This is a genomic window from Bifidobacterium tibiigranuli, assembly GCF_009371885.1.
Classification (GTDB): Bacteria; Actinomycetota; Actinomycetes; order Actinomycetales; family Bifidobacteriaceae; genus Bifidobacterium; species Bifidobacterium tibiigranuli.
On record NZ_QLZA01000009.1, the window covers coordinates 110,681 to 168,351 of the forward strand.

The window sequence follows — 57,671 nt, forward strand, 5'->3', positions numbered from 1 at the left end:
GGCTGCAGAGCCATGTATGTGCAGGCGTTGAACGATGATCTGGTGCAATGGTACGTGAGGCAGGGATTTACCTCATTCCCCAATAAACCGCGCAATCTTATTCTTGATTTGAAGAGGCGTTGATTGCAGGCTTTGTGCAAAGAGCGTTGCAGAGGCTGCGACGTTTGAGGGCAGTTTAACGGCAGAATGCCCGTATTGAATCGTTAAACCCAAAGACTAAATACTCATACTTGTGTGTAGTACTTTGGTGATTGAAGAGGGTGAGGTGTACTGTCTTGCGGGGACACGGCAAGGTTATGCGCACGAGGATAATGTATAGCGGCATTTCGGCGTGGGCATGAAGCTTCCGCTTATTCGCAACGTATTTGGTCGCTACGAGGCGGTGCGGGGCCGGTTTTAGAAGACTTATAGAGTCGTGGAAAATCATTGAAAATCTGCTTTATCAGGACTCTATTCTTATCTGTGAGCTGCATCACGTAAACGTTTGCTCAATAATACTTCGGCAATCAAGACCAAGTAGTATTTGGAAACAGACTGTATAAAAGCTGCCTATTCCATGCGAATTGAAGGGGTTTGCGGCTTTGAACGCTCTGGGAGAGTGCGACGCGATCGCGCTCTGGACACGCAGTTTCGGCTGCATAAAGCTGAGCGAACAGTGCAGGAAACAGTGTTACCGATTGAGGAAGGACCTTGAATGAATAAGGGATTAGAGCAAGTTGGGGTGGGTGAATAGATGCAAAAGTTTGATAGCAAGAGGGTTATGCGTTCGATCGTCGCGTTTATTTCGACGATTGCGATGCTGGTGGGGATTTCCATTGTGGCTCCGGCTCCCGCATTCGCAGGCGATGGTGACACGCCGGTGAATCCGGCGACGCCGATGCCGATTTACACCGAGGATTTTGAGAACGTCAGCGGTTCAACGCCGACCGCATTGAGCGGCTATGATTCGGCATCCAACGGTAGCGATGGCAAACCGATTACCTATACCGCGTCGGACTACTGGCTCGATTCGAAGTACTGCAACGGCTTCATCGCCAGCGGCGGCATGGTGCTCAGCCAGAGCGATGTGTTCAACACATACTGCGGGAAAAACGGGGATCCCACGGGCAATAACATGGGCGATTATGACGCTGTACGCGCCAAAGCCTATGCCTTGGCGAATGTGAGTGACCCGAACAATGGCAATATGACCAATCACGCGCTGTCCACGAATACTTCTGGCGGCACGCCCCCGGCTGACCCGATGTTCACGACGAATGGCAATCCCATTAGCGTATCTACCAACCGCTTCATCGAGCTTGCGGTCGATGCTGCGGCAACGGGATGCAATCAGGCAACGCCTGAACTGAGCTTCGTGATGACTGGCTTGCCCAGTGGCGACAAGTCGCTCACCAACGGCACCATCAATCCGTGTAAATTGGATAACGCTCAGACTTTCAGCGTGAAAAGTAAATTTACCGATGTACTCCCAGATTGGGCCACTACAGGTGCTGTTGGCACATACTACAGCGATGCGTATCTGATCTCCGCTGATTCCAACAAAGTCAACATTGGCTTGAAGCTGAACAATGCTTCCACAGCCAGTTCAACCGGTCACGGCGCCGGAACTGTCAACGGTCCCGCCAACGGCAACGACGGTGCCATCGACAACATTCGCGTGCTGGATGTGTCTCCGTACCTGACCAAGTCCTTCAACCCGACCTCGGTTAAGGTCGGCGATACGTCGACGCTGACGCTGACGGTCAACAACCGCACTGATAACGGCACGAAGAACGGCTGGGCGTTCACTGATGCCCTTCCGGATGGACTCGTTGTTGCGAATACGCCGAATGTGAAGGCAGACGGCAATAATGGCTCTTGCAAGGCGGACGTGACCGCTAACGCTGGCGACAGCAGCATCGGCATCAATAAAGGCGTTCTTAATGGCGGCTCTTCGGCCGCGACTCCCACGACATGCACCATCACGGTGGATGTCACGCCTACGAAGGCGGGGGATCTCACCAACGGCTCTTCGAATATCGAGTCGACAATCGGCATGGACGGGCCGCAGACTCCTGCGACGTTGACCGCCATCGAGGGCCCGACCGCGCAGAACTCGTCCGCTACGACCCAGCCGGGTGTTGCGGTGGATCTGAAGCCGACGACTGGCTTCGGCACCTCGCAGAAGTTCACTTCGGTTGCGTTCGACAAGTCGGGTGCTACCACGAAGACGGTTCCGGGCGAAGGCACATGGACGATCGCACTGGGCGACGATGGTCAGCCGGTTGCGACTTTCACTCCTGATGCTGATTTCACTGGCAAGGCAACGACTCAGCCGTACATCGTGACGGATGAGAACAATCTGACTGCTACGGCAAACCTCGATGTGACGGTTGCGGCGATTACTGGCCCGACCGCGCAGGATAAGTCGGCTACGACGAAGCCGAGTACTCCGGTGACCTTGAACCCTGAGACTGGCTTTGGCACGTCGCAGACGTTCACTTCGGTTGCATTCGATGATAAGGGCACGACCACGAAGGACGTTTCTGGCGAAGGCACGTGGACGATCAAGCTGAACGACGAAGGCAAGCCTGAGGCGGTGTTCACGCCTGTTGATGGTTTCACCGGCACGGCGACTCCGCAGCCGTACATTGTGACGGATGAGAACGGCAAGACTGCGACGGCGAATCTTGATGTGACGGTTCTCGCTCCTCCGACTGCGAAGGATAAGTCGGCGACGACGAATCCGAAGACTCCGGTGACCTTGGATCCTGAGACTGGTTTCGGTACGTCGCAGACGTTCACTGGTGTGGCGTTCGATAAGTCGGGCGCAACCACGAAGGACGTTCCTAGCGAGGGCTCTTGGACCATCTCTCTGAATGATAAGGGTCAGCCTGAGGCGGTGTTCACCCCGGTGGATGGCTTCACTGGCAAGACCACTTCTGTGCCGTACACGGTGACGGATGAGAACGGCCTGACCGCTACCGCCAACCTTGATGTGACGGTTCTCGCTCCTCCGACGACGGGCGATGCGTCCAAGACGATCAACCCGAATCAGACGGCGACGCTCAATCCGGTGACCAAGCCTGGTTCCGGCGACATCACCGATGTGAAGTTTACTGATCCTGCTGCGACTGATGGCGGCAAGACGCTGGTGGTCCCGAACGAGGGCACGTGGACGATCAAGCTGGACAATGGCCAGCCGGTCGCGACGTTCGCTCCGGACAAGGACTACTCCGGTCCGGTCACCGAGCAGCAGTACACGGTGACGGATTCGAACAAGCTGACCGCCACCGGCAAGCTGGACGTGACCATCAACGAGCCGCCGAGCGCGAAGGATAAGTCGGCGACGACGAATCCGAGCACTCCGGTGACCTTGAACCCTGAGACTGGTTTCGGCACGTCTAAGAAGTTCACTGGCGTTGCGTTCGATGACAAGGGCGCGACCACGAAGACGGTCGATGGTGAGGGCACGTGGACGATTAAGCTGGGCGATAACGGCCAGCCGACCGCGGTGTTCACCCCGGTGGATGGCTTCACCGGCAAGACGACTGCCGTGCCGTACATCGTGACGGACGAGAACGGCCTGACCGCTACCGCCAACCTTGATGTGACGGTTCTCGCGCCGCCGACCGCTTCGGATAAGTCGGCTACGACCGATCCGAAGACTCCGGTGACCTTGGATCCTGATACCACGTTCGGCACGTCGCAGAAGTTCACTGGCGTTGCGTTTGATGACAAGGGCGCGACTACGAAGGATGTTCCTGGCGAGGGCACGTGGACGATCAAGCTGAACGACAAGGGCCAGCCTGAGGCTGTGTTCACTCCTGTCGATGGCTTCACGGGCAAGACGACTCCGCAGCCGTACATCGTGACGGACGAGAACGGCCTGACCGCCAAGGCGAACCTTGACGTGACAGTGAACAAGCCGCTCACGCCTCCTACAACGGGCGACAAGTCGGCTACAACGAATCCGGATACTCCGGTGACGTTGAACCCGGTGACGACTCCTGGCTCGGCTCCGATCAAGTCGGTCGTGTTCGACAACAACCAGCCCACGAAGGACGTTCCTGGTCAGGGCACTTGGACGGTCGAGCTGAAGGACGGCCAGCCGGTCGCGACCTTCACTCCGGACAAGGGCTTCACGGGCAAGGTCACCGATCAGAAATACACAGTGACCGATGAGAACGACAAGACCGCTGACGGCACGCTTTCCGTGACCATCAACACGCCTCCGACTGCGAAGGATAAGTCGGCTATGACCAATCCGAGCACTCCGGTGACACTGAACCCTGAGACTGGCTTCGGCACGTCGCAGAAGTTCACTGGCGTTGCGTTCGATGACAAGGGCGCGACCACGAAGACGGTTCCGAACGAGGGCACGTGGACGATCAAGCTGGGTGACAACGGCCAGCCGACCGCGGTGTTTACTCCGGTGGACGGCTTCACCGGCAAGACCACGCCGCAGCCGTACATTGTGACGGATGAGAACGGCCTGACCGCTACCGCCAACCTTGATGTGACGGTTCTCGCTCCTCCGACCGCTTCGGATAAGTCGGCTACGACCGATCCGAAGACTCCGGTGACGCTGGATCCTGATACCACGTTCGGTACGTCGCAGAAGTTCACCAAGGTAACCTTCGACAATGGCGATACCACGAAGACGGTTGACGGCGAGGGCGTGTGGACGATCAAGCTGGGTGACAACGGCCAGCCGACCGCGGTGTTCACTCCTGCCGATGGCTTCACTGGCAAGACCACTGAGCAGCCGTACACGGTGACGGACGAGAACGGCCTGACCGCCAAGGCGAACCTTGACGTGACGGTCAACAAGCCGCTCACGCCGCCTACCACGGGCGATGCGTCCAAGACCATCGATCCGAATACGACGGCCACGCTGACCCCGAAGACGGTTCCCGGCTCCGGTGACATCACCGATGTGAAGTTCGATGATCCTGCTGCGACTGATGGTGGCAAGACGCTGGTGGTTCCGGGCGAGGGCACCTGGTCGATCAAGCTGGACGACAATGGCCAGCCGGTCGCCACGTTCACCCCGCTCAAGGATTATTCAGGCAAGGTCACTGCGCAGAAGTACACGGTGACTGATTCGAACGGCAAGACGGCTGACGGCACGCTCAACGTGACGATCAACCCGCCTGCTCCGGTTCCGCCGAAGACTGGCGACAAGTCGGCGACGACTGATCCGGGCAAGCCGGTGACGCTGGTCCCCGTGACCAAGCCTGGTTCTGCGCCGATCAAGTCGGTCGTGTTCGACGACGGTCAGCCCACGAAGGACGTTCCTGGCGAAGGCACGTGGACGGTCGAGCTCAAGGATGGGCAGCCTGTTGCGGTGTTCACTCCCGAGGACGGCTTCACTGGCAAGACGACTTCGCAGCCATACACGGTGACGGACGAGAACGGCAAGACCGCTACGGGCAAGCTGGACGTGACGGTGAATACGCCGCCCACGACCGGTGACAAGTCCGCGACGACCAATCCGAAGACGCCGGTGACGCTGGCTCCGAAGACCACTCCTGGCTCTTCGCCGATCAAGTCTGTCGTGTTCGACAACGGCCAGCCCACGAAGGATGTCCCCAATGAGGGCACCTGGACTGTCAAGCTGGACAATGGCCAGCCGGTCGCTGTGTTCACTCCTGCCGATGGTTTCACTGGCAAGACCACTCCTCAGCCGTATACGGTTACGGATGAGAACGGCCTGACTGCTACCGCCAAGCTGGACGTGACGGTTCTCGCGCCGCCGACGACCGGTGACGCTTCGAAGACCATCGATCCGAATACGACGGCGACGCTCAATCCGGTGACCAAGCCTGGTTCGGGCGACATCACTGCGGTGGCGTTCGACAATGGCAAGGATACGAAGACGGTTCCCGGCGAGGGCTCTTGGTCGATCAAGCTGGACAATGGCCAGCCTGTTGCGACCTTCACCCCCGACAAGGACTACTCCGGCAAGGTCACTGCGCAGAAGTACACGGTGACCGATGCGAACAAGCTGACGGCTGACGGCACGCTCAACGTGACGATCAACCCGCCTGCTCCGGTTCCGCCGAAGACTGGCGACAAGACGGTGACTGCTGAACCGGGTGCTCTGGTGACGCTCAATCCGGTGACGACTCCTGGCTCTTCGCCGATCATGTCTGCTGTGTTTGACAATGGCAAGGACACGAAGGTTGTTCCTGGTCAGGGTACGTGGACGATCAAGGTCGTTGACGGTCAGCCAGTTGTGGTGTTCACTCCGGAGCCTGATTTCAAGGGTTCTCCTGATCCGCAGAAGTACACGGTGACGGATGAGAATGGCAAGACGGCTGACGGTACGTTGACGATTAATGTTCCGGCTGCTCCTGTCACGCCTCCGACTACGGGCGACAAGTCCGCGGCGACTGATCCGGGTACTCCGGTGACGTTGGCTCCGACTGCGAAGCCTGGTTCTGCTCCGATCACGTCGGTTGTGTTCGATAATGGCAAGGACACGAAGACGGTTCCTGGTGAGGGCGTGTGGACGATCAAGGTCGTCGATGGCCAGCCGGTCGCTACCTTCACTCCGGACAAGGGCTTCACTGGCAAGACCACGCCGCAGCAGTACACGGTGACGGATGGCAACGGCAAGACCGCTACGGGCAAGCTTGACGTGACCATCACCATGCCGCCGAGCGCGAAGGATCAGTCGGCTACGACCGATCCGAAGACTCCGGTGACGTTGAACCCCGAGACGGGCTTCGGCACGTCGCAGAAGTTCACCACGGTGACCTTCGATAACGGCAAGACCGCCAAGGACGTTCCTGGTGAAGGTTCCTGGTCAATCAAGCTGGGCGACAACGGCCAGCCGGTCGCGGTGTTCACTCCTGCCGATGGCTTCACTGGCAAGACCACTGAGCAGCCATACACAGTGACGGACGAGAACGGCAAGACCGCTACAGGCAAGCTGGACGTGACGGTGAATACGCCGCCCACGACTGGTGACAATTCCGGGACGACTGATCCGGGCAAGCCGGTGACGCTGGTCCCCGTGACCAAGCCTGGTTCTGCGCCGATCAAGTCGGTCGTGTTCGACGACGGTCAGCCCACGAAGGACGTTCCTGGTGAGGGCACGTGGACGATCGAGCTGAAGGACGGACAGCCTGTGCCGGTGTTCACTCCTGCTGATGGTTTCACTGGCAAGACGACTCCTCAGCCGTACACGGTGACTGACGAGAACGGCCTGACCGCTACTGGCAAGCTGGATGTGACAGTCAATGCGCCGGCTCCGGTCACTCCGCCCACCACGGGTGATAAGTCCGAGACGGGCGAGCCTGGCAAGCCGGTAACACTGAATCCGGTGACCAAGCCTGGCTCTGCGCCGATCAAGTCCGTGGCGTTTGACAATGGTCAGCCTAAGAAGGTTGTTCCTAGTCAGGGCACGTGGACTGTGGAGCTCAAGGATGGGCAGCCTGTTGTGGTGTTCACTCCGGAGCCTGGTTTCAAGGGCTCGCCTGATCCGCAGAAGTACACGGTGACGGACGGGAGCGGCAAGACGGCTGATGGCACGTTGACGATCAATGTTCCTGCTGCTCCTGTCACGCCGCCTACCACTGGCGACAAGTCCGCGACGACTGATCCGGGCAAGCCGGTGACGCTGGCCCCCGTGACCAAGCCTGGTTCTGCTCCGATCGCGTCGGCTGTGTTCGACAATGGTCAGCCCACGAAGGACGTTCCTAGTGAGGGTACGTGGACGATCGAGCTGAAGGACGGCCAGCCGGTCGCGACCTTCACCCCGATTGACGGCTTCACTGGCAAGACCACTCCGCAGAAGTACACGGTGAAGGACGAGAACGGCAAGACCGCTGACGGCACCCTCACGGTGACGATCAGTGCTCCTCCGGCCACGGGCGATCAGTCGACGACTGCGAAGCCTGGTGCTCCGGTGACGCTCAAGCCGGTGACGAAGCCTGGTTCTGCGCCGATTACGTCGGTTGTGTTCGACAATGGTCAGCCTAAGAAGGTTGTTCCCGGTCAGGGCACGTGGACTGTGGAATTGAAGGACGGCCAGCCGGTTGCTACCTTCACTCCGGAGCCCGGCTTCAAGGGTTCGCCCGATTCGCAGAAGTACACGGTGAAGGATAAGAACGGCAAGACCGCCGACGGTACGTTGACGATTGACGTTCCGGCGCTGACTCCTCCGACGACTGGCGACAAGTCGGCTGCGACCGATCCGGGTGCTCCGGTGACGCTGGCTCCGACCGCCAAGCCGGGTACCGCTCCGATCAAGTCTGCTGTGTTCGATAATGGCAAGGACACGAAGACGGTTCCTGGTGAAGGCACGTGGACGATCAAGGTCGTTGACGGTCAGCCGGTTGCGGTGTTTGCTCCGGTCAAGGGCTTCACTGGCAAGACCACGCCGCAGAAGTACACGGTGAGGGACGAGAATGGTCTGACTGCCGATGGCTCGCTCGATGTGACCGTCAACACGCCGCCGGTGACCGGCGACAAGACGGTGACTGCCGAGCCGGGTGCTCCGGTGACGCTGACCCCGACTGCCAAGCCGGGTACCGCCCCGATCGTGTCTGCTGTGTTCGATAATGGCAAGGACACGAAGGTTGTTCCTGGTCAGGGTATGTGGAAGATCGAGCTGAAGGACGGCCAGCCGGTCGTCACCTTCACTCCGGAGCCTGGCTTCAAGGGTTCGCCCGATTCGCAGAAGTACACGGTGAAGGACGGGAACGGCAAGACGGCTGACGGCACGCTGACGGTTGATGTTCCTGCTACTCCGGTTCCTCCGAAGACTGGTGACAAGACCGCTACGACCAAGCCCGGCCAGCCGGTGACGCTGACCCCGACCGCCAAGCCTGGTTCTGCTCCGATCAAGTCGGCTGTGTTCGACAACGGCAAGACCGTGAAGGAAGTTCCCGGCGAGGGCACGTGGACGATCAAGGTCGTCGATGGCCAGCCGGTCGCCACCTTCACTCCTGCCAAGGGCTTCTCCGGCAAGGCAACGCCGCAGAAGTACACGGTGACTGACGAGAACGGCAAGACGGCTACGGGAACGCTGGGCGTTGATGTGCCTGCTGCTCCTGCTGCTCCGGGCAAGACTCCGGCTCCGAAGGCTCCTGCCAAGCCTGCTCCTGCCGCTCCGGCTAAGCCGGCCCAGCAGCCGCAGTCCGTCCTGGCTTCCACTGGCGCCAGCGTGGGAATCGCGCTGATCGCCATGCTGGCCTTGGCTGCCGCTGGTCTGGGTCTGCGCAAGCTCTCCCGCCGCAACGATTCGGACTGATCGGGTCTTCCGGGTCCGCCGGCCGCATAGCTGGCCGGCCCGGGCAGGCCGGTAGCCGAATCCCATACGCAAAAGAGGTGCTGCTTGAAACCACGTAATCGTGGCCTCAAGCAGCACCTCTTTTTGTGTACGTAGCGGCATGGGGCGGGAGGCAGCAGCATGGCTGCTCCGCCCTCGTGCCTCAGACAGTCACCGCGCGCCCCTGAATCTGGAAGTCGACCGGGTCGCCGGAGATGCGGGTTACGGACACGTCATCACGGGTGACCAGCACCTCGAATCGCGAGCCGTGCACGGCGAGCCGGTAGCGCATGCTGTGCCAGGGGTTCGGCAGGCGCGGATCGATACAGGCCGTCTCGCCGCCTGAATCACGCAGTCCGCCGAAGCCGTTGACGAGCAGGCCCCAGATGCCGCCTGCCGCAGCCAAGTGAATGCCGTCGCTCGTGTTGTCGTGCAAGTCGGCCACATCGGTGAACAGCGATTGGAGGAAGTAGGAGTAGGCCTTGTCGCGGTAGCCGACTTCGGATGCGATGATGGCCTGCGTCGCCAATGACAATGTCGAATCGCCCGTAGTGAGCGGGTCGTAGACGTCGAAATCGGTTTTCTTCTCATTGAGGCTGAAATGCGAGGACAGCATGAACAGCGTGAGCACCGTATCGGTTTGCTTGAGCACCTGATGACGATATATCTCCATCGGATGATAGTGCAACAGCAGCGGGCGGGCCGCCTTGCGCTTGAAGTCCCACGGCACGCGGTGCAGGAACTGGGCGTCCTGCAAATGCAGCCCGGAATCCGGGTCCTGCAGCAGGCACATCGCGTCAGCGGCGATGCGCCAATCGCGCAGCTCGTTGGGGCGGATGTGCAGCCGCTGGCGAATCTGCGCGGCGAGCCGGGGATCGTCGTGATCGAAGTGCTCAAGTGCGTCGGCAGCGGAAACCAGGTTGAACTGCGCCATCGCGTTGGTGTAGAAGTTGTCGTCCACGAGCGCGGTGTACTCGTCGGGGCCGGTCACGCAGTTGATATGGAAGCGCCCGTCCTTGCCGAAACGGCCGAGATCGGCCCACATACGCGCCGTCTCCACGAGGATGTCGATGCCTTCGCGGCCCAAGTAGTCCCAGTCGCCGGACACTCCGGCATACTGCATCACCGCGTAGGCGATGTCGGCGTCGATATGGTACTGCGCCGTGCTGGCCGGGAAGAAGGCGGAGGCCTCCTCGCCGTTGATGGTGCGCCAGGGGTAAAGCGCCCCGTCCACGCTCATCGCGGCGGCGCGTTTGCGGGCGGCGGGCAGCATCCGGTGGCGGAAGGAGAGCGCGTCGCGGGCCTGATCGGGTCGCGTATAAGTAAGGAAGGGCAGCACGAAGGTTTCGGTATCCCAGAAGTAATGCCCGGAATAGCCTGAGCCGCTCAGGCCCTTGGCACCGATGCCGTTGGGCACGAAGGCCGTGGTCTGCGCGAGCTGGAACAGCTCCCAGCGGATGACCTGCTGGATGCGCACGCCGAGTCCCGTGCCGCTCGCATCCGCCTCAGCATCCACATCCGCTTCAGCGTCCACCTCCACTTCGATATCCGAGTCCTTCCAGAACTCGTCAAGCCATTCGCGCTGCTCGTTGAGCAAGGCCGATTCGCCCAGCGCCGCCGCATCGGCCAGCGTCGCTTCGCAGCGCCGAATCAGCTCGTCGGTGTTCTGGCTTCTGCTTTCGGGCAGCACCAGGCCATTGCGGATGCCCTGACCGCTCACCGGGTCGGTGTGGTAAGCGATGTAACGGGTCGCATGCGCCGGCTCGTCGTGGGAGGCGACCACGTTGAAGCTGGTGCCGGTCGGTCTGCCGTCGATGGTCTGCAGCACGCCCATAGCCATAGCCATATGCGAACTCACGCAGCGGTAAGCATGCAGTTCGGCCGGGCCCATGGCCTCTTCGATGGGCGGTCGTTCGACCTCGTGCAAGCCGCCTTCGAGCAGCTGCTCCATCTTGCGCGGGTCGTCGGAATGCTCGATGTCGGGCAGACTGTCGTTCGCCGGCGCCTCGATGCGCACAATCAGCTCGGTGTCGGGCTTGTCCACGCGCACGGTCACGTTGCTGACCGCCAGATTCTCATTGAACAGGCACACCATGCGCTCGATATCGATCTGCACCAGCAGGTCCTCGATCTGATATTCGCGATGCTCCTGCGCGATGCCGGTGCGGAAATCCACCTGCTGTGCGCAGTTGATCGGGTGCTCAAGCGGCACGCCGTCAATCAGGAAGTGATAGTCGGTCGCATCCGGCACGCCTTGGATGACTTGGCCGACTCGCGAGTAGCCGTACGCATCCTCTGCATGCCTGATGGTGAAGGTCTCGTGGTAGCCGCTCAGGAACGTGCCGAAGCCGAGGCGTCGCGGCTCTTCGCCTGCGCCGCGGATGCCGATGGCACCGTTCGAAAGGGAGAACAGCGTGGCGCTTTGCTCGGTGGGTGGGCCGGCTTCGATGAAGGCCCAAGGGTGCACGGGGTTGCGAATGTCGCTTAACGGGTCGCCGATGCGCGCCGGGTCGTAGACGCGGCCGTAATCGTGCACGTACGAGCCGTCGATCATCTGCGCGAGTTCGGTCACTACGAGGTCGGCGCCCGATTTGAGCAGCTGATCACGCCCGACGCCCCTATCGACGCCGATGACCAGGCCAAAGCCGCCCGCCGACCCCGCCGCGACGCCGGAGAGCGCGTCCTCGATTACCACCGCATGGTCGGGCGGTATGCCCAGCATCTTCGCGGCGTACACGTAGGTGTCAGGCGCAGGTTTGCCCCGCAAGTCCTGCTCCGCGCGCACGGTGCCGTCCACGACCCGGTCGAAGAAGCCGATGATGCCCGCTGTCTCCAGCACTTCCGTCGCGTTGCGCGAGCTGGACACGACCGCGAGGTACAGTCCGGCGGCCTTGAGATGCCGCAGCACATCCACGACGTCGTCATAGGCTGCGATGCCCTGCTCATGCAGCAGGTTTTCGAACACTGCGTTCTTGCGATTGCCCAGACCGCAGACCGTCTGCATGCTCGGGTCGTCGCCCGGACTGCCCCACGGCAGCTCGATGTTGCGGCTCTGCAGCAGCGAGGCCACGCCGTCGTAGCGCGGCTTGCCGTCCACATACGTGAAGTAGTCCTGCTCCGTGTACGGCGGCACCGAATCGGGCAGCGCCTCATCGAAGAGCTGTTTCCAAGCCGCCTTGTGCAGAATGATTGTCGGCGTGAGCACACCGTCCAAGTCGAAAAGCGCGGCATTGTATTGGGCGACAGAGCGGAAGCCTTTGCCTGGGGCCATGGGTCATCATCCTTTCACCGCGCCGGCGCGTGCGCCGGGCACGAAATACTTCTGCAAGAGGCAGGAACACGACTGTTTGCACAATCATAGCGGCGCATGCGCCCATGCGCCCGGAGAGGATTAGCCGGCGGGGCGAGGTGTAGGGGAGTGCTGTGTGTAAAGCTGGGGCGGGGAGGCGGACGCATGAGACCGATTATTCTTTGCGTGTTACTGCATAGTATCAATAATGATACTATAATGAACATGACGAGCATAACGACAATACTCAAGGAGATGAGGGCCAACCCGGCAGGAATCAGGTTCGCAGATTTGGAGAAAGTCTGCGAGTGCTATTTCGGGAAACCGAGGAATAAGGGAACGTCTCACAATATCTATAAGACGCCATGGCGAGGAAAACCTTTCGTCAATATACAGAACGATCATGGTAAGGCCAAGACGTATCAAGTACGGCAAGTGTTGGAAGCCATTGACAAGAAGGAGGAAATGGGCAATGAATGACATCGTGCGCCGGTATACATACCGTATTCAGTGGTCCGACGAGGACGGGGAATATGTGGCGACTGTTTTGGAGTTTTCTGGGCTTTCGTGGCTCGCTTCGAATGAGTTGGAGGCTCTGCAGGGCCTACATATGGTGGTCGAGGAAACCGTCAAAGATCTGCAGGAAGACGGGGAGCGTGTTCCTACCCCGATTAACGACAAGCATTATTCCGGGAAATTCATGCTGCGCATCACTCCCGAAGAGCATCGGCGACTCGCCTTGGCGGCGGCCGAGCAACATGTCTCCATCAACCGCTATGCGGAAATGAAGCTTGCCGAGGCCTAGGTGCTGTAGTGTAGATAAAGGGATTCGTCCATAACTCGGTGAACCGGCCTCGCAGCCAAGAATTCTCTTCTGCTTCGGAAATGAATCTGTCGGCTCCTATACCTGACGCTACAAAACGGACGCTAAGCGGCTGTTATAGGCAGTTTTGTAGCGCTAACTTGGGGATATCGCGACAATCCGGTCGCTAAGGAAGGCTTAGCGACCGGACTGTAGCGTCAGACGCCAGTTAGCGTCACAACAGGGGCAGCGCATCGATAGTGCACGGTGAGGGGTAGGTGGTCATTGCGTAGGTGTCATCGTGCGGAAATCGTGGCGTCTGACTGCTTCGTGTATTCCGCATTGAGCGCGAGCCATAGCTCGACTCTGGTCTGGGGATCGTTGAGTGAGCGTCCCAGCGCCTGTTCGGCGTCGCTCAGCCGTTTGGCGAGCGTGTGGCGATGGATTCCCAAGAATTTCGCTGTGCGGTCGTTGTTGCACAGCTGGGAGAGCCAGACCAGCACGGTGTGGCACAGTTCATCGGAGCGCTGCGCTAAGGCAATCGCCATTATGTGCGCAGCGTCCTCATCGATGGCTGATACTACAGAATTCGTTGCGTGCGCCTGCGGCATCTCATCAAAGAGCGCGATGCTTCCAGACTGTTCGTCGCCTTCGGTTGCGTGGAATGTCGTACGCATGGAGGTCGCTGTTTCGGCTCTGCTTGAAGCAATCAGCGCCTGACGCTGAGCCTCCTTCAGCCCTTGCCAATCGCAGACGCCTGAAATTCCGATGGCGACGGGGTATTTGCCTGACAGCACTTTCACCATGCGGCGATATGCCTGCGAGGACGTGACGATCCAGAGCGATGAATCTACTTGCCCAAAAATGCGGTCAGTATGTTTGCTCCCCGATCGACGAATTGGCGAGATTTCCGTTGCAATGGACCGCAGCTCTTTCGCAGAGCCATGAATAGTGATGACGCGCAATGGTTCGCGGGGCATATCGCAATCCCACAACGTTCTCGTGAAATCGCTCAGCATTGCAGCATCGCCGTCGAAGGTTTTGCGCATCATGATGCTTCTCATCTGCTGGAGCGTCTCGTCTTGATCATGACGTCTGAACAGAGCTAGCCCGAACAGACTTGCTGCGAAAGTAATCAAAGTTTGGTCAAATTCGGTTGGTACCATGCGAGACCCCGCGACTAAAGTTCCCAATTCGGTGTCATCAGAAGACCGCAGTGGCACGATGCGCACATGGTCGCCCTCTACGCGCATGCTTTGAGGATTTCGTTCGTCACTGGCTCGTGCACCCATCGCAGTGAGCGCCCTGTCTCGCACGCTGAGATGCGAGGACTCTGCCACGGAGCCATACGGTGTGAACAAGACGCACCACCCACCGATGCTGGTGGCCAGATTGAGAGTCAACGCCCGTATTGGATCCTGCGAAGACGCCGCTTGCAAAAGATTGCGCATATCCGAATACGCTTGGCGAAGTTGGGCTTGCCGCTGTGATTCGACTCCGAGCGCCACAGCGTTCATAACCAGTGAGAACGGTACTTCGATAGGTATTTCCAAAACAGGCAAGTCGCGGCTGCGCGCATAATCCAACAGAACCTGAGGAATGGTTTTGTGCAGCAAACGTGTGCCGAAAGCCAGCGCACACACGTGGGCGCTGGCTATATTGTCGATGAAGACACGGGCCGCTTCGTCGACAGCACGAGCATTGGCGCGGGTGCGGCGCAGAATCATCGCTCCTGAGGCCACGATGATTTCGTCGCTTTGCGAGAACATCTGTGGGTTGATGAGCTCTGTTGGGTGCGACCAGAAGATCTCCCGGTTCATGGCCGCAGGGGATCCTTCGACGCGCAGCAGTAGGCCTAGACTCGTATCGTGCGCCAGATCGTTGACCGTCAAAGCCATAACATCCAACCTTCCGGTGGTTGTTCGTTCGTGCATCTACGCCGGTTCGTATCCAACTACTGCGACATATGCATTATGTCCAATACTGACATCATATGGCCATAATGTATATGAAATGCATATCGCGTTTTACTGTGGTGAAACCCAATGTTTTCTAAGGTTTAAGGCGACTGAGTATGTGCCAGAGTGTGAGCTTCGTAACATGTTGAACATATAGGCAATACGTGGTCATAGCCCAATCGAAAAGACCGTGTAATCATGGCGAAATCGAAAACGACCTTCCCGCAGCAAGGATATGGGTCATAGCAACGAGCAGCGCCCCGCATCCAGCGGCGGACCGGTTGGCAATGTCAAGTCGAGACCAAGGCAGCGTCAACTGGGCCGGACAACGCTACTCGACAGGCAACCAACAGGAGGACAATTCCATGAAGAAGTTTGCCAGAACAGCGATTGCGGCCGTCACGGTCGCCATGCTCGCCTTCGCCGGCGCGTGCGGATCAGGTAGCGCCAGCAGTTCAAGCAGCAGCGGAAGCTCTGCTTCCAGCGCCGAAACAGTGACGATCGGCACTTCGAATGATGCGCCGCTTGCCTATATAGACAAGAGCGGCAATCTCACCGGCATCGACGGCGATATCATGATGGCTATCGCGAAGGAGAATGGGTGGAAGGTTAAGAACTCGGTCACCAGCTTCTCCACGCTTATCGCCAGCTTGAATACGAACAAAATCGACATCTCCAACGACGCCATGTTCATCACGCCAGTAAGGCAAAAGCAAGTCAATTTCTCCGAGCCGTTCTACGTGCTGCATGACGCTATCATCGTCAAGAAATCCGAGACTTCGGTGAAGGATTACGATCAGCTCAAAGGCAAGCCGTTGGGGACGGTCACCGGCACGGCATATGCCGATTTGCTCAATACGCTCTCTCCGGGCAAGGTCAAGCTGTTTGATTCCCAGGCGACTATGGTTCAGGCAATTGTGAACGGCGACATCTACGGGGCGATCACCGATCAGCCCGTTGCGGCTTACAGCCTCAAGCAGAATCCGAGCCTGCCCATCCGCGTCGTCAATCCTGAGACTCCGCATTTCAGCAACGATGTCGCCCCCTGCGTGCGCAAGGCCGACAAAGATCGGCTGGCGGCCATCAACTCCGGCTTGAAGAAAATCAAGGCGGATGGCACCTACGACAAGATCATGAAGAAATGGGACATGCCAGCCAGCTCCTTCATCAAGTAGCTTGGCCTCGTTTATGACCTCGTTACCGTTGCATTGTCCATGTCGTCGTGCTGAAAGGTAGATACGGTGGATTTCTTACGCAATACGCTGTCGATGATTCCGCTTCTGGCCTCGGGTATTCCGATGGTGCTCAATCTGACTGTGTACTCTCTTATTCTGGCGGTTGTGGTCGGGTTGATCCTCTCCTTGGTTAGGATCGCGCATGTCCCGTTCCTTAACCAAGTGGTCGTGGTGATTGTCGAGTTCCTGCGCGGCACGCCGCTGCTGGTGCAGCTCGTCTATATCTATTACGTGTTCCCAGTGATAGGTATTCATATAGATCCGGTTGTCTCGGGCATCCTTGGTTTGGGCCTGAACTATGCGGCGTATGTTTCCGAAGTCTTTCGTTCGTCGATTAATTCGATTGATCGGGGGCAGATGGAGGCGGCGTTGTCCTTGGGGTATACGCCGCCGCGTGCGATGGCGAAGATCATTATTCCGCAGTCGCTGCGCGTTTCGGTGCCGCCGCTGGGCAATTATGCCATTTCGATGGTCAAGGACACGGCGCTGACTTCGGTGATAGCCGTGACCGAGATCCTCAAGCAGGCCAATGTGCTTGCCTCGACCACGTTCCAGGTCACCGAGGCCTACACGGCGGCTGCGATTCTCTATCTCGTCATCAGCCTGCCGTTGTCGGGGCTGGTGAAGGTCGCCGAATGGAGGGTGAACCGCAATGTCGCCAAATGACAGGACCGATATGGCCGATACGCCTGATAAGGCCGATAAGGCCGGCAGGCCGTTCATCATCGAATGCAGGGACGTGCATAAGAGCTTCATGATCCGGCTCGAGCATCCCACGTTCGGGCAGCGGCTTCATCGCGAGCGGCGGGCCAAGGAGGTGCTCAAGGGCATCGACGTGGCGGTGCGCGAGGGCGAGGTGTTCGTGCTGCTGGGCTCGAGCGGCTCGGGCAAGAGCACGCTGCTGCGCTGCATCAACCACTTGGAGATACCTGATTCCGGGGAGATCGTGGTCAATGGCCGTGAGATGGGCATGCAGTCGATCAACGGCGTGAACATGCCGGCCAGGACGAGCGAGCTGGCCTCGCAGCGCTCGGAGATCGCGATGGTGTTCCAGCATTTCAATCTCTTCGCCAACAAGAACGTGATCGGCAATGTCATGATGCCGCTGCGCGACATCCGCGGGCTGGGCCGCGACGAGGCCCGCGAGGCGGCGGTGGCCAGCCTGGGCAGGGTCGGGATTGCCGAGGAGCTGTTCAATATGTACCCCGACCGGCTCTCGGGCGGCCAGCAGCAGCGCGTGGCCATCGCCAGGGCGCTGGCCATGAAGCCGCATGCGATCCTGTTCGACGAGCCGACCAGCGCGTTGGACCCCGAGCTGGTGGGCGAGGTGCTGCAGGTGATTCGCAGGATCGCCGACGAGGGCACCACGATGATGATCGTGACCCATGAGATGGCGTTCGCGCGCGGCATCGCCGACCAGATCATCGTCATGGACGATGGCCGGATCGTGGAGCAGGGCCCGGCGCGATCCGTGTTCGACAACCCGCAAAGCGACAAGATGAAGGCCCTGCTCAAGGAGATCTGAGAGCCGGGACCTGGGCGGATTCCAGACGCTCGGACAGTGTGGCAAAAGCTCAATTTCCAACATAATTCAAACAGCGTAGCGATGCTACGGAAAGGCAGAATGATAACGATGGCACAAGATACGGCAACGCTTGCTCGGCCAAGCGTGACGGCACTTAAGGACGTTCCCCAGATCGCGCGCAAGCTGGTGACTGAAATCCCCGGGCCGCGCTCGCGTGCGCTCATGGAGGAGCACAAGCAGTACGTGAGCGCTGGCGTGGGCGCAGCGATGCCGATATTTGCCGAAAGCGCGTCGGGGTCGGTGATCACCGATGTGGACGGTAACCGCTTCCTTGATCTGGCGGCGGGCATCGCGGTGACGGGCGTGGGCAATGCGGCGCCTGAAGTCGTTGATGCGGTGCAGAGCGAGGTCGCCAAGCTGACGCATACGAACTTCGCCACGACGCCGTACGCCGGGTATGTCGAGGTGTGCAAGAAGCTGGCGGAGCATACGCCGGGCGACTTCGCCAAGAAAAGCGTGCTGCTCAATTCCGGCGCTGAAGCGGTGGAGAACGCGGTTAAGATCGCGCGGCGCTACACGGGCCGCCCGACCGTCATCGTGATGGACAATGCCTTCCACGGCCGCACGAATCTGACGATGTCGATGACCACGAAGGCCTCCCCGTACAAGCGCGGCTTCGGGCCGTTCGCGCCGGATGTGGTCAGCGTGCCGTATTCCTACCCGCTGCGCGATAGTTTCGGGCAGGATGGCGTCGCCGCTGCGAAGGCGAGCATCAGGCGCATGGAGCTGCTAGTGGGTCACGAGGATATCGCGGCGATCATCGCCGAACCGGTGCAGGGCGAGGGCGGCTTCATCGTGCCGGCGGACGAGTTCCTCAAAACGCTGTGCGACTGGGCGCATGCGCATGGCGTTGTGTTCATCAGCGACGAGATTCAGTCCGGCTTCTGCCGCACTGGCAAGTGGTTTGCCTCCGAGTATTTCGGCGTGGAACCTGATCTCATCACCACGGCCAAGGCGCTGGGCGGTGGCCTGCCGATTTCGGCGGTGACCGGCCGCGCGGAGATTATGGACGCGGTGCAGCCCGGCGGCATCGGCGGTACCTACGGCGGCAATCCGGTCTCCTGTGCGGCTGCTTTGGCCGCCATCGGCATCATGGAAAGCGAAGATCTGCCCGCATGCGCCGCGCATATCGGCGACGTGTTCCTCAGCCGGTTCGGCTCCCTGCCGGAGCGCTTCGGCTGCGTGGCTGCTGTGCGCGGACTGGGCGCGATGCAGGCCATCGAATTCGTCAAGCCCGGCACGATGGAGCCGGACGCTGAGATCGTCGGGCGCATCGTCGACGCGGTGCGCGAGGCGGGGCTCATCATTCTCACTTGCGGCATCAACGGCAACGTGATTCGCCTGTTGCCGCCACTGGTGATCGGCGACGACGAGCTGGATGAGGCGCTCGATGTGCTCGAAGCCGCCATCGCCGAGTGCAGCGCGCAATAGGCGTAATCGCCTGATTGCATTCGTGACTGCTAGTCTGCGCGGCTTCCGGAAATCAGTATGGATGATTTCTGGGGGTCGCGCTTGTTTTTGGCATTTTGGGGTGTTGTTTTACGAATGTTTTGCGATAACGGCCGTAGCATGATGCACCATGGTGCATAAGGCGTTCGACCACAATAATCGGAGGAATGAATATATGGGTGATGCAAAAGTTGATAAGGCTGCGGCGACTACAGAAGTCTCGGAGGCTACGGAGGCCACGAAAGTCACGGTGCTGGGCACGGGCATCATGGGCGGGGGCATCGCGAAGACGCTTGCGGCAGCGGGATTCGCCGTCACGGCGTGGAACCGCACTCCGGCGCACGCCGAGCCGTTGCGCGAGTATGGCGTGAAAGTCGAGCCCGAGCTTGCCGATGCGCTCGCCGAGGCCGATGTGATTCTGGTGGTCGTATATGACGCTGCCAGCGTGCTGGATGTGCTCGGGCGCGGCATCGGGGCGGCTCCCGCCGATGCGGTCTGGGTGCAGATGGCGACGATCGGCGTCGAAGGGGCGCATCATGTCGCGCAGCTTGCCGAGCAGCAGGGCGCGCATCTGGTCGAAACGATGATGATGGGCAGCAAGGATCAGGCTGAAAGTGGCGCGCTGACGCTGATTGCAGGCGGAAGCCAGGCGCTGTTCGGCCAGGCCGGCCCGGTGATGGACGCGATCTCCACCAAACTCGTGTACTGTGGCGAATCCGTCGGGTCGGGCAGCGTGGTGAAGCTCGCCTGCAACCTCTGGCTGGCGTGCATCACCTCCGCCGCCTGCCAGTCCGTTGAGCTGCTCAAGGGCGAAGGCGTCGACCCGCAGCTGTTCCTTGATGTCATCAGTGGCATGACGACCGACTCGCCATACGCGCACCTCAAGGGCGGCAAGGCCATCGCGGGCGATTTCTCTGCGCAATTCGAAGTCAACGCGCTGCTCAAGGATCTGGGCCTCGTCGGCGAGGTCATGGCCGGCAGCGGCTTCCGCACCGATCTGCTCGAACGCCAGCAGGCGCTTTACGATCAGGTGCGCGAGCAGGGCCACGGCCACGATGATGTCAGCGCGGTCGCACTGGCATTCGAGTCGCCGCGCGGGTGAGTCGGGCGGTGTGCGACGAGGAGCGGAAGGTGTGTCGCATTGGTGAAGGGCGTCGCGTGCATGTTCCATGCCTCTTTTATGGCGCTCCTGCACGGTAAGAGTCACGAAAGAGGCATCGGATGCTCGTCACTGCTCCTTTCGTGGCGCTGAGCTGCAAAAGACACAAAAAGGGCAGTGCGCTCCGTTGCGTCCTCGTGGGCAGCACGTCAGTAGTGCCTCGTACGCAAGGTAATCGGCATAAATGATGCATAGGGAGGGGCGGAGCCGTTTGGAATCGCTTGATGAATCCGCCAGCGGTTAAATCCGCCGAAGCGCTGTGTCCAAATAATTCATGAATTCGCGTGCACACACCAATCTGGCCGCACTATTGAGAACAGAGCGGCCTCGGCATGTCGGGGCAGACATGGTCATATCCTGTGATTATTGGCCGATGATTTGCTGAAATCGGCGAAAATACAGGCGAGACAGACCAGATTAGGCGCAGTCGGAGCAGGTAGAGAAAGCAGGTAGAGATCTTTGCCGAAGATTGTTGATTACGACAAACGTCGTGAATGGATTATTGACGGATATCTGGGGTTGGTACAAAGCAATTTCCCCGGCCCCGCCACTTCGCGCAACCTCGCCAAGCATCTCGGTATTTCGAACAGCCTGCTGTGGCGGTACTTCGACGGTATGGATGACCTGCTCGCGCAGGTGTATCTGACGGTGGTGGAACGGACCAACCGAAGAATATCGGAATCGATTTCTCTGCGGCATGGCATGGATGCCGTCAAAGCCATGCTCGACGAGCTGTTGCCGCTGACCGACGAATCCCGCGTCGAATCCCAAGTGGTCGTCGCGTTCTGGGGCAGATCCGCGACGAGCCCGACGAATACGGCGTCGGTCGGCTTGACCGAAATGAACGTGTGGACGACGCTGATGGCGCGGCTGGTGGAGGATGCTGTGAACTTGGGGCAGATTCGTGTCAGCGAGAATGTCAGCATGTCCGATCTCGCCGAGCTGCTGGTGTCTTCGGCCACGTCGGTGCAGATCGAATATGCGATACGCCGTGACGCGAAAATTGTGAAGCGAAGAAGAGAGCTTATGACATCTTTCTTCCTGCCGGAAGTGGCCTAGCCGTCTTCCATCTTTTGTGAATGGTGGTAAGGCCCCGAACTATTACAGTTCGGGGCCTTACCGTATGTGGCACCGCTCCAGGGTATATTAATTAGCAATTGCTCATTTATTTTCGAGATGGTTACCGTAATATTCGGATAGTGTTAATTCTTTGTTTTCGCAAGGCGTTTTACGGACTTTTGCCGTTTCTATGAAACATTAGTGAGCAATTGCTCTTTTATATTTTTCATAACAGGCGCGAACCTCAGCGAAGTTCCGGTTCGCTGAACAGGGTGTGCGCCTTGGGAGTCCATGAGATTCCTACGTTGTGACGGATTCGCCTTCGGGCGGCTTTTGCAGAGCAGGTGCCCAAGAGCACATGCACAGGAACGCCCGTTCAGTAACCAACCAACATACAAACATACAAAGGATATGACATGACAAACGCAAAGGATCTGTATCCCGGCTTCCTCACGCTTGACGATGCGCTGCATCTCGACGGCGAGACCGTGAAGAAGCTGCAGCTGCAGCATATGAACCAGTATCGCATCCAGATGGGTCTTGAAGGCGGCCTGAGCTTTGACATCGTCAAGGCCGAAGGCTGCCACATCTGGGATGCCGAAGGCCATGAGCGGCTTGACTTCATCGGATGCGTGGGCGTGTATGTGCTGGGTCACAACAATCCGTTCATCGTCGATGGCGTGCTCAAGTACCTGAGTACGCATCCGCTGTCCATGGACCCGATGGCGCTCAAGCCCGTCACCGCGTCGTTCGCCAACAACATGGCCTTGGTCACGCCCGAACTTACGCGCACCATCGTCAATGGCGGCGGCGGCGCGGAGGCCGTCGAGGCGGCGCTGAAGATGTGCAGGATCGCGGCAGGCAGAACGCGCCCGGGCAAGACGAGGGTCGTCTCGACGCTCAACAGCTTCCACGGCAAGACGCTGGGCGCGGTGAGCGCCGGCGGCAAGGAGACCTGGCGCCGCTGGCAGCCGCAGGTTCCCGGCCATGTCTATGTGCCGTATGGCGATGCCGAGGCCGTTGAGGCCGAGTTCAAGAAGGGCGATGTCGCGGCGTTCATTGCCGAGCCCATCCAGGGCGAAGGCGGCATCGTCGTGCCGCCCGACGACTACTTCTACACCATCCGCAAGCTGTGCGACGAGTATGGCGTGTATATGATACTCGACGAGGTGCAGGCTGGCTCCTGCCGCACCGGCTACATCTGGGCGCATAAGTACTACGACGGCCTCGTTCCCGACGCGTTCACCTTCGCCAAGGGCATCTCGGATGGCCTGCTCCCTGTCTCGGGCGTGCAGGCGAAGGAAAGTCTCTACATGGCCGCCTACGGTTCGAACGACAGCGCCATGATGCACACGGCGACGTATCAGGACAACAACATCTCCGCCGCTGTGGCGCTGCTGTCCCTGCAGTACATGATCGAGAACGACGTGGCAGGCAAGATCCGCGAGCGCAGCACGTACATCTTCGACGGGCTGAGGAATATCCAGCGCGAGCATAGCGACATTCTCTCGGAGGTCAGGGGCCGCGGCTTCATGATCGGCCTGAAATTCGGCGTCGACGCCAACGGCGAAGGCTATGCGAATCGAGTCGGCGCGATTCTTGCGCAGAAGCATTATGTGCAGACGATGACCTCCACGAACAACGACACGATTCTGCGCGTCTACCCGAACATCGCGACGACGCGCGAGGACTTCGACTGGTTCCTGGACGCGCTGGAGAAGTCGATCAGCGAGGTTCAGGCGGCGTGACCCGCTGCGCGTGACCTACCCGGCATAAGCGCGGCAGCTGACTTCCGGCAGGGTCGGAAAAACCATGAAAGCACGAAAGGGAAAGGCTCGGTTATGGCTGGTCTTATGAATAACAAGCAATCTCAGCATGGGCAGCGGAAGCTTGCTGCCGACCAATTGGATACACCGCATGTCGTGTTCTTCGTGCTTGCAGCGGTCGCGCCGCTGACGGGCATGGTGGTGGTCACGGCGCTCGGCATCGCGCTCGGCAACGGCGGCGGCATGCCGGTATCGTTCATAGCCGTCGCCGCGATTATGCTGTTCTTCGCCTGCGGGTACGCCCAGATGGCGAAGCGGTTCGTCAATGCCGGCGGCTTCTACAGCTACACGGTTCGCTCGCTAGGCAACAAGGTGGGCCTTGCCGCTGGCATCATCGCGCTGCTGGGCTACAACGGCTTCGATATCGGCGGCTTCGGCACGGTGGGGTTCTACTTCCAGAACATCATTGGTGACTTGACGGGCTTCAAGATGTCTTGGATGGTCTGGTCGGTGATCGCGGCGCTGGCTGTTTTCATCATCACCAGAGAGGGCGCCGCCATCAGCTCGAAGGTGCTTGGCGTGTCCTTGGCGCTCGAGATGCTCGTGCTGCTCGTCCTGGACTTCACGATACTGTTCAAGCACGGGTTCTCCTGGCGGGCATTCGATCCCCATGTCTTCACCAAAGGCTCGCTTGGGCTTGGGCTGCTGTTCGCGGGCAATGGCTACATCGGCTTCGAGGCGACAAGCCTGTATTCCGAGGAGGCGAAGGACCCACGCCGCACTGTGCCGCGTGCGACGTATTGGGCGATTTCAATCATCGGCGTCTTCGCCGCATTCACCACATGGGCGTTCGTCAGCGCTCTAGGCGTTGACCAGGCCCAGAGCAAGGGCCTGGCTCACCTGGACGCGGGCGACCTCATCTTCTCGATTGCCAATGAATACCTGGGCAAGCCCTACACGGCACTGATGGAGGTTCTGCTGCTGCTCAGCTTGTTCGCAGCCCAGCTCGCTCTGCACAACTCCGCCACGCGCTATATCTATGCGATGGGGCGCAGCGGCGTGCTGCCCCGTGTGCTCGGCAATACGCGCGATAGCAACGGCGCCCCGGCGAACGCTTCACTGTTCCAGGTCATCGTCTCGATGATCTTCGTGTTCGCGTTCTTCCTTTCGGGGCTGCCGCCCATGCTCTTCATCGTTCCTGCGATGACCGGCTTCGGCACGCTATGCATCATCGTGCTGCAGTTCATCGCCTCAATCGCGATCATCGTGTACTTCCGCAAGGTGAAGGACCGAGACTATCTCAGGATGCTCGCCTTCCCGGTCATCGGCACCATAGGCCTCGGCGCCATCAGCGCGCTGGCAATCACGAATTTCAGCACCATGGCCGGCTCGGATTCCAAAGTCATCGCGCTGCTGCCATGGCTGCTCCCCATCGGTGCGGTCGCAGGCTACGCCTACGCCGCGTGGCTGCAGCGTAAGAAGCCAGCCGTGTACGCCGCCATCAGCCTAGAGCCGGAGGAGCTGTGATGCGGCCAGAGTATGCCGCTAGTCCTGGTACGGCGAATACCGGTGCCGGGACTGGCATCGGCGCTGGCGTGGATGTCGACGCCGAGGAGGAAGTCCCTTCGGATATCTGGCATGCAGTGCACGCCGCATGCCACCGGTGGGGATTCGAGAACGCGGATGCGCGGCTGATCAAGCACCGGGAGAATTGGATTTTCCGCGTTTCGTTTCAGGGCCGCGACTACGCCCTGCGCATTCATCGCCCGGGGTACCAGTCGCTTGCAGGCGTCCAATGCGAGATGGACATTCTGCGGGCGCTCGCCGAAAGCGGGTTCCCCTCGGTTGTGCCATGTGCGTCTGCCGGTGACGATTCGGGCGGCTCGAACCCGGTCGGCTCGGGCGATACAGGCGATTCAAGCAGCTCGGGCCGTTCAGGAAGGCTCGTGGAGACCATTCTCGTAGGTGGGCAATCGTATATCGTCGACGTGCAGGAGTGGCTGTATGAGGCCGCTCAGCTCGGTACCACCGAAGCGATGTTCCTGGGGACAGACGTCCCGGATTTGGCGAGTTTCGAGCGATTGGGCGCGCTGACCGCGACGATGCACGGCGTGCTCGCCCGTGATGTGGAGCACGGCGGCATCGATGCGTCCTCGCGCGGAAAATGGGATGTGGAAGGCCTCGCCGGGCCAGATTTTCTGTGGGGAGACCCACGCGGGCTGGTCGACGACGTGGCGGATGCTTCGCTCATCGAAACGGCACTCAGTGGGATACGTTCCCGGCTTCGTCAGCTTGGCTACGGCGGGCAAGGCTACGGCCTGATCCATGGGGACCTGACCATGGAAAACGTGCTGCTGCTCAATGGCGAATTCATGATCATCGACTTCGATGACGCAGGCAGCGGCTGGTATCTGTTCGACCTAGCGACGCCGTTGGCCTTCATGATATCGTCGGCTCAATTCCCGCGCTACGAAGCGGCCGTGCTCGACGGCTACGAAAGCGTCAGGGCCATCAGCGCGCAGGAGCGGGCGGCATGGCCGTCGATACTGCTAGCAAGGGTGCTGACATACCTGAGCTGGGCCGCCGGGCGGCGCGGCGAGGAGACCGCGGAGTTTCTGCATGACACATACATGCCGTGCGCTCTGGAAATGACGAGGAAGTATGTTGTATCGATGACCGCCAATCAGTGACGGCGGTCAGTGACGGCGATTGCAACGGCCTCAGAGACGGCAACAGGGGCGACAACAACAGCGAAGGAGCGCGGCGATGGCTGAAAGAGATGATATGGCTCAGAAGAACGCGACTGCTCTCATGCGCGGCGAGCAGCAGAGCGCAGGGCATCGGGGACATGCCTCAGTCGCTGACGAATGGGAGTCGACGGCCGAGCCGGCAGCCAGCCGCGATTTCGCCGGGAAACGTGTTCTCATCACCGGAGCCGGGTCGGGCATAGGCCTTGCAACCGCGCACGCTCTGGCGCGTGCCGGCGCATCGATTGGAGCTGTCGTGCGCAGCGCGAAATCCGAAGAGGCGGTGCGGCAGGCCTGCGTGATGAGTCCCAATGTTGCGACGGCGTTGGCAGATGTGCAGGACGAGGCTGGTTTCTCGGCGGCGGTGGAGCGCCTTGCCGCCGCGCTTGGCGGCATCGACGCCGTGGTGGCCAGCGCCGGCATCAGTGGCCCATTCGGCGCATCGGTCGGTGAGATAAGCGCCGTATCCTTCGCCGAAGTGCTCAACGTAAACGTGGTCGGCAGCTTCCTGGCGGTCAAGGCCGCGCTGCCATTCCTGCGCCAAAGCCCATCCGCTTCGGCAGTTATCGTGGGTTCTGACTCCGGCTTCGTGGTCGCGCCGGGGATGCTGCCCTATGTGGCCTCGAAGGGCGCAATCAGGCAGCTGACCGCCGCCCTGAGCTACGAGCTGTACGAGGATGGCATCCGCGTCAATGCGGTGTGCCCCTCGGTCGTCGATACTCCCATGTCGCGCCGCGACCTGCAGCAGGAGTCGTTCAGCGATGCCGAGTTCCCGGTCCAATCCGCCCACGACGTGGCGAATGTCATCTGCTATCTGCTTTCGGACAAGGCGAGAACCGTCAATGGGGTGTCCCTGCTCAGCGATTTCGGATACGCCCGGCGCTCAAGCTTCCCCGCCTAGCGCATTCGTCCCAGAACCTAACAGGCCGGTCTTCGAGCAATCGAAGACCGGCCTGTTTCACGCCATAATGTCTTACGGCACCTACAGCGCAGCATTCACAGCGCGGGATGAATCGACGAGAATCCTGTGATGTCTTCGAGTGTTTGTGCCACGCGCAGCAGCAGGTTCTCGGAACCGATTGGCCCGACGACCTGGAGGCCAACGGGCAGTCCCTCGGGGGAGAATCCTGCAGGCACGCTGAGCGCGGGAACGTCCATCGCGGAGACCACGCATACCGAGCGCATCCAATCCAGATAATCCGACATCGGCTGGTCGTTGATCTGCGTAGGATAGCGCCATTCAGCGGGGAAGGGGAGCACCTGTGTGGTTGGGGTGATCCAGAGGTCGTAGCGATTGAAATAATCGCGCACGCAACCCTCCAGCCGAGTTCTGGTACGGGCCAGCTCACGCAGGTCGCCGGCCGTCTGCCGCGTGCCGGCTGCGACGTTCTCGCGCATTTCCGGCTTGACCTGTTCGGGGTTGGCACGAACCAGCTCGCCCCATGCGAATTCGAAATCATTTGCGCGGGTCTGGCGGAAGACATAGTCCGCGCAGGAGATGTTCGGTGCCGCTTCCTCGATATGAGCGCCTTCCTGCGCGAGCGCTGCCAAGGCCTGCTTGCAGACCGCCGCGACCTGCGGCTCGATGGGCATATCCAATCCGACGGTTGGCGAGTATCCGATGCGCAGTCCTTTCACCCCTTGGTGCAGCGTGCGCTCGGTGTCCGTCCACTGCGCATTCATGGAATACGGCACTCGCGGATCGGGGCCGGACAGCAGGCTCATCATCAGCGCTATATCGGCCGTTTCACGGGCCATGGGTCCGGTGCATCCCAGCCACGCCCACGAATCGGGGGATGGGTTGGGAATTTGGCCGCGCGATGGCCGCAGGCCCAGCACATTGCAGAACGCGGCCGGGACTCGCAGCGATCCTGCCATATCGGAGCCGTCGCCTATGGGCTGGATGCCTGCCGCAAGCGAAGCGGCGACGCCGCCGCTCGATCCGCCTGGGCTGCGCGTCAGGTCATAGGGGTTGCGCGTGATGCCGTTCACCTCGTTAAAAGTATGGGCACCGGCCGCGAATTCGGGCACATTGCTTTTCCCGGTCAGGACTGCGCCTGCGGCCCTGAGCCTGGCCACGATGACGCTGTCCTGCTTGGCGATGTTGCCCTGCAGCAGCGGGGATCCCCAGGTGCTGGGCATGCCTGCGGTGTCGTTGCAGTCCTTGTTGGTCATGGGCACTCCGTGCAGCGCCCCGAGCGGTTCGCCGGCGGCCTGGCGCGCGTCGGCGAGTTCGGCCTGCCTCCACGCAGACTCGCGGTCCTCGTAGATAATCGCATTGAGCTGGGGATTCACGGCGTCGATGTGAGCCCAATGGGCGCGCAGAGCCTCGCGTGCCAACAGTTCGCCGCTGCGAATCAGCGACGCAAGCTGCCGGGCCGACATCCAGCGCAAATCGTCATCCACGTCGCCACTCACGGTGTCAGTGTCCTTCATAATGCTAGTCATGTCTGCTCCTGCATGTTCTGCGTGGCTGAGATAGGACGGCTTGAGGCTGGCCATACCGTGCTGTTTCTGCCTGCGCCGTCGTTCACTGTTTTCCGTTTTTGATCAGCTCCAAGATCGAGGTCCTCGTCTGCGCGAAGTCGGCTCGGGAGCGGGTCGTGATCTGGTCGCGCGGGACGGGCAGGTCGATGTCGAGGATGCTGGTGACGATGGCTGGCTTCTGCCCAAGCACGACGACGCGATTGCTCAGGTAGACCGCCTCGTCGATGTCATGGGTGACGATGACGATCGTCATGCCCAGGCTGTCGCGAATCTGCAGGCAGAGATCTTCCAATTCGAATCTGGTCTGCGCATCCACGGAGGCGAAGGGCTCATCCATGATGAGGACATCCGGCCGGAACGCAAGAGCGCGGGCGATGGCCACGCGCTGCTGCATGCCGCCGGAGAGCTGCCACGGGTATTTCTCGGAGGCATTGTGCATGCCCACCGAATCCAGCGCCGAATGAATGCGCTGCTCCGCCTCGTCCTTCGGCAGGTGCATATGGCGCAGCGGCAGGCGCACGTTCTTCTCCACATTCAGCCAGGGCATCAGAGACCTTGTGTACTCCTGGAACACCAAAGCCATTTCAGGCGGCGGGCCTTCGATCTCCCGACCGTTGATCTTCGCGCTGCCCGAGGTCATGGGCTGCAGACCGGTCGGGCATTTGAGCAGGGTGGTCTTGCCGATGCCCGACGGCCCAACGATGGACACCACTTCGCCGGCCTTGACATCGAAGGTCAGATCGGCGATGACTTGCACGCTGCCGGTGCGCGTGGCGTAGGATTTCGAAAGATGATCGATGATGAGCTGGCTGTCTGCCATGCGGGTCTCCTTAACTGCGGATATGCAATGAAGCGAATGATGACGGTGCGAATTCCAAGCGCTATTCGGCGGACTCGCTTTGCTGGGCGCCCCGATACCAGGACAGCACTCGGTTCTGAACCAGCGTGAACAGCAGATTCACGAGGTACCCCAGGATGCCGAGCAGCAGAATGCCCGCCCACATGCCCTTCGCGTCGAAGCTCTTCTGCGCGAGCATCGTCAGCGCGCCGATGCCATGGGCCGATCCCAGCATCTCGCTGGTGATCATAACGATGAAGGCGACCTGCAAACTGACGACCGCGCCCGAGAAGATCTGCGGGGAAGCGGCGGGCAGATACACCCAGCGCAGGCGCTCCCAAGGGGTCAGTCGGTAGACCCGCGCCGTTTCGAGCAGCAGCGGCTCTGTGCCCCGCGCGCCGTCGACCGTGGAGATGAGCACCGGGAAGAGGGCCGAGAGCGCAATGGCGAAGACCCGGACGCCATTGCCGAAACCGAAGAGGGCGACGAAGATGGGCAGCAGCGCCACCGCAGGAATCGAGCGAATGAACTGCAGCACCGGGTCGAGCATCGCATGCGGCGGCCATACCAAGGCAAGCAGTATACCGAGCGCGATCCCTACGACGCAGGCGATGATATAGGCTATGGAGAAGTTCACGATGCTCGGGATGACATCGCTGCCGAACTTGTCGAACAGCCACAGCTTGCGAAACTCTATGAGAATCTCGCGCAACGACGGGAAGAATGGGTTCTGCGAGTTCTGCGAGCCGAACCACCATGCGGCCAGAGCCGCAATCGGCGTGCCTATCTCCAAGACTCGAAGAGCGATGCGTCGAGCGCGGACCCGGCGTTTGCGGCTGAGCGCAAGCTCATCGTTTGCGTTCATGGTTGTGTTCACTGCTGCCTCGTTCATGACTGCTCCCCTCGGTACGAGCTGTGCCAATGTAGAAGACGACGTTCGATGGATACGGATGCGGCCTGCGTGGCCATCCCCATACATCCCAGCACCAGCACATAGGCGAAAAGCGTGTCGCTGCGGCCGACGGTCTGTGCAACGGACAGGGCGTTGCCGATGCCTGGCGCGCCTCCCAGCATGCCGGCCACGACTGCCATGATGAGCGTGACTGGCGCGGCCACTCTCATCGCGGTGCCGATATAGGGCGAGGCTCCGGGGAGGATGACGCGCCACAGTATCTCGCGCGACGACATGCCGAACGATCGCGCGGTGTTGCGCATGACCGGATCGACCGATTCGACGCCGGCGGCGGTTTGGGCGGTGATGGGCAGCATGACGCCGAAGATGACAAGGAAGATGCCCATTTTCGTCGTGGGGCCGAAGACCATCATCGCCAGCGGAAGAATGACGATTGCGGGGATGGGGCGCAGGAATTCCAGCAGAATGCGTGTGGCCGCCTGCACCGGCGCGAATATGCCGATGGCGATGCCGAGCGCCACGCCTGCCACGGCCGCAATCGCCCAGCCGGCCAGCGCGATGACGAGGGTCAGGGCCACGCCAATCCAGAACGAACCCTGCACCACCAGCTCCCTTAGAGCGCTCACCACGTCAGGTATCGAGGGGAGCGCCGATTTCGAGACCACCTTGGTCGAGCCCCACTGCCATGCGATCAGCAGCAGGATGATGCCGATCGCGCCGTATGCGAGCGTGGCGGTTCGTGACGGAGTCGTCAGATGTGACTTCATGGCATATGTCCTTTGTGAAAGGCGGAATTACTGTATGCCGGCGGCGGGAGGGGTGATGAGCGTGGAGGTGTTGATGGGCTTGGGGAAGAATCCGATGTCGACCAGCTTCTGATCGACCTGGGTGAGCTGTCCCTTGTCGATCGTCGACGGCCAGTACGAATGCGGCATGTCCTTGGGGTCGACCTTCGATCCGGTGCGCTTGATGACGTGAGCCTTGGCTTCGTCGATGTGGTCGTTGGCGTATTGGGCGGACTTGGCTATCGCTCGCTGGAAGCGCTTGACCGTGTCGGGGTTCTTCTTGGCCCAGGACTGGGAGGCAACCCAGGCGCTCGTGGCCGAACCCTTCGGGAAGAAGACGGCGCTGGGATTCATGACGCGTTTGAGGCCGGCCTGATCGGCCTGCAGCGTGAAGGGGCTGGCGAGGAACGCCGCATCGACCTGATTGCTTTTCAGCGCAGTGAGGGCCGGCACGAAGCCCAAGCTGAGCCATTTGATGCCCTTGGTATCGACTCCGGCCTCATGCAGCACGGACGTGATGGTGGCGTCCGGCTGGGCCTTGAGCTGGGGGACCGCGATGGTCGCGTTCTTCAAACCCTTCATGTCGGTGATGCCGCTGCCCTTGCTCGTGTATACGCCGACCGAGGTGTAGTTTCGCTGCTGGTCCAAGGGGGCGTCGGCGGCCTTCGGATTGATGCCGTCGGAAGGCGCGACCATCGTGAGCTTGACGCCCTGGCGCGCGGACTGCAGCACCCCGATTGTGGTGTCGAAGGCAAGTTCGAGGTTCCCGGACTGCGTGGCCGCGATGGCGGAGGATACGTCGGGAAGGTCCACGATTTTGACGTCCAGCCCCTCGGCCTTGAAGAACCCGTGCTCCACGCCCAGATACAGCGGCTCGGCGGCGATGGAGCTCTCGCTTTGCACGCGGATGGTCACTGTTTTGGTGCCTGAAGAGCTTGCGCTGCTTGAGGACGATCCTCCGCAGGCGGCGAGGCTGATTGATGCGGCGGCGGCGATCGCCGTGATGAAGATGCGCCTGATGTGTCGGTTCACGAGTGCTCCTTGAGTCGGATGCTGGGGGAATGGGGTTTGGTGCATTCCGGGAATGCTGATTGCGAGGACAGGAATCTGACGAAACAGCATGGGATTTGCGTCGAGACGTCGAGACGACTTGATGAGGAGCTGAACGACGAGCCCTACAGTTGCTGGCTGTTGGCTGAAATATTAATGAGCAGTTGAATACAAAAGATTTCCCATGTATTATGGGAATATTGCGTCATAGCATTTTGAAGGAACTGTATTGGGAGAGTGTATATATAAGGAATCGAGCAGATGAAATAATGCTGAACTACCGTTATATATGAGCGCTTGCTATGTTTAATATTTCCTGTAGTAGGCCGTGTCGGGCCACACGTAATCATCTTCTGGTAGGCATGGCGGTACAGGATATGCGGCGAGAGGAAGAAGCGAGAAGAATATGGACACGACGAGTTCGATGGCCGATGATTCGGCTGCAGACAATCCGATCACAACACGCCTCGTCTCGATGATTGACGACATGCAGCTGCGTCCTGGCGAGCGCTTGGGGACGGAGCGGGCGCTGGCCAAGCAGCTCGGCGTCTCCAGAGGCGAGCTGCGCACCGCGCTGGGGGAGCTTGAGGCGGTGCATCGGATCAAACGCATCATCGGTCGCTTCGGCGGCATCGTCGTCAGCGACCAGCGGCTCGAACGCAGCCTCAATTCCGTGGAATCCATGCGCATGATTGCCCGTACGCAGGCCTTCGACCTCGCCACTTCGACCGTGCACAAGACCATGCGAGCGCCCGACCCCTACGAGCGTCGGCAGTTCGCCTTCGACTCCAATCAGGACAGCCGCGTGTATTGCGTCGTGCGGCGCAGAACGATTGCAGGCAAGCCGATCTGCGTGGAAACGTCGGTGGTCCCCGTCGAACGATTCCCTAATTTCATCACGATGAATCTCGAGTCGGTCGCATATCTGTTCACCGAGCAGTTCGGCGTGAAACCCCATTCTGCACAGGAATCCATTCAGGCCGATCAGGCGAATCAGCGTACCGCTGAGCTGCTGGATCTTGCGCCCGGCGATTTGGTCATTCGCGTTTCCAGGCTTTCCATCGACGAGGAAAGCCGAGTGTTCGAAATCGGGCAGGAGACGTACCGGCCCGAGCGAGTACGCTTCCGCTTGGGCAATGCGGGCTATGTGAAGCATTCGAGCGTCGGCAACTACTGAAATTCCGCCAATCGCCGGTTACCAATCGTCGGTTGCCAATCGTTGAGCGCCGGTGCATCGTTGCACTGGCCGAGTTGAACCGGGCCGAGTTGGACCGGGCCGAGCCAAAACGGCAGGCCGAAGCGGCTTGATGCCCTTTCATGCCCTGATACGCATGCCACTGAACCATTGCCGAGGAACGGTTCTTTCATGTCAGCAATGTGAATGGTCAGTTACTTCTCTGTAATGTCGTCCTTCTGCGCGTGCATTCCGGGCCTGCGAACAAGCCTCCCACCCTATCGTGTGTGGTATCGAGCAACTGCTCATCCAAGACAGATTCGGCCATATTGTGAAGCCGCTCTGCTTGGCTCTGCAGCGGCTTTACGACAACAATCAGGGAGGCCCTATGGCAACCAACACGCAAGACAGTTCGACATGGCTTCCGCTCAGCGGCCTGCAGCCGGGATTCGCTGGGAACCGCGCAGTCGCCCTGGCCCCGGAGTCGTTCGACGGCACCACCTTGACCACCTTGGACGATTCGGGCACCGAGATTCGCCACGAATTCGCGGATGGACGTCTGCACTGGACCATCACCAACAGCGGGCAGACGGGCACCGACGAGTTCGAGGCCTACGCGGTTGACGACGAGCTGTTCTATATCCAGGTCCATCATGAGAGCATCCCGGACGAGGCGGTTTCCATCGTCTTCGATCTGCGGGCGGGAACCTGCCTGTCCGTGCTCAGCTTCGCAGGCGATGCGCCCGAGGGCGTGGAGCCGGGGCCTACCGCCGTCAAGCAGAAGTTCGTGCCGTCCATCATCCTCGAGCACACCGGCGAGCGCGGCGCGCTGCCCCACCGGACCGACACCCTTATCGGCCGGCGCATCCACTGGCAGTACAGCGATACGCACTCCTACGAGCACATCTACCTGAACGAGGACTGGTACACATGGCATTGCCTTGCAGGCCCGGAAGTCGGCCAGGCCGACACGGATCTGTGCTCCTACTTCGAGCTGCGCAAGGGAATCTACGTCTTTGCATGGCGCGAGAAGGTCATTTCCTGCGCCAGCGTGACCATCGCCGACCACCGCGATGCCAGTGCAATCCGTTCATGGGGCGTGCTGTTCGGCCCGAACGATGACGGCACCGGCTTCATCCACTTCACCTTCGGAGCCAAGGGGCGGCTGGCGTCCGTGACTCCTGGAATCACGCCGATTGACTGAGGAACGGAGGCATACGATGAGCGAAACAGCAGCAACAGACAGCGGCATCGGCGGCACCAGCGGCGAGCATGCCTCCGAATCGCAGCAGCCCGTAGCGTTGGTGACAGGCGGGGCCACTGGAATCGGGTACGCCTGCGCCGGCGACTTGGTATCGCGCGGATGGCGCGTCATCATCTCCGGGCGGCGCAAGGAGCTGCTGCACAAGGCGGCCGGAGAACTGGGCGCTGTGGACATCAGCGCCGACGTTTCCGATCCGGACCAATGCGCGGCCCTGATCGAACGCACGCAGGCGCTGTTCGGGCGTCTCGACGGGCTCGTGCTCAGCGGCAGCTCCTCGGGTTCCGGCCCGTTCGCCAGCCTCGGCCACGAGCTGTGGGCCACGACCGTCATGACCAACATCGTGGGCAACGCGGATTTGTGCCGGGCCGCGCTTCCTCTTCTTATGCGCACGCGTGGCTCGATTGTGGCCGTGTCCTCCATCGCGTCGATGCGCGCGTCCTCATTCATGAGCGCCTATGCGGCTTCGAAGGCCGGCCTGGGCATGCTCATCAAGTCGCTTGCCGTGGAATTCGGCCCGCAGGGCGTCAGAGCCAATGCGGTCTGCCCCTGCTGGGTGCGTACCGCCATGGCCGACCGCTCGATGGGGGTGCTGATGGAGCGCAATCACTGCACCCTCGACGAAGCCTATGCGCTCGCCACCGATGTCGTGCCTCTCGGGCGGGCAGCCGCGCCCGAGGAAGTCTCGTCGGTCGTGGCCTTCCTGCTGTCGAAGGAGGCGTCGTTCATCAATGCGGCGCTGATTCCTGTCGACGGCGGGGCGAGCGCGGTCGACGTCGGCGCTCTTGGCTACCGGTGAGATATCTGGCGGCGGCACCCCTCAATATTCAAGAATCAATCAGATACAAGGAGAAGCAATCATGAGAAACCATGGATTCAAGACAATCATCGCCGCAGCAACGGCCGTAGTCGCAGCCCTGTCGCTGGCGGCATGCTCCGGCTCAGGCTCGGGCTCATCGTCCTCGGCTGCCTCGAAAGGGGCGGTGGCGGTGAGCTTCCCAAGCCGCGAGGTCACCATCTGGAACGACACGATGGATGTCGTCAAGCAGAAAGTGACCGCCCAGGGCTACGAATTCCTCTCCGACAATCCCAACTGGGATATTCAGACCCAGGTCTCCGACTGGCAGTCGTGGATTTCGCGCGGCGATGTCAAGGCCATTTTCGGCTTCCCGGCCCAGGTGGATTCTTTCGCTGCGGTGACTGCCCAGGCGAAGGCGGCGAACATTCCTGTGCTCGGCTATTCGGTGCCGTGGCAGGGAACCGCCTCGTATCTGGCGCTTGATCTCAAGGGCGCTGGAGAGCAGGCAGGCAAGGCCACGGCCGACTGGGTCAAGAAGACCTATCCGGGCAAGAAGGTCGGCGTCGGCGTCATAGCCGATACCACCGAGGACTTGGGCAAGCTCCAGCAGCAGGGCATCATCGATGCGCTCAACGCCTCGGGCGCTGATGTCACCGTGTACAAACTCGAGGCGCAAAGTCGTCAGGACGCATACAACGTGGCCCAGAGCGCGCTCATCGCGCACCCGGACATCAAGGCGTGGGCGAGCATTTCGGGCGATATGGCGCTGGGATCACGCCAGGCCACCATCGATGCCAGGCTCAATGAGCAGGACTTCTCCAACATCGCCACCGACGCCACGAAAGAAGGCTTCCAGCTGATTCAAAAGGGCAACACGATGATACGCGAGGCCTACTGCTTCACCCCTGACACCCTTGGCAGCGCGATGTCGACCATGCTGCTGCAGGCGGCCGAAGGCAAGAAGGTCGACAAGAAGCAGGTCGGCGTCACGAAGATCGACAAGACCAACGTCGCCAAGTACCTAAAGTAAACGCGCAATTCGCACACGATTAATCCTAATTAATCCCAACGAAACCACTAACGGAAGTGAGGTGAAGCGGTGGAAGAGCGCACACGGAAGATGACCGGCCGTTTCCAGATGGATAGCGTCGTCGTTGACTTCGGCGTGAACCGGGCCATCGACCACGTCACGATGGACATCCAGCCCGGTGAGATTGTAGGGCTGCTTGGCCACAACGGCGCAGGAAAATCAACCATCCTCAATCTGGCCAGCGGGGCGATTCGATGGACCGCCGGCTCGGTGAGAATCGACGGGCAGGAGATTGCCAACGGCTCCACGCCGCGCGACTTCTCGCAGGCCGGAGTGGCGGTGATTCATCAGGAGCCATCGCTCATCCACTCCCTGAGTGTATTCGACAATATGTGCCTAGGGCACCGGTTCTCGGCTTCGATGACCAACGGCCGCAAGCGCGAGTTGGTTTCGTCCGCGCTTGCCGACCTTGGTATCGACGTGGGGATTGACTCGCCTGCGGGCACGCTGACCATCGGGCAACGCCAGATGGTCGACCTCGCCCGCAGCACGATGTCCTCAAGCGTCCGCGTGCTACTGCTCGATGAGCCGACGGCCGCGCTGGGAGCCGCCGAGACGGAAGAGCTGCATGCGCTCATCCGCAAGTTCGCCAGCGAGGGCACCAGCGTCATCTACGTCTCGCACCGGCTCCCCGACATCCTCGACATCTGCGGGCGCATCATCGTGCTGAACACCGGCAGAATGATCATGGATTCACCTGCGTCCTCGCTTTCGCTGCAGGATCTCTCCAACGCCTTGGCGCCGGGCCTGAAAAAAACAGCGAAGGTGGCGCCTGAGCATATCGGCGCTCCCGTGCTGGATATTCGCATGGCGCACGGCGAGGTGCATGCGGCCAAAGGCGAGGTCATCGGACTGTTCGGCATGGCTTCCGGCGAGCAGTTCTCGCTGGCGGCCGATCTGTTCGGGCTTGGTTCGCCGCAGGAACGCGACGAGGCTTCCTTCACATTAGCCGACAAGGAGTACGCTCCGGCGAACCCAGTTGCGGCGATACGCAACGGCGTGTTCTACGTGCCTCCGGACAGGGACGTGGAAGGGCTTATCGCTGATTTCCCGGCGAAGACGAACATTCTGATGCCGTGGTATCGCAAGCTTGGCTCGAGCTGGCACGTATCAGGAAACTTCGGCGAGGATATGTACCGCCAGTGCCGCGAGGACCTGCAGATTATCGGCCCTGACGGCGAGACCCCAATCGGCCAGTTCAGTGGCGGCAATCGGCAGAAGCATCTGCTGGCCCGGTGGATGATGCCGGCGAAGGCCGACGTACTGGTCATGGCACAGCCCACGCAAGGCGTGGACATCGGCGCCAAGGACGACATCGTGCGCGCGGTCAGGCGCAAGGCCGGCGAAGGCGCGTGCATCCTGGTCGCCAGCTCGGAGACCGACGAGATCGTCAGCATGTGCGACCGGGCGTACGTAATCCTGGGCGACAGAGTGCTCGAATACACCGGGGATGACCTGAACGACGAGAACCTGCTGCAAGGCCTGCTCAGCTTGGCGCATATCAGATCCGGCGGTAAGCCCGCCAGCACCCCGGACAGCGTCTCCGCCGGCGCTGTCGTCAATGCGGCATCCCGCTGATCGATCCGAAGCACATTTCCCTTCACGAGGCAAGGAGACGTAACGATATGAAGAATCTCAACTTAGGACGGCTGAAGATACTGCTGGCGCAGAACGGCATCTTCCTGGCCATGATCATCGTGGCGCTGATTTTCGGCGCCATCAACCCGCGGTTCCTCTCCGCAGGCAACCTGCTGACGATTCTGCAGCAGATAGCCGAGCTTGGAGTGCTGTCCTTCCCGGTCGCCTTCGTGGTGATGATGGGGTGCGCGGATATGTCGGTCGGCTCGGTTGCCTCGCTGGCTGCGGTGCTTGGCGGCACCGTCATGGTCCGCACGAACAGCATCGCCTTCGGCATCATCGCGGCTCTGCTGTTCGGCTTCGTTGCCGGGCTGATCAACGGTGTGCTGGTCGCATACATGCGGCTGAACACCTTCGTGGTCACGCTTGGATTCCTCAGCGTGTGGGGCGGTCTGGCGATGTTCATGACCAATGGTGCGACGGTGACGAAGCTGCCCATGCCTTTCCTCATGTTCGGCTCAACGAAGGTGATTGGCATCCCGGTTCAGATCATCATACTGGCTGTTGTGATTGCGGCAGCGTGGTACTTGCTCAACCGCATGGCCAAAGGCAAGGAGATACTCGCCATCGGTGGCAACCAGCGGGCCGCGTACCTGATGGGCCTTAATGTCAAGCGCACGCAGATGCTCGTGCTGGCCTTCTCAGGCCTCTTCGCGGGTCTTACCGGAGTGCTGTTGACCGCGAAGCTCGGCGCGGCGTCGCCCTCCGTCGGCTCCGGACTGGAGCTGCAAGCGCTGACCGTGGTGCTGCTTGGCGGCATCGCCTTCGAAGGCGGCAGCGGCAGAATCAGTGGCGTGCTCGCCGGCCTGCTGTTCGTCGGTGTGCTGCAGAACGGCCTGGTGATCCTCGGCGTCTCCGCATATCTCAAGACGGTGTTCACCGGCGCAGTGCTGGTCATCGCGGTGATGCTCGACAAGTCGATTCAGAACATCATCAAATCCGCCTGGAAGGACGTCATCGCGCACAAGCCTGGTGACGCGGCGCAGCCTGCTCAAGAAACCAAGGAAGCGGTGACGGATTCGGAAGGTTCGGCTGCGACGGCTGAGTCGTCGGCTGATTCGCCTGCAGCGGTGGGTACATCGGCTGATTTGCCGGGTTCATCGTTACCTGCAGCGGCAGTCAACAAGTGAAAGGACAGATGATATGACCAAGGAACTCCCAAACCGGTTTATCGTGAAGTCGCCAGCCATCCACACCATGGATGACACCGACCCCGTGATTGCCTCATTCGCGGTCGACAACGAGACGATTGTGGCGACCAGCCACGGCATCGACGAGCTGGACGGGTATTTCGATGCCCCGGTGCCCGTAATCGACGTGCCTGAGGGGCAGACCGTGCTTCCGGGCTTCGGCGACGTGCATCTGCATCTCCTGCTCGCGGGCCATCGCATAACCGACGATTTGCAGATCGAGCTCGCCTGGGACACCGAGACGATACTCGATGCCGTCGCGCGCTATGCCGAAACCGCCGACCCCAGCCGCTGGATTGAAGGCGGCTGGTGGAGCATGCTGAACATGGACGTGCTCAACGATCCGCAGACGCGTCGTCGCTTCGACGAGGCGACGCGCGGCATTCCGATGCTGCTGCGCGACGAGAGCTGCCATAACCGCTACGTCAATGCGCGGGCGCTTGAGCTGATGGGCGTCGACCCGGGCAATGCCTCCGCCCACGCACCGGAGGTGGTGGTCGACGAGAACGGGGTGGCGACTGGCCTGCTTGTGGAATCCGCCTCCCGCTGGGCCGAGGAGACCTTGGAGCGCACCACGCAGCGCCGTCCCCACGAAGTGGAGAACGCGCTCGCCGCCGCGATTTCGAGCATGAACGAACGAGGCTTCACCCTCATCCAGGACTGCGGAACCGGGCAGAATATGATGGAGGCGCTGAAGTCCTTGGACGATGGGGGCAAGCTCAACGCCTGGACCGTGACCTCCGCCTCCATCAACGACAAGATATTCGGCTTCACGCCGACCGGCGAGCCGCTGATCAGGTGCTCCAAGAACTACAAGGGCGACAGGCTCGTGCCGACCTTCGCCAAGATATATGAAGACGGCACCCCTACGACCCGCACGGCATACGTCCATGACGCCTACGTGCCGGACGAGGAATACGGGGACGACTGGCGCGGCAAGCCCAACTTCACGCTCGAAGAGCTGGCGTCGTGGCTCGAGCTGCTGGCCGAGGAGCATATGGGCTGCACGATTCACTGCACCGGCGACGCCTCGGTGACCCTGGTCATCGACGCCGTGGAGGCGATCGCCAAGAAAGGACTGCAGGTGCCTGTGCACATCGCGCACGGCGAGTTCATCCAGGACTGCGACTACGCCCGCATCCGCGACAACGGGATCACGCTGGACATCAGCCCTCAGCTCTGGTACCCAAGCTCCTTCCAGGAAGGCGCCTTCGCACCGATGCGCGAGGACCTCAAGCAGACGGCCTGCCAGTTCAGAGACCAGCTCGACGCCGGAATACTGATCGCCGGCGGCTCGGACTGGCCCTGCTCGCCGGACCCGAGCGCATGGTTCGGCATACACGGCCTGGTGACACGGGCGAACCCGCACGGGAACTACCCGGGGCAGGTCTATTTGCCGGAGCAGGCGATCACGCTTGACGAGGCAATTCGGGCGTTCACCATCAATGTGGCGAAGGCCACTGGGCTGGACGGCAAGACAGGCTCCATCAGCGTCGGTAAATCCGCCGATTTCCAGATTGCCTACGACCCGTACGCCTGCCCATCCTCGGAACTGAAGAACATCACCACCGTGCGCACCGTGCTCGGCGGCTGCGTGGTGTACGAGGCGTAACAGCGCACACAAGGTGCGAACACAAGGTGCGAACGCAGCGTGCGAATGCAACGTGCGAATGCAACGTGTAAACACTGTGAAACGAAAGGAATGCCGCTATGACGTATTCAGCATGGTCGATTATGGTCGATGACCCGAACGGGTTGTTCCACGAAGGCGAAGTGCAGCGCAGGGACGTCGGTCCTGATGATGTGAAGATCAGCATCGAATTCTGCGGAATCTGCCATTCCGATCTGCATCAGGTGTCAGGCGATTGGCCGGGTTCGATTTTCCCCATGGTGCCGGGCCATGAAATCGTCGGCGTCATCGAAGAGGTCGGAAGCGCAGCCGCGCAGAATTTCGCCGTTGGGCAGCGCGTGGGCGTGGGATGCTTCGTCGGATCGTGTGGCCAATGTGACGCTTGCCGTTCGGGCCACGAGCAGTTCTGCGAAAAGGGTCAGATCTCCACCTACAACGCCATGGACTATGAGGGCAACCCGACATACGGCGGCTACAGCCGCTCGATGACGGTGGACTCCCGATACGTCATCCGCATTCCGGACGCGCTGGACTCCGCGCACGCCGCGCCCCTGCTGTGCGCAGGCGTGACGCTGTTCGCGCCGATGGAGCGCTGGGGCGTGGAGGAAGGCACCACGCTGGCGGTCATCGGCATGGGCGGCATAGGCCATATCGGCGTGCAGATGGGGCAGAGCCGAGGGGCGAACGTGACCGTCATCGGCAGAACCGATTCCAAAAAAGCGGATGCGATGCGTTTTGGGGCGAGCAGATTCCTCACCGTCGACCAGCTGCGCGCCGACCCGAAGCTGCAAGGCTCCTTTGATGTCATCCTCAACACCACGGCCGGTTCCAATGACGTCGACCTGTATCTCTCCCTGCTCACCGTGGATGGCGTGTACGTGCCGCTCGGGCTTGGGGACGAGCAGCTCTCCTTCGCTCCTTCGAGTCTGTTCTGGAACAACCGCGTCATCGCCGGCTCGCTTATCGGCGGCGTCGGCCTCAATCAGAAGTCGATCTCATACTGCGCCGCGGAAGGCATAGCGCCGCAGATCGAGATTGTGCCCGGAACCGCCGAGGCGGTGAATGACGCGTATGCGCGGCTCAAGCGCTCCGACGTGCGTTACCGCTTCGTCATCGACATGAGGGTGCCGTCCCCGGATGCGGCTGCGGAATATCCTGAGAACTAGTCGCATAGCTGTGTAGTTGCATAGCATAGGCCGCGCGCGGCATGCGCCAGAGCAGGAGCAGCGCGAGCGGTCAGTGCTCAGTGGCCACATGGTCACTGAGACGAACACCCATAACGAAAGGCAGAACAAGTATGACCGGTGAAGCCGTGTCCCCAGCTTCGCAGGAAGCGCACGAATCCATTACGCCCAGCGCACCCGCTACGTTCTTTACGCCCGTCGCCTCCACTATGACGACGGCGACGACGCAGGGTGAGGGCCGCAGCGCCAATCCGAGTCCTGCGGATTCGTCGCCGGCGGCGGGAAGCCCGAACCGCGTGACGGCGACTTCGCCGCTCGTCAAACGCAGAATCGACACCATCGGCCCCTATTCGCCGCTGTTCTATCGCAAGCCGCTTGAAATCGTGAGCGCGCAAGGGGTTTGGATGGTGGATTCCAAGCATCGCCGGTATCTGGACGCCTACAACAACGTCCCGCATGTGGGGCACAGCAATCCGAGGGTGCGGGAGGCCGTCACCAAGGCGCTGAGCGAGGTGAATGTCAACAGCCGATACATCACGCGCAAGCCCATTGAGTACGCGGAGCGGCTGCTTTCGTTCTTCCCTGATGAGCTCGACCGCATGTTCTTCGTCAATTCGGGTTCGGAGGCGAACGAGCTGGCCCTGCGCATCGCCAGCCAAAGCACGCATCATACAGGCGTGCTGATTTCCGACTTCTCCTATCACGGCAATACCACGGCGCTGGCGCGGCTGACGACCGGCCTGGAAGTGGCGGAGGACTTCGCGCCGTACGCCCGGGCGATTCGCATACCCGACGTGCCGCAATGCTCGAGCGACGGTCAGGCGGATGAGATCGTTGCGCAGGCGCTGCGCAGCGTGGACGAGGCCATAGCGTCGCTCAACGATGAAGGATACGGCGTCAGCTGCCTGCTCATCGACCCCTCCTTCTCCACCGAAGGCATGCCGTACCCCAGCGCGGCCTACATCCAAGGACTCGTCGAGCGGGTTCATGCCGCAGGAGGCCTGTACATCGCCGACGAAGTGCAGTCCGGATTCGGCAGAATGGGATCCACCATGTGGGGGTTCGAGCAGTACGCGCCCGAGCCGGATCTCGTCACGATGGGCAAGCCGATGGGCAACGGGCTGCCGATCGGAGCCGTGGTCCTTCCTAACGGCCGCCTTGAGGAATTCGCCAGCAGGAACCAGTACTTCAACACCTTCGCCACCTCGGCCGTGCCTTGCGCTGCTGCCTCGGCGGTGCTGGACGAGATGCGCGACAACGACCTGCGCACGCAATCGTTCGAAGTGGGCACGCGGCTGAACGCTGCGCTCGCCCAGCTGCAGGACCGGCACCAGTGCATTCGCTCCGTGCGCGGAAGCGGCCTGTACATCGCAGTCGAAGTGAGCGACGACTCTGATGCGCCCGGCGACTTCGCGGGCAGGATCTGCGAGCATATGAAGGATCACGGCGTGCTGCACGGGCGCGTCGGCCGGCTCGACAACGTGCTGAAGGTCAGGCCGCCGCTGGTGTTCACCGACGAGCACGCCGCCCTGCTGGTCGCAGCCCTCGATCAAGTGCTGGACGAGGTTGAGGGGTAGGTGTGGTCGTAGGGGGCGCACTGCCCCTTTCGTGACGCTCCTGCACGGTAAGAGTCACAAAAGGGGCACCGGGCGCTCGTTACTGCCCCTTTTGTGACGCTGAGCTGCTGCAAAAGGCACAAAAGGGGCAGTGCGCCCGGGTTCGTATGCACAAGTCGGGTGTCTTGTTCGGGCGGATAGCGATTTCCGATCGCGTACAATGGCCCCTCGTATGGGTTACTTGGCCGACTTGTGCGCGTCGGCTCGGGCGTGTCCGCCCGTGAGACATGTTCACGAAACGTCGAGTGTGCCGTGGGCGCCTTTTTCGGCGAGAGACATCTCGTGGTTGACGATTGAATAATGACCGGGTTCGGTGGGGGTGAACTCGACGAAGCCGCCCTGCGCGGGGAGCAGCGGCAGTTCTTGGGCGCCGGATGTGCCGGATTCATTGGGGGCGCTGGGTGTGCTGGACTCGCCTGAGTTTGAGCCCGTTCCCGAGCCTGTGCCCACTCCTGAACTTCCATCGAAACCGTTGCGAATGCTATAGGCACCTTCCGTCCACACGGTGTCGAACTGGGTGCCGACGACGTGGAAGGCCCAGGATTCGTTCGGTCCGGCGTTCAGCACCCAGATGCGGATGCGCTGGCCTGCCGAGGCTTGCAGCGGGTGGACATCGTATTGGAATGGCCTGCCGTTGAACGCCATGAGGTCGGGCGTACGATTGGCGATTTTCGTAGCGTCGGCGGGCTTGCCTTTCGCGCCGAGATAGAGCTCCGACTGGATGAGCACATAAGAATGGTCGACCGGCGGCAGATTCTTCGGCTCGATGACGACCGCGCCGAACATGCCGTTGGCGATATGGTTCGACATGGGCGCGGTCGAGCAGTGGTACATCCACACGCCTGCCCTAGCCGCGGTGAAGGAATATCGCAAAGATTGCCCTGGCGCGATGGTGCGCATGGGCTGGTCGGGGGCGACCGTTCCAGCGTGGAAGTCAATCGAATGGCCCATGCTGCCCTTGTTTACCAGCGTGACATTGAAGGTGTCGCCGACCCGGCCATGCAGCACCGGCCCGGGCGTCGAGCCGTTGTAAGTCCAGATTCGGCGCGTGACGCCGCTGGCGAGCTGCTGCGTGTGCTCGGTGACGGTGAGCGTGACGTTGTGCACCGTGCCCGATTCCAACGCGGGCAGTTCGGCGGGGTAGGGCTGCCCCGCTTTGGCCTGTTGCTTGAGCGCTGCTGCGCCGGGAGTCGGGTCGTCGGCGGCTGTTGCGTTGCTGCCGGAATTGTTACCCACTGCGTTGGTTCCTGCATTGTTTTCGGTGCCGTTCGCGCCATCCGCGGCACTGCTTCCGGCTGCCTTCACGCTCAGGCTCATGCCCATTTCGCGATGCCCGGCCAGCGAACACCAGCCCTGCATATCGCCCGCGACGATGCCGACATCGAGATTGTGCCGCGCACCCGGCGCGAGCGTGGGCGCAGACGCGCCGTTGGAAAACACGAGATCGTGGCTTTGCGTGTCGTCATTGACGAACACGACGCGCAGCCGATCCCCAACATGCACCTGAATTACGTTGGGCACATAGGTCATGTCCTTGGCGCGAATCGTCGCCCTGACGGTTTTCCCTGTCGGCGTCACCTGCGTGGCTGCGGACGATGGTCCTGCTGAGGCTGCGGTCGTAGCGCCGATATTGCCCGGAGCCGACGTGCCGGCTGCCAGACTTGGGCGAATCAGGATGGCGGCGACGGTGAGGCACACCACCGCAATTGCGCCCGCGACCAACCCGCCCAAATACCGTGCCGGCGATGCCGACTCGCCTGGAAGTGCTCGCGGTCCGTGGGGGCGGGTGTTGTGTGGTTGATTGGGTGTGGCAGTGTTGGATGCGCCGGCGTTGGGTGTGCCGGTGCTGTCATTATTATCGTGCGATGCGTTCATGCGACTGCGCTCCGATCATGTGAAGGTTGCTGTGCGGTGGTGCCAGTGGTGCCGGCTGTTGCGGTGCCGGCTGCGACAGCGGCGGCTCGTTTGCTCCGCGACTGGCGGATGCCGGCGACCGCGAATAATGCGATATCGACAACGTACGTAGCCAGCACAAGCGCCCACCATACGCGCTGCAACAGGCCGGCTCCAGACGCGAAATTTGTGAGGCCGAGCAGTAGCAAGGCGGTGTTGCGGATGGCAAAATGCACCGGCCACGCCGTTTCCAGCGCCTGCATGCCCTCGCGCATGATGGCCGGGCCACCGCCGATGACCACGGGCATCAGATAGGTCAGCGCAGCGATGAAAATCTGCGCCAATCCGCCACCGCCCAGCAGTGGCAGCATGGGCAGGTTTGCGGCGCGCAAGGCGCTGATATCCGTGGCGAACAAGGCGCGAAAGGCGATAGCGACCAGCACAATGGCAGACCATATGATTCCGGCGGCCATCGACCATGTGGCCAGGCTGCGTGGCGGGCGCTGTCGTGCGCAACGCAGCAGCGGAACCGCGATGCCATAGCCGGCGGTACCGGCGAATCCCAGCAATCCCGCGCCAATCCCGATGCCGTTGCCCGCAGCGTCGCTGACGACGACGACCAAAAGCGTGGCCGCCAGCACGGGCAAGGCTCGCTGCGCTGCGGCGGGGGCATCCGGGCCAATACGCGCTCGCAGCATCGTGGGTCCAAGCGACACCAGGGTTCCGGCGATTGACAGTCCGACCCATCCGGCGGCGGCGGCGAGCGCGTGCGCCACGGTCAGAGCGTCGCGGCTGCGCACCAGCCAGGCTGCCGGATGCGTGCCGAGCATCGCTTCGACCACGAATCCGGCCAGCACGCATGCCACAATAAGGAATCCCGTCGCGGCTGTGTAAAAGCGAATCACGACGGCGAATCGCGCTTGCGATGTCTTGCGCGCGACTAGCAGCAAATCCGCACCATGCCACGCGAGTATGGCGATGACAGCGGCATCACAGACGATTGCCGCCGGCGCCGAACCCAGCCATATGGCGGCAAACAACGCGACCAACACGACATTGAACGCCAGTGCACGAATCACATTATTCACACCCGCGTGCCGGTCACCGGCTGGCAAGTGCAGCAGCGTGCGCGCGAAGAACCACGACCACTGCAGAATGCCGTTCGTCAGCACGCCCAGCGCGATCACATGCACCATAGTCCACAAGGGCTTGGGCAGTTTGCCCGCAGCAAACAGGCCAATCGCGAGCAGCGCCACGGCAGCCACCATCCACGCGGTCGCGTACCGGTCGGCGCGTGCGCGCGAGACGATGGTGCGGGTGTTGCGGATGGGGGTGTTGCGGGTGCAGCTGGCGTCCTGAGCGTGGTCGTGGTCGGCACCGGCGTTGACACTTTTCTTTGGATTAGCGCTCATTTTTCGTTGACTTTCTTCGCATTCCTGCGCTTCCGCCCGCCAAACACGACCAGCGACACTAATGTGACCATCATCGCCAGCACGGCGACGACGTCGAGCACATCGCCGAAACGCCATGCCGTAACTGATTGGCGGAAACCAGCGATGATGCGAATCAGCAGGCCGGCTTGCAGCAGACCCCAAACCGCCCATAATGCGGGATGATACGGCAGCGGGCGATGCACGATGGCCGGCATGATGATCGGCGCGTGCGCGATCACCATCGAGAGCACGAATCCGATGGTGATCGCGTGCACGCACAGGTCGTAGAGGTAGCCGTTCGCGCCGGGCTCGCCCACCAGAATCCATGCGACGGCCGCCGCCGAAGCCCATGCATAGCCGGCCAGCATGCACGCTGCCATGAATCGCGTCGCGCCTTTGCTGCGTATCGTGTGCCGGGCGATGTCATGCGTGGCCAGGTCGCCGATCATCACCAGCAGCGCCGCGCCCAGCAACGGATAGCCGATTGTCGGCGATAGCAATGTGATCGGCAGCGCGATAAACAGCACTGTGCTTTCCGCAAGAATACGACGTTCGGCACCGGCTCCCAGCGACAGCCGGGCGAGGTCGAGGCGTTCGCCGCAAATCGTCAGCACCAGCAGCGCCATCCACCACGGGAATATCTGCGCAATGGTCAGCCCCCGCGCCCACAGCGCCATGCCGCACAGGCCTGCGAGCGAAGCCAGCAGCTGAATCACTAGCGCCGGGGCGAACTGGGCGCGCAGCATCACGGCATACATCGCCGTCAGTGCTATCATGGCCGCGCACCACGCCGCTGAGGCCAAAATGCGTGGCGAGTTTTCCAGTGATATTGATGTCAGCAGCGGTATTGATTGCGCCGCGCTGGGCAACAGTATGCCCGCAATCAGCAGAATGGCTCCGAGCGCACCGGCCGCCGGCGCGATATACCCCCACCATGAATGCCTGACCACCGAACGCAGCGCCACCGCGCGTTCCAGCGCGATCACCGTCCCTAGAAATCCGTAGATCATCAGCGGCCCATGCGCGTCGACCAGCCCGACGCCGGCGACCGGAGCCTCCAGCCCCACGCGCAACAGCGCCGCGTCCAGCCCGGTCAGCAGCGTGACCCCGGCGCAGACCAGCAGCGCCAGTCGCCACGGCATATGGCGCTGGGGGTGGAGGTGCGATGATTGTCGTTGCGAGAGAGAGCGTTGCGACGATTGACGTGGCGTGTGTGTGGGATTATTTTCGAGCTGTATGCTCGGCCTGTCAGAGTTCCGTCTTTCGTCGGTCTGCTCGTCCACAGTCGGTTCCCCAGTGGCCATCGCTCATCACCTATCCCTTCATGCGGAAGCGTCGGTACCTCATGCAAACCCACAGGTATAGCTTCGCTCAAGCTCCACGGCATTATAGGCATCCTGCATCAGGAAAAGGAAGGGTGGTGGGTGGGGAAGCAGATGCTGAGACTGTTGGAAAGATAGCGCGAAAAGGATGCCGACACCGAGCTGATCAATCTGACGCTTAGGGTGAAAATATTGCAATTTCGTATACGAAATAAGAATAAAGTGACGGTTTGCATGGCAGAATACAGCCGCGAGTATTGCAGAAACGCCCTTGGCTTGATGAACGGGAGTTTTTGGCAACATGGTGCGATGCCGCGAGAACGCTGCCGCGCTATGGAGAGTATGAACCGGATCAGATGATGGCTGTTGGCTGGGCTTGGCATGGCAGGCTCGCCGAACTCATTACATACGCTGGCATGGCAGACGCTGAATGGAACATATTTCATGTGGCGCCGGCGAGAAAGAAATCCTTAGGTGAGATGGGCTTCAACGATACGCAGATACGTCAGCTTTTAGGAAGGAGATGACTAATGGAAGACTACAAGGCAAAAGGTGGAATCGAGATCATCAACGACATGATTGACCAGCGGGACGAGAACGCCAAGAAGGGCATGTACCACGGCACTCTCGGCGAGCTTGATGTTCATAAGTCCCTCGGCCGACCGCCGCTGTATAGCCCATGGTACCGGTGACAGTCCGCATGCCCGGCAGCGAGGCAGATGCGCTGCGTGTCATCGCCAGCAAACGCGGAGTGAGCGGGCAAATTCGTGTAGTGGCCGAAATCAGTCATCTCACTCCATCGGATGTATGCGAAAACGGTAGATGGAATCGACGATGAATGTCAGCAGCCCAATGCCGATGATTGCAATCATGAGAATGAGGATCGAATCAATGGGCACAAGAGCGCTATGTAATGCGTGAAAAGCAATAGGGGTTGAAATTGCAGCTCCTATGAACTGCGACGTTCGGAAGAGACCTGTAGCCTGGCCCAAATCCTCAGGGCGAACACGGCGATTAAGCTCAAGCTGATTCCCCATATTATTGAATCCGGAAGGCAATCCGAGCAGGAATGTTGCTGCATACAGCAACAGCGTCTGCTTGGTCATGAATGCCAATGTCGATAACGCGGCAGAGAGAATGAGCAGGCTGCAGCCGACGGTTCGCATAGTTCGAGGCTGCCATGAGCCTGCTCTCGATGCAGCGAATCGTGTTGTTATCACGCCCGCAATGAAATTGGGCAGCAGCACGAATCCGGACCGCATCGCATCCATGCCTCCTGATTGTCCGGCCCACTGTGGGATGCCGTAGAACACCAGATAAAATGCGACATTGACAATTATAGTACGCAGATAAATGTATAGGACGACAGGATTCGAGCGTAAGAAGAGGAAATCCATGAATGGATGTGTCGCATGCAGTTCATGCCAATAAAACCAAAGGAATCCTGCCCCTGCCAGAATCAGGCCGCATATAATGCGAGGTGTGGCTGTTCCTAATAACGCATAGAGCAAAGCTATGAGGCTGAGGCAAAACAGCATGATGCCTGGTACGTCAATGATTTCTATTTCTGTTAGTCGTCTGCCTGATCCCTGAGTTCTTTCCTGCTTGGCAGACGGAAAATCCTGTACTTCTGCATTCCTTTTCGATTGCGTCTCGGGTACGGAACGCGTCCATAGATACGCGTTGCATACCAGTGGAATATTGATCCAGAAAATCCACTGCCAGCCGAGCGTGGTTACGATGAAGCCTCCTAACGCCGGCCCAATGGCTGCTGAAACTTGGCCCAGCATAGAGATGATTCCTACGGCGGTAGAGGAACTCGAATGCTGCATCCGAGCGACTGCTACAACAATGGTGATTGCCGTGGGTATTTGTGCCGCGGTGCCGATACCGATTAATGCCCTTGCCGCGACGAGGCTCCATATATTTGGAGACAGCGGCCCTAACAAGCTTGCAATAAGAGTAATCAGCAGCCCAATGCGGTAAAGTTTTTTCGCTCCATAAAGATCGGATAGATGACCGAATGCAGGCGAACTCACCGCTGCCGTGAAATAGAGTGCGCTTATCAGCCATGGCGCTGCAGTGTTGTCATTGAAATCCGTGCTGATATCGGTTAGCGCTACGGCGATCATTGACGAGTTGAGTCCCTGCAGCAGCGTTCCCATACCGAGACGCCATCCGGCACTTTGGGGTGAGGTCTCGGTCGAAAGCGAGGTCATAGCTGTTCCTTTACCTGTCTACTGATGCGTAACATGTCGTTGACTACAGTTGATACGGCTAATCACGTTTCTGTGAGGGAGATCCGCCATGGTTGATGAACACAATGCAGACAGTGCTCTTAGTGCAAGGAAAGGACCTTCTTCGACCATCGAACGTGTAATCATGACCTACTTGGCTCTGGTTCATGCCAACGGCCAGATTGGAGTGAAAGACATTGCTGATCAGCTTGCGGTCAGTCCGACTGTCGTGCATCGAATACTGCGTTATTTTCTCTCCTACGATCTTGCCGAAAGGGATCCCAATACTCGTAAGTACGCGCTCGGAAGCAAGACTTACGGCATCGGAGAAACCAAAAGGATGTCGAACATACTGTACAATTGCGCACGACCGTACATGGAATACCTTTACGAGCTGACTAAGGAGACTGTGACGTTGTGTCAGCGTTTCGGATTCCACAACGTGTATATCGGACAGATTGAAAGTACTCAGGAAATCCATATTTCAGTTCCCCTCGGAGTCAATATTCCTCTGACGGTTGGAGCAAACGGATTGTGTCAGCTTGCATATCTGGATGAAGACAGCATCGACCTTATTATGAAGATTCCAAGACGCAAAGTGACTGGGCAAACCGTGGCCGATGAGAATGCGATTCGGAGTCGATTAAAACAGATTCGTGCCAACGGGTACTCGTTCACTTCTGGGGAACGGGTACCCTTAAGCGCATCGATTGCCGTTCCAATTTTTTCGGGGCAGCAGCGAAGTCCAATCGGTGCAATCAGCGTGGCGTTCATTGATTCGCGCTTCTCTGATTTTGATGAAACAGGTCTGGCCAGCGAAATAAAGCAAATCGGTCGTCTCATCGAGCGCAAGCTCTGAACACGAGTTGCAACCCGATAGTGTATCAGCGGAGACTACCATTCTGTTGCGGCGGTGGACAAAATATCGTCCTAGGACAATTAGGGCAAACGTTTGTGAAATTCCGACAATTGCTGATACCGTTTGGCTAATCCTAAAGCGGTGTCCTCGCGATGTGCCGGAGCGATGACTTGCATGCCTATAGGCAACCCGTCCTGATCGAATCCTATGGGGATGCTCATCGCCGGCACGCCAGACATGCTTGGGATTGCCGTATATTTCATATTGCCCGAAAGCGTGCTCACGGTCGAGCCGTCGCTGATAGGGACGCTCGTCGCACCAATGTGCGGTGCAGTGAAAGGCAATGTGGGCGTAAGTACTACGTCGACTTGGCGAAACAGCTGTTCCATCTCTTGGCGGAAGCGTAAACGGAATCTTTGCGCCTGCACATACTCCACGCCTGTCAGATCGCATCCAGCGCGGAGTCTTGAGAGCACGTCCGCACCATAATCATCCGCATGGTCACGCATCAGCTGATAGTGCGCAGCGCTCGGTTCGACGGCATCGACAACGAGTTGCGCGTTGACGACCTCCTCTACACCAGGCAGTGGCAGCACCACAAGTTCTGCTCCATGTTTCTGCAGCAAGGCGAGCGCATCTTCAAAAGCCGTACGGACTGCAGCCTGCAATCCCGTAATGGCATAATCCTTAATAATGCCGATGCGGAGACCTGTCAGATTCGAGGGCCTAACGGGCGTAAACGAATGAAGCTTCCCTTTCATGACCGCGAGCAGCATCTCCACGTCTTCGGCATTCGAACAGAGCGGTCCGACGGTGTCCATCGTCCAAGCGACAGGGAAGATGCCGTCAATGCTGAGGTCTCCGAGCGTCGGTCGGATTCCGCATACGCCATCCATGGCGGCGGGCAAACGAATGGAGCCTCCCGTGTCGGTTCCGAGCGCTGCGCACACCATTCGTTTGGCTACTGCGATTCCTGATCCTCCGGAACTGCCCGCAGGAATGCGCGATTCATCCCAAGGGTTTTTCGCCACGCCGTAATGGGGGTTCGAGGTGGTTCCTCCCCAGGCAAATTCGTGCAGATTGGTCTTGCCGACGATGATTGCGCCCGCTGCCTTGAGACGATTAACGACTAGAGCATCCTGGGAAACCTGGTGTCCGCCGAAAATCGATGATCCGTAAGTAGTGGCTCCTTGGGTATCGTCGATGTTGTCTTTCACGGCGATGGGAATGCCTTGCAATGGTCCCAGATCGTACCCATTGCCCAGCAATGACTGCTGTGCCTTTGCCGCTTGTCTGGATTCTTTGGAGAATATGCTGATGAACGCGTGAAGATCGTTGCCGCGCTCAATGGATTGCAGTGATTCTTCCACCAAATCCGTGATCTTGAACTGATCATGTCTCAGTCCGACGGCAAGTTCAGCAATGGTATATGATGCGATGCGATTCTCCATCTTCAGCTCCTTTGATTGCTGCTTGCATCGGTTTCATTGAATCCGTCTTGAACGGAAATGATCATTCCATCCTGATAACTGACCCAGTGTGACACGTAGTCGGACAACTCCTCGGCTTTATCTTTCCAGATCTTGGACACTCCTGCCGAATCCTCGTTGAGCGGCGTCTTGAAGTGGTCAGGTTCCCCTGACGTACTGCGGACGTCATTAATTGTTCCAGTGCCCATACTTACTTCTTCCCGGCTGTTTCGGCAAAGGAGGCGTCTACGTTCGTTGCGTAGCTGGTGCTTTTAGTGTTCAATCCGTCGACGTTCTTGATGAATGACTGAATTGTCATACTGTTCTTCCAGGCTTCCTTGCTTACCAACGCATGCTCTGGATATGCCTTCATTTCGATTGCATGAGTGACTGCGTTTTTCACGATGGATTTGTCCATATCGGGGAATTCCTTCTCCCCGACCTGCACTGCACCGTCGGGGTTGTCGTAGATATAGCGACAGGCTTTTTCGAACGCATTCACCACTGCTTGGGTTTCGTTCTTGTGGGCGTCGACATATTTCTTTGTGGAAGTCAACGACGAAAATGCGTAGGGTGACCACCCTGAATCACTCGGGAATGAATACACCTCATGAAGCCCTTGCTCCATAGTGGCTTTGCTGGCATTCGGTTCGGCGACCACCGCGTAATCCGCCTGTCCCGCAGCGACAGCTGCAAGCTCGTTGCCAATCGATACGTTGACAAGTTCAACGTTTTTCAAATGATTTTTCGCGATGAGATAGGTCATGAAGGCCCAAGTGGAATCGGGTTCAGGACTCACTATCACCTTCTTGCCTTCCAGCGCAGTGAGATTATCGGTCAACTTGGTGCTGTTTGTGCCGACGATATATTCTGCGGGCGCATTCATGACACCGGCAACTATGACTCCATCGCCGCCGTTCATATGTGACTTGGGAGAAAACACCGGATCCTGAATCGAGAAGTCAGCTGATCCTCCGAGCACAGCTGAGAAGGAAGCCGACCCACTGCCGCCGGTATCGAGGGTGACCGATAAGTTTTCGCTTTTGAAGTACCCTTGGTCGATTGCCACGTACAGTGGCAAATATGTCAGAGTCTTTACCGCTTGGTTGATGCGGACACTCATGCTGTTTGGCGAACCCGATGGAGATTTGGACCCATCGGCTGCATCGATGGCGGAGCTGCCGCAACCTGAAAGTGTGAGACCGACACCAGCAATTAGGGCGGTCAGAGCTGGTATGAGTTTACGATGTTTCATTGTTTTGCCTTATCTATTCTTGTGGATTTGATGTTGAATAATCGGTGACGGATTGAGTGAAAATGAGCAAGCTTTTTATTGAGGTGTTGTCGTAGCCGTATTTGGTTCCTGTTCTGTGTAGCGATTGGGGGAATTTATGTGAAGTGTCGATGCTTCAAAATGCGGTCAATCAGCGCGATAACCATGTTGAATACCAGCACCATGAGCATGACCAGCACAATCCCTGCGAGCACCTCTCCAATTTCGAAGCTGGCGCCCGCGACGACGATCATGTGCCCGACGCCTGCGTTAGCTGAAATAAACTCGCCGACTATGGCGCCGACCAAGGCGAACCCGACATTCAATTTGAGACTGACCATAAGCCAAGGGGTGCTAGCTGGAATTATGAGCTTTCTAAATGTTTGGAATTTGGTTGCGCGGAAAGATCGGAACAGCTCCAGCTGGTCTTTATCTACCTTCTCTGTTCCCTGATAGGCATTGATGAGTGCCACGACAATGCAGGAAAAAGCTGCGACGACGACTTTAGAGCGGAATCCGGTGCCGAACCATATAATGAGCATCGGAGCGACGGCAAGAACGGGGATTGATCCCAGCGCCGCGATAAATGGCTTGGTGAGATCGGCAACGAACCGTGAAAACCAGAGCAGAAGCCCAAGGGCGGATCCGCCGATGGCTCCGACAAGATAGCCTACAAGCGTCTCGTAGGCAGTCACCTGAACATTGAGCATCAGCGTGCCGCGATGAAACTGGGCAATCAGGATGGTGACGATATTGCTCGGCGACGAAAACAGGAATGTGTTGATGAGACCGTATCGTGCGCCAAGCTCCCACCCTCCAAGAAACAGTATGAGAATGGCGATCTGCAGAGTAAGAATCCCGGTGGCTCGCTTTCGATTCATTTTGTTCCCCGTTCTACAGTCTTCCAGATCCGTTCGTAGTATGTGTTGAATTCAGGGGACAGTCTCCGTTCGTTAATATTATTGGAGTCGCAACTCAGATTGATCTTGAGTTCATCTACGATTTCACCGGGATGAGATTTTAGAATGTAAACGCGGTCGGACAGGGTGACTGCCTCTTCGATGTCATGAGTAACAAAAATGACAGTTTGCTTTGCTGTTTTCACATGTTCGAGGAGTTCGCTTTCGAGTTCGATTTTGAGTGGATAGTCGAGAGCCTTGTAAGCTTCATCCATGAGAAGGATCTCTGGCTCCATAAGCATGGCGCGCATGAGGGCTGCACGCTGGCGCATGCCTCCAGAAAGCTGATCGGGGTAGCTTTGTTCGTATCCGTGAAGATGATAGGTGTCGAACAGTGCCTCGACTTTGTTCTCGTACGTTTTGGTGCTGTGCGACAGCTCGGGGCCGAGCATGACGTTTTTCCTGATGGTGCGCCAGGGAAGCAGCAGATCTTTTTGGAGCACATACCCGATATTTTTGGACGGTTCTCCTGTGGTTTCCTTGTAATCGACCACTACGCTTCCTGCTGTGGGTTGGAGCAGGCCTGCAACAATATTGAACAATGTGCTTTTGCCGCAGCCTGAGGGCCCGACGAATGTGATGAATTCCTGCTCGTAGGCGTGGAACGAGACGTCGTGCAGCACTTCCGGACCATCGTCACCATACGACATGCTAACGGAAAACACTTCAAGCACTTTATTTCGTTCATCGGAATTTGATGACATCTCTGGAGATGAATCAACTGCATCGAGAGTATTAGCTGGCAAACTTTCCCTCCTTTCGTTTTAAGTGTTGTTACACACTTTGTTTGGTAAAAGAAAGGATGAAGGATTATCATGAAATACCAATATCGCAGGAATTACATGTCTGTAACGACAGTAAAGAGTAAGAAAACAAATTTCGTTAAACGGAATTTATTATAAGTTGTACATCCTAAGCTTGCTCTGAGGGCACATAGGCGGCGGGTGATGTTAAGCAGATCTTGGGAAGCGTCCAATAGTTATTTCGATGCTTGCTATTTTTCAGAATACTTTTCAAACAACAGATGGTTTAATGGCGGTCCGTATGGCATGCAGAAATTATCTGCATGGATAGGGTCGACCGTTTTGATATGATCGGTTCATTGATAACGGTTACTTGTGGCGCAAAACGGCGATCCGCGTAAGGAGCCCGTAGCTTTGCTGCAGAGTTCCTTGCCTTGCAGAGCTGAAGATTGTATTCTCCGTGACACAGGCTTGGGCGCCATCTACCGATTAGGTATGACGGCCTACATACACGCTGATACGGCTTCCGCCCACTTGTTTCCGTTCGCTGCCGCGACTTTCTTACGATACTCACCCATCAGCCTATTAACAATCTCATCACTTGCTAGGCCGACCATCATCGACCGGCTGTTGATGGGCATGCTTTGCAATGAACAGCTGTTTGACGGGGCCGTCGAGGACGGAGCCAGTTCTATCGCTCGTGCAGCCCGCAAAACCGACGCAGGCATTATGCCTGATAACGAAGTGGGGTATGGTCATGACAGAATGATTGTTGTGCGCAGGATAAGAACAGGCGAGGTGTGTTGAACCATGGGGAAAAAGGTGGGCATCGCGGATGTCGCGCGTGCTGTAGGGGTGTCGAAAACCACGGTTTCGCGATATCTGCATGGGGATTTTACTTCCATGTCGTCCGATACGCGCGTGCGCATCCAGCAGACGATCGGTTCCCTTGGATATCGTCCCAACAAGCTTGCACAGGGATTGAAGTCGCGGAGCAGCCACAGCATCGGCGTCACGATAGCGGATATCGGCAACCCGTTCAGCTCGTTGCTGCTCAAGGGCGTGCAGGCTGAGTGCCGTGCGCGCCATATTCAGCTCCTCGTGTGCGATTCGACGAATAGTCAGGATATTGAATTGCATAACGTGGAGTCGCTTATTGATGCACAGGTCGATGGCGTCATCATCAACACAGTTGGCGGCGACGCGGCCCGCGCCGCGCAATATGGTCAAATTGTTGGTCGCACGCCTGCGGTTCTGCTGGATAGAACGATTCCGGGCGCGGCATTCGACACGGTGTGCACCAACAATGGGCAAATCACCCGCGCGATGATGGAACACCTTGAGCATCAGGGCTTCACCTATATTGCATATGTGACGCATGACGTGCAGAATATCTCAACCAGAACCCGGCGATTGAATACTGTTGCGCAGTTTTTGCGTGGGCGCAGCATCGGCGGCGAGGCGCTGATATATTCAGCGGATTCTGACGATCTGGGGCAGCGGATACGGGCATTGCT

Annotated in this window: 44 protein-coding genes (2 of these 44 running past the window's edge); 26 read left to right on the forward strand and 18 right to left on the reverse strand. The window is 59.5% G+C overall.

Translation table 11 applies throughout. The annotated features are described in order from the left end of the window. Both DDF78_RS08960 and DDF78_RS08965 read left to right on the forward strand, forming a co-directional pair. Positions 1-123: the final stretch of a GNAT family N-acetyltransferase gene (locus DDF78_RS08960; RefSeq protein WP_152580220.1), read on the forward strand. 402 nt of this gene lie to the left of the window's left edge; the window shows 123 of its 525 coding nt (coding positions 403-525); the start codon falls outside the window, past its left edge; the stop codon is at positions 121-123. A 637-nt stretch (positions 124-760) separates the two neighbouring features. Next, positions 761-9,244, forward strand: coding sequence for an Ig-like domain-containing protein (locus DDF78_RS08965; protein ID WP_162000664.1), 8,484 nt, complete (start codon positions 761-763; stop codon positions 9,242-9,244). A gap of 181 nt (positions 9,245-9,425) precedes the next feature. Here DDF78_RS08965 and DDF78_RS08970 read toward each other — a convergent pair whose 3' ends face one another. Continuing rightward, positions 9,426-12,533, reverse strand: a complete 3,108-nt coding sequence (locus DDF78_RS08970) for an HAD-IA family hydrolase (protein ID WP_152580222.1) — start codon at positions 12,531-12,533, stop codon at positions 9,426-9,428. Positions 12,534-12,770: 237 nt separating this feature from the next. Between DDF78_RS08970 and DDF78_RS08975 the strand changes: the two genes are divergently transcribed. Both DDF78_RS08975 and DDF78_RS08980 read left to right on the forward strand, forming a co-directional pair. Continuing rightward, a complete protein-coding gene (locus tag DDF78_RS08975; RefSeq protein ID WP_237564622.1) occupies positions 12,771-13,031 on the forward strand; it encodes a hypothetical protein in 261 nt (86 codons plus the stop codon). Beyond that, positions 13,024-13,356, forward strand: coding sequence for a type II toxin-antitoxin system HicB family antitoxin (locus DDF78_RS08980; RefSeq protein WP_152580223.1), 333 nt, complete (start codon positions 13,024-13,026; stop codon positions 13,354-13,356). Before DDF78_RS08975 ends, DDF78_RS08980 begins: the two co-directional genes overlap by 8 nt. A gap of 293 nt (positions 13,357-13,649) precedes the next feature. Here the strand turns inward: DDF78_RS08980 and DDF78_RS08985 are convergent, their stop codons facing one another. Further along, positions 13,650-15,251: a PucR family transcriptional regulator gene (locus DDF78_RS08985; protein WP_162000665.1), complete on the reverse strand. Its 1,602-nt coding sequence runs from the start codon at positions 15,249-15,251 to the stop codon at positions 13,650-13,652. A 425-nt stretch (positions 15,252-15,676) separates the two neighbouring features. Between DDF78_RS08985 and DDF78_RS08990 the strand changes: the two genes are divergently transcribed. The 10 genes from DDF78_RS08990 to DDF78_RS09035 all read left to right on the forward strand — a co-directional run bounded on the left by DDF78_RS08990 (position 15,677) and on the right by DDF78_RS09035 (position 27,212). Further along, entirely contained in the window at positions 15,677-16,486 is an 810-nt protein-coding gene (locus tag DDF78_RS08990; protein WP_162000666.1) for a substrate-binding periplasmic protein, read from the forward strand. A gap of 66 nt (positions 16,487-16,552) precedes the next feature. Then, positions 16,553-17,212 (forward strand): amino acid ABC transporter permease, encoded by a 660-nt coding sequence (locus DDF78_RS08995; RefSeq protein ID WP_152580226.1) that lies wholly within the window; start codon positions 16,553-16,555, stop codon positions 17,210-17,212. Beyond that, positions 17,199-18,071: an amino acid ABC transporter ATP-binding protein gene (locus tag DDF78_RS09000; RefSeq protein ID WP_272869812.1), complete on the forward strand. Its 873-nt coding sequence runs from the start codon at positions 17,199-17,201 to the stop codon at positions 18,069-18,071. The genes DDF78_RS08995 and DDF78_RS09000 overlap by 14 nt, the downstream gene beginning before the upstream one ends. A gap of 108 nt (positions 18,072-18,179) precedes the next feature. Further along, a complete protein-coding gene (gene gabT / locus DDF78_RS09005) occupies positions 18,180-19,562 on the forward strand; it encodes a 4-aminobutyrate--2-oxoglutarate transaminase (protein ID WP_152580227.1) in 1,383 nt (460 codons plus the stop codon). Between the two features lie 193 nt (positions 19,563-19,755). Further along, positions 19,756-20,682, forward strand: coding sequence for an NAD(P)-dependent oxidoreductase (locus DDF78_RS09010; RefSeq protein ID WP_162000667.1), 927 nt, complete (start codon positions 19,756-19,758; stop codon positions 20,680-20,682). Between the two features lie 516 nt (positions 20,683-21,198). After that, on the forward strand, positions 21,199-21,798 hold the full coding sequence (locus tag DDF78_RS09015) for a TetR/AcrR family transcriptional regulator (protein WP_152580229.1): 600 nt from the start codon (positions 21,199-21,201) through the stop codon (positions 21,796-21,798). Positions 21,799-22,214: 416 nt separating this feature from the next. Then, positions 22,215-23,546 (forward strand): aspartate aminotransferase family protein, encoded by a 1,332-nt coding sequence (locus tag DDF78_RS09020; RefSeq protein ID WP_152580230.1) that lies wholly within the window; start codon positions 22,215-22,217, stop codon positions 23,544-23,546. 93 nt (positions 23,547-23,639) lie between these two features. Continuing rightward, positions 23,640-25,091 carry an APC family permease gene (locus tag DDF78_RS09025; RefSeq protein ID WP_237564623.1) on the forward strand — a complete coding sequence of 484 codons (1,452 nt, stop codon included), beginning with the start codon at positions 23,640-23,642 and terminating at the stop codon, positions 25,089-25,091. Beyond that, entirely contained in the window at positions 25,091-26,254 is a 1,164-nt protein-coding gene (locus DDF78_RS09030; RefSeq protein ID WP_152580231.1) for a phosphotransferase enzyme family protein, read from the forward strand. The genes DDF78_RS09025 and DDF78_RS09030 overlap by 1 nt, the downstream gene beginning before the upstream one ends. Positions 26,255-26,330: 76 nt before the next feature. Next, positions 26,331-27,212, forward strand: a complete 882-nt coding sequence (locus DDF78_RS09035; protein WP_202613254.1) for an SDR family NAD(P)-dependent oxidoreductase — start codon at positions 26,331-26,333, stop codon at positions 27,210-27,212. Positions 27,213-27,307: 95 nt separating this feature from the next. Here the strand turns inward: DDF78_RS09035 and DDF78_RS09040 are convergent, their stop codons facing one another. From DDF78_RS09040 to DDF78_RS09060, 5 genes are all read right to left on the reverse strand, one after another. After that, positions 27,308-28,759 carry an amidase gene (locus DDF78_RS09040; protein ID WP_162000668.1) on the reverse strand — a complete coding sequence of 484 codons (1,452 nt, stop codon included), beginning with the start codon at positions 28,757-28,759 and terminating at the stop codon, positions 27,308-27,310. Positions 28,760-28,841: 82 nt separating this feature from the next. Further along, the gene (locus DDF78_RS09045) at positions 28,842-29,618 is read right to left on the reverse strand and encodes an ABC transporter ATP-binding protein (protein WP_152580233.1); all 777 of its coding nucleotides are present in this window, start codon (positions 29,616-29,618) and stop codon (positions 28,842-28,844) included. Positions 29,619-29,679: 61 nt separating this feature from the next. Then, positions 29,680-30,528 carry an ABC transporter permease gene (locus DDF78_RS09050; protein ID WP_202613255.1) on the reverse strand — a complete coding sequence of 283 codons (849 nt, stop codon included), beginning with the start codon at positions 30,526-30,528 and terminating at the stop codon, positions 29,680-29,682. After that, positions 30,525-31,316 carry an ABC transporter permease gene (locus DDF78_RS09055; RefSeq protein WP_152580234.1) on the reverse strand — a complete coding sequence of 264 codons (792 nt, stop codon included), beginning with the start codon at positions 31,314-31,316 and terminating at the stop codon, positions 30,525-30,527. Before DDF78_RS09055 ends, DDF78_RS09050 begins: the two co-directional genes overlap by 4 nt. 27 nt (positions 31,317-31,343) lie before the next feature. After that, positions 31,344-32,366 carry an ABC transporter substrate-binding protein gene (locus DDF78_RS09060; protein ID WP_162000669.1) on the reverse strand — a complete coding sequence of 341 codons (1,023 nt, stop codon included), beginning with the start codon at positions 32,364-32,366 and terminating at the stop codon, positions 31,344-31,346. Positions 32,367-32,790: 424 nt separating this feature from the next. Here DDF78_RS09060 and DDF78_RS09065 point away from each other — a divergent pair, with 424 nt between their 5' ends. Continuing rightward, positions 32,791-33,561 carry a GntR family transcriptional regulator gene (locus DDF78_RS09065; protein ID WP_152580236.1) on the forward strand — a complete coding sequence of 257 codons (771 nt, stop codon included), beginning with the start codon at positions 32,791-32,793 and terminating at the stop codon, positions 33,559-33,561. On the opposite strand, the gene DDF78_RS09070 is transcribed toward DDF78_RS09065, so the two are convergent. Then, positions 33,555-33,752: a hypothetical protein gene (locus tag DDF78_RS09070; RefSeq protein WP_152580237.1), complete on the reverse strand. Its 198-nt coding sequence runs from the start codon at positions 33,750-33,752 to the stop codon at positions 33,555-33,557. The genes DDF78_RS09065 and DDF78_RS09070 overlap by 7 nt on opposite strands. A gap of 194 nt (positions 33,753-33,946) precedes the next feature. On the opposite strand from DDF78_RS09070, the gene DDF78_RS09075 reads away from it, so the two are divergent. From DDF78_RS09075 to DDF78_RS09110, 8 genes are all read left to right on the forward strand, one after another. Then, positions 33,947-34,762: a MoaF C-terminal domain-containing protein gene (locus DDF78_RS09075; protein WP_152580238.1), complete on the forward strand. Its 816-nt coding sequence runs from the start codon at positions 33,947-33,949 to the stop codon at positions 34,760-34,762. A gap of 16 nt (positions 34,763-34,778) precedes the next feature. Beyond that, positions 34,779-35,618, forward strand: a complete 840-nt coding sequence (locus tag DDF78_RS09080; RefSeq protein WP_152580239.1) for an SDR family NAD(P)-dependent oxidoreductase — start codon at positions 34,779-34,781, stop codon at positions 35,616-35,618. Positions 35,619-35,679: 61 nt separating this feature from the next. Beyond that, positions 35,680-36,648, forward strand: a complete 969-nt coding sequence (locus DDF78_RS09085; protein ID WP_152580240.1) for a substrate-binding domain-containing protein — start codon at positions 35,680-35,682, stop codon at positions 36,646-36,648. Positions 36,649-36,717: 69 nt separating this feature from the next. Next, positions 36,718-38,286 carry an ATP-binding cassette domain-containing protein gene (locus DDF78_RS09090; protein WP_152580241.1) on the forward strand — a complete coding sequence of 523 codons (1,569 nt, stop codon included), beginning with the start codon at positions 36,718-36,720 and terminating at the stop codon, positions 38,284-38,286. A 47-nt stretch (positions 38,287-38,333) separates the two neighbouring features. Further along, a complete protein-coding gene (locus DDF78_RS09095) occupies positions 38,334-39,476 on the forward strand; it encodes an ABC transporter permease (RefSeq protein ID WP_152580242.1) in 1,143 nt (380 codons plus the stop codon). Between the two features lie 13 nt (positions 39,477-39,489). After that, positions 39,490-41,148: an amidohydrolase gene (locus DDF78_RS09100; protein WP_152580243.1), complete on the forward strand. Its 1,659-nt coding sequence runs from the start codon at positions 39,490-39,492 to the stop codon at positions 41,146-41,148. Between the two features lie 98 nt (positions 41,149-41,246). Beyond that, complete coding sequence (locus DDF78_RS09105) at positions 41,247-42,332, forward strand: NAD(P)-dependent alcohol dehydrogenase (RefSeq protein ID WP_202613256.1); 1,086 nt, start codon at positions 41,247-41,249, stop codon at positions 42,330-42,332. A gap of 131 nt (positions 42,333-42,463) precedes the next feature. Next, entirely contained in the window at positions 42,464-43,927 is a 1,464-nt protein-coding gene (locus tag DDF78_RS09110; RefSeq protein WP_202613257.1) for an aspartate aminotransferase family protein, read from the forward strand. 270 nt (positions 43,928-44,197) lie between these two features. On the opposite strand, the gene DDF78_RS09115 is transcribed toward DDF78_RS09110, so the two are convergent. The 4 genes from DDF78_RS09115 to DDF78_RS11755 all read right to left on the reverse strand — a co-directional run bounded on the left by DDF78_RS09115 (position 44,198) and on the right by DDF78_RS11755 (position 48,917). Further along, positions 44,198-45,841: a multicopper oxidase domain-containing protein gene (locus tag DDF78_RS09115; protein WP_152580244.1), complete on the reverse strand. Its 1,644-nt coding sequence runs from the start codon at positions 45,839-45,841 to the stop codon at positions 44,198-44,200. Continuing rightward, a complete protein-coding gene (locus DDF78_RS09120; RefSeq protein ID WP_152580245.1) occupies positions 45,838-47,271 on the reverse strand; it encodes a hypothetical protein in 1,434 nt (477 codons plus the stop codon). The genes DDF78_RS09115 and DDF78_RS09120 overlap by 4 nt, the downstream gene beginning before the upstream one ends. After that, positions 47,268-48,434 (reverse strand): DUF8744 domain-containing protein, encoded by a 1,167-nt coding sequence (locus DDF78_RS09125; protein WP_152580246.1) that lies wholly within the window; start codon positions 48,432-48,434, stop codon positions 47,268-47,270. Before DDF78_RS09125 ends, DDF78_RS09120 begins: the two co-directional genes overlap by 4 nt. 201 nt (positions 48,435-48,635) lie before the next feature. Further along, complete coding sequence (locus DDF78_RS11755) at positions 48,636-48,917, reverse strand: hypothetical protein (RefSeq protein ID WP_154677502.1); 282 nt, start codon at positions 48,915-48,917, stop codon at positions 48,636-48,638. Positions 48,918-49,144: 227 nt separating this feature from the next. On the opposite strand from DDF78_RS11755, the gene DDF78_RS11760 reads away from it, so the two are divergent. Next, positions 49,145-49,306 (forward strand): hypothetical protein, encoded by a 162-nt coding sequence (locus DDF78_RS11760; RefSeq protein ID WP_154677503.1) that lies wholly within the window; start codon positions 49,145-49,147, stop codon positions 49,304-49,306. Positions 49,307-49,405: 99 nt separating this feature from the next. Here the strand turns inward: DDF78_RS11760 and DDF78_RS09135 are convergent, their stop codons facing one another. Next, entirely contained in the window at positions 49,406-50,833 is a 1,428-nt protein-coding gene (locus tag DDF78_RS09135; RefSeq protein WP_152580248.1) for an MFS transporter, read from the reverse strand. Between the two features lie 88 nt (positions 50,834-50,921). On the opposite strand from DDF78_RS09135, the gene DDF78_RS09140 reads away from it, so the two are divergent. Then, entirely contained in the window at positions 50,922-51,710 is a 789-nt protein-coding gene (locus DDF78_RS09140) for an IclR family transcriptional regulator (RefSeq protein WP_152580249.1), read from the forward strand. Positions 51,711-51,790: 80 nt separating this feature from the next. On the opposite strand, the gene DDF78_RS09145 is transcribed toward DDF78_RS09140, so the two are convergent. The 5 genes from DDF78_RS09145 to DDF78_RS09165 all read right to left on the reverse strand — a co-directional run bounded on the left by DDF78_RS09145 (position 51,791) and on the right by DDF78_RS09165 (position 56,157). Beyond that, complete coding sequence (locus DDF78_RS09145) at positions 51,791-53,161, reverse strand: amidase (protein ID WP_152580250.1); 1,371 nt, start codon at positions 53,159-53,161, stop codon at positions 51,791-51,793. A 2-nt stretch (positions 53,162-53,163) separates the two neighbouring features. Then, positions 53,164-53,388: a hypothetical protein gene (locus tag DDF78_RS09150; protein ID WP_152580251.1), complete on the reverse strand. Its 225-nt coding sequence runs from the start codon at positions 53,386-53,388 to the stop codon at positions 53,164-53,166. A gap of 2 nt (positions 53,389-53,390) precedes the next feature. Further along, positions 53,391-54,434, reverse strand: a complete 1,044-nt coding sequence (locus tag DDF78_RS09155; RefSeq protein WP_152580252.1) for an ABC transporter substrate-binding protein — start codon at positions 54,432-54,434, stop codon at positions 53,391-53,393. A gap of 134 nt (positions 54,435-54,568) precedes the next feature. After that, the gene (locus DDF78_RS09160) at positions 54,569-55,333 is read right to left on the reverse strand and encodes an ABC transporter permease (protein ID WP_152580253.1); all 765 of its coding nucleotides are present in this window, start codon (positions 55,331-55,333) and stop codon (positions 54,569-54,571) included. Then, positions 55,330-56,157, reverse strand: a complete 828-nt coding sequence (locus tag DDF78_RS09165; protein ID WP_202613258.1) for an ABC transporter ATP-binding protein — start codon at positions 56,155-56,157, stop codon at positions 55,330-55,332. The genes DDF78_RS09160 and DDF78_RS09165 overlap by 4 nt, the downstream gene beginning before the upstream one ends. A gap of 807 nt (positions 56,158-56,964) precedes the next feature. Between DDF78_RS09165 and DDF78_RS09170 the strand changes: the two genes are divergently transcribed. Beyond that, on the forward strand, positions 56,965-57,671 hold the 5' portion of the coding sequence (locus DDF78_RS09170) for a LacI family DNA-binding transcriptional regulator (protein ID WP_152580254.1). 325 nt of this gene lie beyond the right edge of the window; the window shows 707 of its 1,032 coding nt (coding positions 1-707); it begins with the start codon at positions 56,965-56,967; the stop codon falls past the right edge of the window.

What these genes read in the sequence shown, in the direction of transcription:
- DDF78_RS08965 (WP_162000664.1), top strand. Translation starts at nt 761, where the DNA reads ATGCGTTCGATCGTCGCGTTTATTTCGACGATTGCGATGCTGGTGGGG.
- DDF78_RS08970 (WP_152580222.1), bottom strand. Translation starts at nt 12,533, where the DNA reads ATGGCCCCAGGCAAAGGCTTCCGCTCTGTCGCCCAATACAATGCCGCG.
- DDF78_RS08975 (WP_237564622.1), top strand. Translation starts at nt 12,771, where the DNA reads ATGAACATGACGAGCATAACGACAATACTCAAGGAGATGAGGGCCAAC.
- DDF78_RS08980 (WP_152580223.1), top strand. Translation starts at nt 13,024, where the DNA reads ATGAATGACATCGTGCGCCGGTATACATACCGTATTCAGTGGTCCGAC.
- DDF78_RS08985 (WP_162000665.1), bottom strand. Translation starts at nt 15,251, where the DNA reads ATGGCTTTGACGGTCAACGATCTGGCGCACGATACGAGTCTAGGCCTA.
- DDF78_RS08990 (WP_162000666.1), top strand. Translation starts at nt 15,677, where the DNA reads ATGAAGAAGTTTGCCAGAACAGCGATTGCGGCCGTCACGGTCGCCATG.
- DDF78_RS09000 (WP_272869812.1), top strand. Translation starts at nt 17,199, where the DNA reads ATGTCGCCAAATGACAGGACCGATATGGCCGATACGCCTGATAAGGCC.
- gabT (WP_152580227.1), top strand. Translation starts at nt 18,180, where the DNA reads ATGGCACAAGATACGGCAACGCTTGCTCGGCCAAGCGTGACGGCACTT.
- DDF78_RS09010 (WP_162000667.1), top strand. Translation starts at nt 19,756, where the DNA reads ATGGGTGATGCAAAAGTTGATAAGGCTGCGGCGACTACAGAAGTCTCG.
- DDF78_RS09020 (WP_152580230.1), top strand. Translation starts at nt 22,215, where the DNA reads ATGACAAACGCAAAGGATCTGTATCCCGGCTTCCTCACGCTTGACGAT.
- DDF78_RS09025 (WP_237564623.1), top strand. Translation starts at nt 23,640, where the DNA reads ATGGCTGGTCTTATGAATAACAAGCAATCTCAGCATGGGCAGCGGAAG.
- DDF78_RS09030 (WP_152580231.1), top strand. Translation starts at nt 25,091, where the DNA reads ATGCGGCCAGAGTATGCCGCTAGTCCTGGTACGGCGAATACCGGTGCC.
- DDF78_RS09035 (WP_202613254.1), top strand. Translation starts at nt 26,331, where the DNA reads ATGGCTGAAAGAGATGATATGGCTCAGAAGAACGCGACTGCTCTCATG.
- DDF78_RS09040 (WP_162000668.1), bottom strand. Translation starts at nt 28,759, where the DNA reads ATGACTAGCATTATGAAGGACACTGACACCGTGAGTGGCGACGTGGAT.
- DDF78_RS09045 (WP_152580233.1), bottom strand. Translation starts at nt 29,618, where the DNA reads ATGGCAGACAGCCAGCTCATCATCGATCATCTTTCGAAATCCTACGCC.
- DDF78_RS09050 (WP_202613255.1), bottom strand. Translation starts at nt 30,528, where the DNA reads ATGAACGAGGCAGCAGTGAACACAACCATGAACGCAAACGATGAGCTT.
- DDF78_RS09055 (WP_152580234.1), bottom strand. Translation starts at nt 31,316, where the DNA reads ATGAAGTCACATCTGACGACTCCGTCACGAACCGCCACGCTCGCATAC.
- DDF78_RS09065 (WP_152580236.1), top strand. Translation starts at nt 32,791, where the DNA reads ATGGACACGACGAGTTCGATGGCCGATGATTCGGCTGCAGACAATCCG.
- DDF78_RS09070 (WP_152580237.1), bottom strand. Translation starts at nt 33,752, where the DNA reads ATGAAAGAACCGTTCCTCGGCAATGGTTCAGTGGCATGCGTATCAGGG.
- DDF78_RS09075 (WP_152580238.1), top strand. Translation starts at nt 33,947, where the DNA reads ATGGCAACCAACACGCAAGACAGTTCGACATGGCTTCCGCTCAGCGGC.
- DDF78_RS09080 (WP_152580239.1), top strand. Translation starts at nt 34,779, where the DNA reads ATGAGCGAAACAGCAGCAACAGACAGCGGCATCGGCGGCACCAGCGGC.
- DDF78_RS09085 (WP_152580240.1), top strand. Translation starts at nt 35,680, where the DNA reads ATGAGAAACCATGGATTCAAGACAATCATCGCCGCAGCAACGGCCGTA.
- DDF78_RS09095 (WP_152580242.1), top strand. Translation starts at nt 38,334, where the DNA reads ATGAAGAATCTCAACTTAGGACGGCTGAAGATACTGCTGGCGCAGAAC.
- DDF78_RS09100 (WP_152580243.1), top strand. Translation starts at nt 39,490, where the DNA reads ATGACCAAGGAACTCCCAAACCGGTTTATCGTGAAGTCGCCAGCCATC.
- DDF78_RS09105 (WP_202613256.1), top strand. Translation starts at nt 41,247, where the DNA reads ATGACGTATTCAGCATGGTCGATTATGGTCGATGACCCGAACGGGTTG.
- DDF78_RS09110 (WP_202613257.1), top strand. Translation starts at nt 42,464, where the DNA reads ATGACCGGTGAAGCCGTGTCCCCAGCTTCGCAGGAAGCGCACGAATCC.
- DDF78_RS09115 (WP_152580244.1), bottom strand. Translation starts at nt 45,841, where the DNA reads ATGAACGCATCGCACGATAATAATGACAGCACCGGCACACCCAACGCC.
- DDF78_RS09120 (WP_152580245.1), bottom strand. Translation starts at nt 47,271, where the DNA reads ATGAGCGCTAATCCAAAGAAAAGTGTCAACGCCGGTGCCGACCACGAC.
- DDF78_RS09125 (WP_152580246.1), bottom strand. Translation starts at nt 48,434, where the DNA reads ATGCCGTGGCGACTGGCGCTGCTGGTCTGCGCCGGGGTCACGCTGCTG.
- DDF78_RS11755 (WP_154677502.1), bottom strand. Translation starts at nt 48,917, where the DNA reads ATGTTGCCAAAAACTCCCGTTCATCAAGCCAAGGGCGTTTCTGCAATA.
- DDF78_RS11760 (WP_154677503.1), top strand. Translation starts at nt 49,145, where the DNA reads ATGGAAGACTACAAGGCAAAAGGTGGAATCGAGATCATCAACGACATG.
- DDF78_RS09135 (WP_152580248.1), bottom strand. Translation starts at nt 50,833, where the DNA reads ATGACCTCGCTTTCGACCGAGACCTCACCCCAAAGTGCCGGATGGCGT.
- DDF78_RS09140 (WP_152580249.1), top strand. Translation starts at nt 50,922, where the DNA reads ATGGTTGATGAACACAATGCAGACAGTGCTCTTAGTGCAAGGAAAGGA.
- DDF78_RS09145 (WP_152580250.1), bottom strand. Translation starts at nt 53,161, where the DNA reads ATGGAGAATCGCATCGCATCATATACCATTGCTGAACTTGCCGTCGGA.
- DDF78_RS09150 (WP_152580251.1), bottom strand. Translation starts at nt 53,388, where the DNA reads ATGGGCACTGGAACAATTAATGACGTCCGCAGTACGTCAGGGGAACCT.
- DDF78_RS09155 (WP_152580252.1), bottom strand. Translation starts at nt 54,434, where the DNA reads ATGAAACATCGTAAACTCATACCAGCTCTGACCGCCCTAATTGCTGGT.
- DDF78_RS09160 (WP_152580253.1), bottom strand. Translation starts at nt 55,333, where the DNA reads ATGAATCGAAAGCGAGCCACCGGGATTCTTACTCTGCAGATCGCCATT.